This is a genomic window from Halorhodospira sp. 9628, from assembly GCF_022228075.1.
Taxonomy (GTDB): Bacteria; Pseudomonadota; Gammaproteobacteria; order Nitrococcales; family Halorhodospiraceae; genus Halorhodospira; species Halorhodospira halophila_A.
In genome coordinates, this window is the sequence record NZ_JAJNRF010000003.1 from 56,378 (window position 1) to 112,656 (window position 56,279).

Consider the following 56,279-nt stretch of genomic DNA (forward strand, 5'->3'; position numbering starts at 1 on the left):
CACAGGTGTAGTGGGCGGCGGGCACCACGGGCAGTGGCTCGCGGCGCATGTCGATACCCAGCTCCTGGCAGCGCCTCAGGATGGTCGGGAAGTGCTCCTCGATGAGCGAGTCCGGCTGGTGGCTGATGTCCAGATAGAGGCAGTCTGCGCCGAGACGTTTCATCTCGTAGTCGATCGCCCTTGCCACTACGTCCCGGGGGGCGAGTTCGCCGCGGGGGTCGAAGCGTTGCATGAAGCGTTCGCCACTGGGTAGGAGCAGGTGCCCACCCTCGCCGCGTACCGCCTCACTGATCAGGAAGGAGCGCTCCTGCGGGTGGTACAGGCAGGTCGGGTGGAACTGGTTGAACTCCAGGTTACCCACCCGGCATCCGGCCCGCCAAGCCATGGCGATCCCGTCACCGGTGGCGGCGTAGGGGCTGGTCGAGTAGAGGTAGACCTTGCTGGCCCCGCCGCAGGCGAGCACCACATAGGGTGCGTTGAGCAACTCTACGCGACCGCTGGCCTGGTCGAAGACGTAGGCCCCATAGCAGCGGTCCTCTGGCTCGCCGAGCCGCGCCCCGGTGATCAGGTCCACCGCGTAGCGGCCCTCGAGCAGATCGATATTGTCCCGCTCGATTACGAGCCCGGATAGGCTCCTTGAGATCGCCGCCCCGGTGGCATCCTCGGCATGTACGACACGGCGGTGGCTGTGCCCGCCCTCCTGGTGGAGATGCAACCCGTCGGTGCCGGCCCCGGGTGTGATGCGCGAGAAGGGCACTTCCTGGTCGACGAGCCATTCAATCGCCGTGCGTGCGCGCTCGGCCACGAATCGCGTAATATCCGAATCGTTGAGGGCCGCTCCGGCTTCCAGGGTGTCGGCAACATGGGCATCCACTGAGTCGGCCGCATCCAGCGCTGCCGAGACTCCGCCCTGCGCGTAGGGGGTGGCTCCCTCGGTCAGGGTTCCCTTGGAGAGGACCGCCACGCGAAGCTCGCGGGGGAGCTGCAGGGCCACGGTCAGCCCGGCCAGTCCGCTACCGATCACCAGGACATCGTAAGCCGTTCTTGGTTCCGCCATTTGGTTGCGCTTTTGCCAGCCTATCGGATAGGCTGCAAAGCTTCGCACGCCGCGCCACCCGCGGCAAATCACCCACCCACGATTGTCAGATTCCCGGAGCCGTGCGCGAACTCACGCCCCAGCGGAGTGTCTACAGCAGCAAGTACCGGCGCACCGACACAGGAGGGCGCCGGTGGCGATGAGCTCCGAGGAGTCGGACCGTGAGCTCGTGGAGCGTGTCCAGGCCGGTGATAAGCAGGCCTTTGACCTCCTCGTGCTGCGCTATCAGCAGAAGCTGGTCAAGCTCATCTCGCGTTACGTGCGCGATCCGCAGGAGGCGATGGACGTGGCTCAGGAGGCCTTTATCAAGGCCTACCGGGCGATACCCGGATTCCGGGGGGAGAGCAGCTTCTATACCTGGCTCTACCGGATCGGGGTCAACACGGCCAAGAACCACCTGGTTGCGCAAGGGCGCCGGCCACCGGACTCCGATGTCGATGCGCAGGACGCGGAGCGTTTTGACATCGACACCATGCTCCGCGAGCAGGATACGCCGGAGGCCGAAGCCTATCGGGACGAAGTCGAGCGCACGGTGGTCGAGGCCATCGCCGAGCTGCCGGAGGAGTTGCGTACCGCGGTCACGCTGCGGGAACTCGAGGGTCTGAGCTATCAGGAGATCGCTCAGGTCATGGAGTGCCCGGTGGGGACGGTACGCTCGCGCATCTTCCGGGCCCGAGAGGCGATCGACAAGCGACTGCGGCCGCTGACCGGCGAAGAGACATAGGGCATGGTGGCTTTCGGGGGATAAGGGTATGTCGGAAGAAGAACATCGGGACCGACTCGCAGAGCAACTCTCCGCGCTGGTGGATGACGAGTTGCCACGCGAGCAACGGGCGTTCCTGATGCGGCGTCTGGACCATGACGCCGATGCCCGCCTGCAGGTGGCGCGCTACTATCTGATGCGTGATGCGCTGCAGCGCAACCTGCCGCCGCAGCCCAGTACCGATCTGGTCGAGCGGGTGCGCGCGGGGCTGGCCGATGAGCCAGTCCACCATGTTCAGCGCGGCGCGGCTCGGCAGCCCGCAGCGCGGGATTGGCGCCGTCCGGCGTTCGGCGGTCTGATCGCCGCTAGTGTGGCGGCGGTGACCGTGCTCTGGTGGCAGGGTGGGGCGCCACCCGATGCTGGCACCGGGCCGACGGCCGGCAGCGGCGAACCGGCGACCGAGGTGGCCTCGCCGGCAGGCGGTGAGCGATCCATAGGCGGCACCACGGTTCGTCCCGTCACCCTGGGCGACAGTGGCGGACTGCCCTGGCCGGACAGCGACCGGGGCACAGCGGGAACCACCCGCGAACAGTCCTTTGATCCGGTGCCAGACGCCATGCCGTCCCGTTTGCATCGCTTCATGATCGATCACGCCGAGCAGGCCGAGTCCGACTACCCCGGCAGCATGCTTCATCAGGTACGGGTTCCGCAGCATGGGGATCCCTGATCGGGGCTGGTTCCGCGGCGCGCTCCTCTGCGCCGGTTTGCTCTGGGCCGCGCACGGCCAGGTCGCGCTGGCCGATGACAGCGGCCAGCGCGCGGCCGATGATGGCCGCGAAGCGCTCAACCGCATGGTCGAGGCCCTCGATCAGCGCTCCTACGAAGGGATCTTCGTCTACGCCCGGGCCGGCGTCGTGGAGACCGTGCGCATCGTGCACCGCGCCGACGAGGCTGGTCGCCACCAGCGTCTGGAGATGCTCACCGGAGCCCACCGGGAGCTGGTGCGTACGCCCGAGGGTGCCCTGCTGGCTGGACCTGTCCCCGAGGGGGATCGACTGCGCGGCAGTGGCGTGGCGACCGCCTTGGGCGAAGGGTGGCCCAGGGCTGACAGCATCTCCGATGAACTCTATCGTATCCGCATCGGTGGGGAAGGGCGGGTCGCCGGACGCCCGGTCCAGGTGATCTCCATCGAGCCGTTGGATCAGCTGCGCTACGGTCATCGTCTCTGGGTCGATGAAGAGAGCGGGCTGCCGCTCCAGGCCCAACTGCTGGACGGGCGCCGGGTCATCGAGCGCCTGCTGTTTACCAGCTTCCGCCTCCGCGAGGACATCGGCACCGAGGAGTTGGCCCCCAGCGGCGAGGCGCAGCAGCGGGTTGAGCGCCGCCCGGCTACAAAGACCGCAGACGGCCCCGAACCGGATTGGGAAGTGATCGACGTGCCCGCGGGGTTCTCCCGGATTGCCCACGGCCGGATACCGTCGGAGGAGCAAGGGCAGGATCCCATCGAGCACTTGCTGTTCAGCGACGGCCTGGCCACTGTGTCCGTCTATATCGCCCCGGAGCCGGAAGGTGATGAGGGGCGGGCGCGGGCCGGGGCGCTGCATGCCCACGAACGCCCCGTCGATGGCTATCAAGTCACGGCGATCGGCGACGTACCAGCCAAGACCGTCGAGCGTTTCGCGACTCGGACGCAGCGACGCTAAGACATCTCGGGAACAGTGGACCGGGCCAGGCGCCCCCGGGCAACAGGGTGAGGATCGATGGGTATGGCGAAACGTAAGTCAGTGCGGATCGCACTGGCTGTCGGTTTGGGGCTGGGTATCAGTGTCCCGGCGGCTGCCCTCGAGCTGCCGGATTTCACCGAGCTCGTCCGCGATAACAGTGCGGCGGTGGTGAACATCAGTACCCGGCAGGAGGCGCCAGCACAGCCGACCCCGGAGGGAATGCCGCCCGAAGGCATTGAGCCCCAACAGGGTCCGGCGCCGCCGGCCACCGGGGCGCGCCAGGTCTCGACGCCCCATGGTGACGAGCTGCATCTCCCCGATCCCGGTGAGCAGCCTGGCCCGGGTCCCTTCGGCGAGGATGGGCAATCACTCGGTTCGGGGTTTTTGATCAGCGAGGACGGAGTCATCCTGACCAATCAACACGTCGTCGCCCGGGCGGAGGAGGTCATCGTCCGACTCGCCGATGGTCGCGAGCACGACGCGGAGGTGATCGGCTCCGACGAGCGCACCGATTTGGCCGTCGTCGAGATTGAGACCGACGATGAGCTGCCCACCGTCTCGGTGGGCAGCGCCGATGCACTTGAGGTCGGGGAGTGGGTCCTGGCCATCGGCTCGCCGTTCGGATTCGAGCACTCCGTAACCGCCGGGATCGTCTCGGCCAAGGGCCGTTCGCTGCCGCACGGGAACTATGTGCCTTACATCCAGACTGATGTGGCTATCAACCCCGGGAACTCCGGGGGGCCGCTGTTCAACCTCGACGGTGAGGTTGTCGGGATCAATTCGCAGATCTATAGCCGTACCGGCGGCTTCATGGGGCTGTCATTCGCGATCCCCATCGAGCTGGCGATGGACGTCGCCGATCAGCTCCGTGAGACCGGGGAGGTGCAGCGCGGGTGGCTCGGGGTCCTGATCCAGGACCTGACGCGTGATCTGGCCGAGGGGTTCGGCCTTGAGCGCCCCCGTGGGGCCCTGGTCTCGGAGCTGCTCGATGACAGCCCCGCCGCTGAGGCCGGCCTTCAGAGCGGAGACGTCATTCTGGAGTTCGACGGCGAGGTGGTGGAGAATTCCGCCGCCTTGCCGCCCATGGTCGGGCGGACCAGTATCGGGCGCAGGGTCGAACTGCTGATCCTTCGTGATGGCGAGACCAAGACCGTGGAGGTCGAAGTGGCTGCCCTGCCGGGCGAGGACGAACTCGCCGCCTCGCCCGGGAAGCAGGACCCTGCGGACCGCAAGGGCGGTGCCGACCTGGGGCTGCGGGTGGAGCCCGTGGACGATGCCACCCGGCAGGAGTTGGAACTGGAGGATGAGGGCGGAGTGCTCATCACCGGCGTCGAAGAGGGGCCGGCCGCCGAGGCCGGGCTGCGGGTGGGCGACGTGCTGGTCAGTTTCGATCGGGAGCCTGTGCACACGGCGGAGGACCTCAGCGACGGCGTGGCTGCCGTGGAGCCCGGCAGTACCGTGCCGGTGCTGGTGATCCGTGACGGACACCCGAGTTTTCTGGCATTACAAATGCCCTGAGGCCTCGAAACGAGTAGAATGTGGGCGCCGCCCGCACGCGGGTGGCGCTTTTCTTTTTGGTTGGAACCGGCGACAAGGCAGGACCGAGCAACGCATGGAGAATATCCGCAACTTCTCGATCATCGCCCACATCGATCACGGCAAGAGCACGCTCTCGGATCGATTCATTCAGGTCGCCGGGACGCTGAGCGAGCGCGAGAGCCGCGACCAGGTCCTGGATTCCATGGACCTTGAGCGCGAACGAGGCATCACTATCAAGGCGCAGAGCGTGTCGCTGAAGTACCACGCGCGGGACGGGCAGGTCTACGAGCTGAACTTCATCGATACCCCGGGCCACGTGGACTTCTCCTACGAGGTATCTCGTTCGCTGGCCGCGTGCGAGGGAGCACTGCTGGTGGTCGATGCCTCCCAGGGGGTCGAGGCCCAGAGCGTCGCCAACTGCTATACGGCCCTCGAGCAGGACCTGGAGATCATCCCGGTGCTCAACAAGATCGACCTGCCGTCGGCGGAGCCTGAGGAGGTGCTCGAGCAGATCGAGGAAATCATTGGGCTGGACGGGGCCGAGGCGCTGATGGTCAGCGCCAAGACCGGTGAGGGGGTCGAGGATCTGCTCGAGGCCCTGGTCCAACGGGTGCCGCCGCCGAAGGGGCAGGCCGACGCGCCGCTCAAGGCCTTAATCATGGACTCCTGGTTCGATAACTACCTCGGCGTGGTGTGCCTGGCCCGGATCTTCGACGGCGAACTGCGCAAGGGGGACCGGATCCGCGTGATGGCCACGGACCGCGAATTTCAGGTGGATGATCTGGGCATCTTCACCCCTAAACGCACCCCGCAGGACCGGCTCGGTACCGGGCAGGTCGGCTATGTGGTCGCAGGCATCAAGGACATCGACGGTGCGCCGGTTGGTGCCACCCTCACGCGCGCTCAGGAGCCAGCCGCAACGCCGGTGCCCGGTTTCAAGCAGGTCCAGCCGCGTGTATTCGCCGGTCTCTTCCCCACCAGCTCCGACGACTTCGAGGCGCTGCGCACCGCCCTTGGCAAGCTACGGCTCAACGACGCCGCATTGAACTACGAGCCCGAAAACTCCCAGGCACTGGGCTTCGGTTTCCGCGTGGGGTTCCTTGGCATGCTCCACATGGAGATCATCCAGGAGAGGCTCGAGCGGGAGTACGATCTGGACCTGGTCACGACCGCACCGACCGTGGTCCACCACGTGATCACCCGCGACGGGCAGGAGCTGGAGATCGACAACCCGGCGAATCTGCCGCCGAACGCGGAGATCGAGGAGATCCAGGAGCCGATCATCGAGGCAAGCATCCTGGTGCCCCAGGAGTACGTCGGCAACGTCCTCGCCCTCTGCGAGGAGAAGCGGGGCGTCCAGAAAGAGATGCAGTACGTTGGCCAGCAGATCTCGCTAGTCTACGAGATGCCGCTCAGCGAGGTGGTCCTCGATTTCTTCGACCGCCTCAAGTCGGCGACGCGTGGTTTCGCTTCCTTCGATTACGAACTCAAGCGTTTTCAGGCCGACGATCTGGTCAAGCTCGATGTCCTGATCAACGGCGACCGCGTGGATGCGCTGTCGAATATCGTCCACCGGGATCACTCCTACCACCGCGGCCGGGCCCTGGTGGAGCGGCTCAAGGAGATCATCCCGAGGCAGATGTTCGAGGTGGCCATACAGGCGGCCATTGGCGGGCAGATCATTGCACGCAGCACCGTCAAGGCGATGCGCAAGAACGTCACCGCCAAGTGCTACGGCGGGGATGCGAGCCGCAAGCGCAAGCTCCTCGAGAAACAGAAGGAGGGCAAGAAGCGCATGAAGCAGGTCGGCAAGGTGGAGATCCCGCAGGATGCCTTCCTTGCCGTGCTGCGGGTCGATGACTCAAAGGATTAGTGGGCGCCCATGAACTTTGAAATCCTCCTTGTTGTGCTGACCCTGCTCACCGGCCTGGTGTGGGGCTGGGATCGGTGGCTGCGTCACCGCGAGAATATCGATCGTGACCGCGACCCGTGGTATATCGATCTGCCGCGCTCGCTTTTTCCGATCATCCTGATCGTGTTGCTGGTTCGCTCGTTCGTGGCCGAGCCGTTCCGCATCCCCTCCGGTTCGATGCTCCCCACGCTGCAGGCCGGCGATTTCATCCTGGTCAATAAGGCCTCCTACGGCATCCGTCTGCCCGTCCTGCGCAGCCGCCTGTTCGGGGATGGCGAGCCGGAGCGGGGCGAGGTGGCCGTGTTCCGCTATCCCGTTGACCCGGGCCAGGACTACATCAAGCGAGTCATCGGCCTGCCTGGGGACGAGATTCGGTATCAGGATCGGACGTTCTACGTTAACGGTGAGCGCCTGGAGCAGGAAGGGCAGGAGCGCTACGCCGGCCCAGGCGCTGACCCGGACCAACCCTCGGTCCTGCGCACGGAGCGGGTCTCCGGTCGCGAATACACCATCCTCCACCATCCGGCTTCCCAGTCGGCGGATTTCACGTACACGGTCCCCGAGGGTAAGTACTTCACTGTCGGGGATAACCGGGATCGCAGTGCCGACAGCCGGATGTGGGGCCCGGTGTCGGACGACTACCTGGCCGGGCGCGCGTTCCTGATCTGGATGAGTTGGGACAGCGAGGAGGGCGGGATCGCCTGGGATCGCATTGGCCAGCGGATCGAATAACCCATGTCCGATCTCGAACGCCTGCAACAGCGGCTCGATCACCGGTTCCGGGAACTTGACCGCCTCCAGGAGGCGGTCACGCACCGCAGTGCCGGCGGCCGCCACAATGAACGCCTGGAATTCCTGGGCGACTCGGTGCTGAACTTCGTCATCGCCCACGAGGTATTCCACCGGCGCCCGGGCGATAGCGAGGGTACGCTGTCGCGGTTGCGCGCGAGCCTGGTCAATCGCTCCAGCCTAGCGGCCATCGCGCGGGACATAGAACTGGGTGACCATCTTCGCCTGGGCGGCGGCGAACTCAAGAGCGGCGGCCACCGGCGTGACTCCATCCTGGCCGATGCCCTGGAGGCGGTGTTCGGCGCGGTCTACCTGGACGCGGGCTTCGAGACCGCGTCGCAAGTCATCATCGGCTTGTATCGTCCGCGACTGGAGAGCTTGCCGGAGCAGGCGGTGCTCAAGGACCCCAAGACTCGCCTGCAGGAGGTTCTGCAGTCGACGCGCCGTCCCCTGCCCGGCTACCAGGTGCTGGATGTCCGCGGACGAGCCCACCATCAGCGCTTTCAGGTCGAGTGCCGACTCAGCGACAGCGAGCAGAAAACGGTCGGTGAGGCCGGCAGCCGCAGGCAGGCCGAGCAGCGCGCCGCCGAGGCGATGCTCGTCGAGATCGGCGCCGAGTCGGCGGAAGGAGGAGGCTCCGGCCATGAGTAATGGATCAACCGAGGCGATTGCGACGCTCGAGCACAGCGGGCTGTGCGCACTGGTCGGTCGGCCCAATGTCGGTAAATCGACGCTGCTCAACGCCTTGCTCGGCGAGAAGGTGAGCATCGTCACGCGCAAGCCACAGACCACTCGGCACCGTATCCTGGGCGTTCTCAATCGCCCCGGATCCCAGACGGTGCTGGTCGATACGCCGGGCATGCACCAATCCGCCAAGCGTGCCCTGAATCGCCAGCTCAACCGGGCCGCCCACAGCGCGCTGGAAGATATCGATGTGGTCGTCTTCGTCGTCCGCGGAACAGAGTGGAAGGATGACGACCAGAGGGTCCTGGAACGCCTCACCGAGGTCGACGCCCCTGTCATTGCGGCGGTGAATCAGGTTGACCGGGTCCAGGACAAACGGCTGCTTTTACCACATCTGGAGTGGTTGGCCGCGCAACGGGAATTCGCGGCGCTGGTGCCGGTATCGGCTACCCGGAAAGAGAATCTCGATGCCCTCGAGCAGGAGATCATCCAGCAGCTTCCGGCGGGGCCACCCCTGTTCCCGGCCGACCAGATCACCGACCGGGACCTCGGCTTTCGCCTCGGTGAGTTAGTCCGCGAACAGCTCATGCTCAATCTCGGCGACGAACTTCCCTACACCACCACGGTGCAGATCGAGCAGCTCCATCGCGAGGAGGGTATGACCCGGCTATCGGCGGTCATCTGGGTCGAGACCGAGGGGCAGAAACCCATCGTGATCGGACGCGGGGGCGAACGACTCAAGAAAATCGGTCGCAGCGCCCGGTTGCAGATGGAGAATATGCTCGGCGAACGGGTCCACCTGGAGCTCTGGACCAAGGTCAAGGAGCAGTGGACGAACGATCGGCGGGCGCTCGACGAGCTCGGTTACACGGATTGAATGGATACCGCGCAGGGGCAGCCGGCCTGGGTGCTTCATCGGCGAGCCTTCCGCGAGAGCAGCACCCTGGTCGAACTGTTCAGCCGCGAGCACGGGCGTATCGGTGCAGTTGCCAACGGGGTGCGGCGACGGGGGTGGAGCGGGCAGCTTGAGCCTTTTATCCCGCTTCAGGTCGTCTGGAAAGGCCGCGGCGACCTCAAGACCCTGACCGAAGTCGAGCAAGCCGGACGCGGCTATGCGTTGCGTGGTGGGGCGCTGGCGTGTGGGTTTTACATGGCTGAGCTCCTGCTGGCGTTGACCCGGCGGGAGGACCCGCACCCGCTGACCTGGGAGCGTTACGCTATCGCCGTCGATTGTCTGGCTGGGGATGATGCGGAGCCCGCACTGCGGCGCTTCGAGCTCGCGCTCCTGGAGGAGAGCGGCTACGGCATGGAGCTGGAAACGGACGTCCTCGGCCGGCCGGTTGTGCCGCAGTCCGCCTACCGCTACACCCCGGAGCGGGGCGCTGAGCCTGCGGGCACGGGCGAGGGCGGCGTGGAGGTCCGGGGGGCTACACTGCTGGCACTGGCAGCCACGGAGGGGCAGGGTTTGTCGCAAGAACCGGTGCGCAGCGAGGCGCGGCGGCTGATGCGGGCGGTGCTCCATCGACATCTGGGTGGGCGCCGGTTGCGCAGTCGCGAGATGTTCCGATCGCTGCGCGGTTGATGGGACGGCTTTCTGGGAGACCTATGTCCACGGGGCAAATTCAACTCGGTGTCAATATCGATCATGTGGCTACGCTGCGTCAGGCGCGCGGCACACGCTACCCTGACATCCTTCACGCCGCGGCGGAGGCCGAGCGCGGAGGGGCGGATGCGATCACGGTCCACCTGCGCGAGGATCGCCGGCACATTCAGGACCGTGACGTGGAGGAGCTGCAGCGGCATACGCAGACCCGGGTCAACCTGGAAATGGCGGTTACCGACGAGATGATCGGGATCGCCTCGCGGCTGGGTCCGGCGGATTGCTGCCTGGTGCCGGAACGGCGCGCCGAGTTGACCACCGAGGGTGGCCTCGACGTTGCCGGGGATGTGCAGCGCCTGGAGCAGGCTTGCCGCAGCCTGGGCGAGGCCGGCATCCGGGTGTCGCTGTTCATCGACCCCGATCCGGCCCAGATCGATGCCGCGGCGACCGCCGGGGCCCCGGTGATCGAACTCCACACCGGTGCTTACGCCGATGCCCCGGATGCCGCTACGCAGGGCCGCGAACTCGAGCGCCTGCGGACGGCGGCGTTACGGGCCCGTGATGCCGGACTGCAGGTCAATGCCGGGCATGGTCTGCACTACCATAACGTGGAGCCGGTAGCGGCACTCCCGGCCATGGCCGAACTGAACATCGGCCATGCCATTGTCGCCCGCGCGGTCTTCGAGGGGCTGGCGCCGGCCGTGGCGGAGATGAAGCGGCTCATGCGGTCGGCGGCGGCATGATTGCCGGCATTGGTACGGACATTGTGGCCGTGGTGCGACTGGAGCGTGCACTGGAGCGCCACGGTGAGCGACTCGCCCGGCGTGTTCTGGCGCCGGGCGAACTGCAAGGCTTCCAAGAGTCCGGCGGTACCGCGGCGTTCCTGGCGCGCCGATTCGCTGCCAAGGAGGCTGCCTCCAAGGCCCTGGGCACCGGGCTGAGCGATGGGGTGACGCTGCGCGATCTTGAGGTGGTCCACGATGCCCGGGGCAAGCCCTCGCTGCGCTTCCACGGCGCCGCCGCCGAGCGGGCCGCAGCCCTGCGGGTGAATGAGGCAGCCCTGAGCCTCAGCGACGAGCGGGAGTACGCCGTTGCCTTCGTGGTCCTCGTAACCGGCTGATCGACAGGGAGAGAAACGATGAACGTGCTCGCCTTTGATATCGAGACCGTTCCCGACCTGGCCGGCGGCCGGGTCGTCTACGGTCTGGACGGCCTCGAGGACACGGATGTCTCCCGGGCCATGGCGGCGCGACGCCGCCAGGAGACTGGAAACGAGTTCCCGCGACTGCACCTGCACCGGGTGGTGGCCATTTCGCTGGCCGGTCTGGTCGAGGGCCGTTTTCGCGTCTGGTCACTGGGCACCCCGGAGGATGGCGAGCAGATACTCCTCGAACGCTTCTTCGAGGGACTCGATCGCTATGTGCCCAATCTGGTCTCCTGGAACGGCAATGGCTTCGATATCCCCGTGCTGCACCATCGCGCTCTGATCAATGGGGTCAGTGCGCCGCGTTACTGGGAGACGGGCGACAACGATCGAGCCTTCCGTTTCAACAACTACCTCAACCGCTATCATGATCGCCACCTCGATCTGATGGACGTCCTCTCCTCGTTCCAGATGCGGGGTGCCGCACCGCTGGACGAGGTGGCCACGCTCTGCGGTCTGCCCGGCAAGATGGGCATGACCGGCGGCGCGGTAGCCGATGCCGTCGCCCGGGGCGAGATCGAGGCGGTGCGCAACTACTGCGAGACCGACGTGCTCAATACCTATTTGCTATACCTGCGCTTCCAGTACTTCCGCGGCGCCCTGGACCGCGAAGACTACCAGCGCGAGACCGACCGGGTGGCTGCGGCGTTGGAAGCCACCGATCGTCCCCACCTGAGCAGCTTCCTGGAGGCCTGGCGTGGGGCGTAAACGGCGTATGTCCCGCGAGCCGGTGGAGGCCCGTATCGAGGGCATGGCCCACGAGGGGCGCGGGATCACCCACGATGCCCAGGGGCGGCCGGTTTTCGTCGATTTCGCCCTGCCGGGCGAGCGGGTTCGCTACCGGTATACCAAGCTGCGCCGTCAACGGGCCGAGGCGACGGCGATCGAGATTCTCGAGCCGGCGGCCGAGCGGATCGCACCGCATTGTGACCATTTCGGCACCTGCGGCGGGTGCGCGCTGCAGCATCTTCCCCCGGAGGCGCAGATCGCCCACAAGGAACGGGTCCTGCTCGAGCAGCTACAGCGCATCGGTGGTGTCGAACCGGAGCAGCGTCTGGCACCGCTGACCGGGCCGGTCTGGGGGTACCGGCGCAAGGCGAGGCTAGCCGTCAAGCACGTGCCTAAGAAAGGTGGGGTGCTAGTCGGCTTCCGCGAGAAGCACAGCCCGCTCGTGGCGCCGGTGGACAGTTGTCCGGTGCTCGACCCGCGGGTGGGTGAGCGCATGCAGGACCTGGCCAGTCTGGTCGGCTCCCTGTCGATCCCGGACCGCATTCCCCAGATCGAGGTAGCCTGCGGGGACGCGCGCGCGGCGCTGGTGCTGCGCCACCTGGCGCCGCTCACAGACAGCGATCTGGATCGGCTGAGTGAGTTTGCCGCAGCCACCGGCCTGGCCATCCTCCGTCAGCCGGGGGATGAATCCACGGTGACGCCGGTGGCGCCGCAGTCGGCGCTGGACCTAAGCTACGCCCTGCCGCCCTACGATGTCGAAGTGGCGTTCTTACCCACGGACTTCACGCAGGTCAATGCCCCCATCAACGTGGCCATGGTCGAGCAGGCTCTGGAATGGCTGCAGCCGCGGCCGGGCAGACGCATCCTCGACCTGTTCTGCGGGGTGGGCAACTTCACGCTGCCGTTGGCGCGAGAAGGGGCCGCGGTGACCGGCATCGAGGGCGAGGCGGGACTGGTCCGCCGCGCCGAGGAGAATGCGGCCACCAACGGGCTGGACGCCTCCTTCGCCGTGGCCGATCTCGCCAGCGAGGAGGGCACCCGACAGGCGGCGGGACACTATGACGCCGTCCTGCTGGACCCGCCACGCTCTGGTGCCCAGGAGGTTCTTCCCGCGGTTGCCGGCACAGGCGCTAGCCGGGTGGTCTATTGCTCCTGTGGCCCCGCAACGTTGGCCCGCGATGCCGGGATCCTTGTCGCCGAGCACGGCTTCCGGCTGAAGGCGGCGGGTATTATGGACATGTTCCCGCACACCGCCCATGTCGAGAGCTTCGCGGTTTTCGACCGTGACTGAATCGAGGGAGTAAAGGAATGGCCCACCGTTTCGAGATCCTCGGTCGTGACCCCTGCCATGAGGGGTTCCTCCGTTTGGACCGGATCCGTCTGCGTCACGCCAGGTTTGAGGGCGGCATGACGCCCGAGTTGACGCGGGAGTGTCTGGTCCGTGGCTTGGCCGTTGGCGTCCTGCCTTATGATCCCGAGCGCGACGAGGTCATCCTGGTCGAGCAGTTCCGGGTCGGGGCCATCGACGACAATCGCGGCGCCTGGATCACCGAGACCATCGCCGGCATCGCGGAACCTGGGGAAGATCCGCGCACAGTGGCCATCCGCGAGGCGCGGGAAGAGGCCAACGTGGTCATTGAGGACCTGCGCCCGATTGCGGACTACCTGCCCAGCCCCGGCGGCAGCACGGAGCGGGTCGTGCTTTACTGTGCCCGCTGCGATACCAGTGAAGCCGGCGGTGTCCACGGGCTCGACGAGGAGCACGAGGATATCTGGACCCATGTGCTCCCGGCCGACGAGGCCATCGGACAGGTGGCAGAGGGCCATTATCGGGCCGCCATGCCGGTGATTGCGCTACAGTGGCTGGCTCTCAACCGCCGTCGTCTGCGCGAGGAGTGGACCGAGGGGGCCTGGTCGGACCATCTCTGGTCCGCTGAGGATCCCGACTAGCGCCCGGAGCAGCAACGTCACCGGGCCCACCCGGGGCCGGGCCGCAAGGGCCCGGCGCACCCGGCGCAGAGGCGGCGAGCGGCTACACTGCGCGGGCCTGGGCCGCGGCATTGCCCAGGTAGGTTCGCGGGGTTAGCCCGCGCAGCTGATCCTTGGCTTCCTCCGGTAGGTCGAGCCCCTCGATGAATGTGCGGACCGCGTGCTCATCGATCCGGCGACCACGCGTGAGTTTCTTGAGCTGCTCATACGGTTCCTCGGCCCCGTAGCGGCGCATCACCGTCTGGATCGCCTCGGCCAATACCTCCCAGGCAGCCTCTAGGTCGTCGTCGAGGCGGTGGGGGTTGGCCTCCAGCTTGCCGATACCTTTCTCAAGGGACTTCAGGGCAATGAGTGTGTGGGCGATGCCCAGGCTCACCGTGCGCAGGGCCGTGGAGTCACTCAGATCCCGCTGCCAACGGGATACGGGCAGTTTGCGAGCCAGGTGCTCAAGCAGCGCTGACGAGACCCCCAGGTTCCCTTCGGCATTCTCGAAATCGATCGGATTGACCTTGTGGGGCATGGTCGAGGAGCCGACCTCGCCGGCAACGACCCGCTGTCCGAAGTAGCCGAGCGAGATATACCCCCACACGTCGCGGCTGAGATCCAGCAATACGGTATTGACCCGGCTGATGGCATCGAACAACTCGGCGATCCAGTCGTGGGGCTCGATCTGCGTGGTATAAGGGTTCCACCCCAGCCCCAGACCCTCGACGTAGCGCTGCCCCAGGGCAGGCCAGTCCACCTCCGGGTACGCGATCAGGTGGGCGTTGAAGTTGCCCACGGCGCCGTTGATCTTGCCCAGCGGCTGGACATCCGCCAAGCGCTGCCGCTGCTCGCGCAGCCGATGCACCACGTTGGCGATCTCCTTGCCCAGCGTTGTGGGCGAGGCCGTCTGACCGTGCGTGCGCGAGAGCATGGGCTGCTCAGCCTGGGTATGGGCGAGCTCGCGCAGCTGCTCGATGGTGGCGTCCAGCGCCGGCAGCAGGACCTCGTCGCGGGCACCACGGAGCATGCACGCCCAGGCCAAGTTGTTGATGTCCTCGGAGGTGCAGGCGAAGTGCACAAACTCGGCGCGCTGCGCGAGCTCTTCGTGCGCGGTGAGCCGCTCCTTGAGATAGTACTCGACGGCCTTGACGTCGTGGTTGGTGGTCGCCTCGATCGCCTTGATTCGCCGCGCCTGCTCGGTGTCGAAACCGGCTAGCAGCTCCTCCAGGAAGGTGGTGGCATCGGCCGACAGCGGCGGGACTTCGGCGATTCCCGGCTCGTTAGCCAGGGCCTGCAGCCAGCGGACCTCGACCACCACTCGGTGACGAATCAAGCCGTACTCGCTGAGCAACGGCCGCAGGCTGTCGGTCTTGTCGGCGTAGCGCCCATCGATCGGCGCGAGTGCGGTCAGGGTATCCAGCTCCACGGGTAAGGGTCTCCGCTGCCAATTCCGGCCGCGTATTCTACAATGCCTGTTCGCCTTTTTGTGGGCCTGATCGCCCCTCGCTATTGAGCAGGAGAGAGAGCCAATCTATGACTCAAGACGGTTACCGGATCGAACGCGACAGCATGGGTGAACTCCAGGTCCCGTCGGACGCCCTGTACGGCGCGCAGACGCAGCGTGCGGTGCAGAACTTCCCGATCAGCGGGCAGCCCATGCCGCGGCCCTTCATCCAGGCGCTGGGGCTGATCAAGGCGGCCTGCGCGCGAGCCAACCGCGACCTCTCCGGCCTCGATCCGACCGTCGCCGAAGCCATTGCGGAGGCGGCCGAGGCCGTCGCAAGGGGCGAGTACGACGACCATTTCCCCATCGACGTCTTCCAGACCGGCTCGGGCACCTCGAGCAACATGAACGCCAACGAGGTCATCGCCCGGCTGGCCAGTGACCGGGCGGGCTGCCCCGTCCACCCCAACGATCACGTCAACATGGGGCAGAGTTCCAACGACGTCATCCCGACGGCAATCCACGTCAGCGCCGCCCTCGAGGTTCACGATCGGCTGCTGCCGGCACTGCGCCGACTGGCGGACACCATCGAGCAGCGCGCCACCGAGCTTGAGGATGTCACCACCACCGGTCGGACTCACCTGATGGATGCCATGCCGGTGACCCTGGGGCAGGAGCTCTCGGGCTGGGCCGCGCAGATCCGCAACGGGGTCAGCCGCATCGAGGCTGGCCTGCCAAGGCTGCACGCCCTGGCCCAGGGGGGCACCGCCGTGGGCACCGGCATCAACGCCCCGGCAGAGCTGGGTGAGCAGGTCTGTCGGCGGCTTGCCGAAGCCAGCGGCGTACCCTTCGCCCCGGCGCCGAACCGCTTCGAGGCCCTGTCGAGCCAGGATGCCGCGGTGGAGCTATCCGGACAATTGCGCACCGTGGCGGTCTCTTTGATGAAGATCGCCAATGACCTGCGCTGGATGAACAGCGGCCCGTTGGCGGGGTTGGGCGAAATCAGCCTCCCGGCCCTGCAGCCCGGATCGAGCATCATGCCCGGCAAGGTCAATCCGGTCATCCCGGAGTCGGTGGCTATGGTCGCGGCACAGGTCATGGGTAACGACACCACCGTCTCGGTGGCGGGCCAGTCCGGGAACTTCCAGCTTAATGTCATGCTGCCCTTGATCGGCTACAACGTGCTGCAGAGCATCGATCTTCTCGCCAACGCGTCGACGGTCCTCGGGCAGGACGCCATTGCCGGGTTTACCGTTAACGAGGACAACCTGCGCGCCGCTCTGGACCGCAACCCGATTCTTGTGACGGCCCTGAACGCCGTGATCGGTTACGAGAAGGGCGCCGAGATCGCCAAGCAGGCGTATCGGGAGGGGCGGCCGGTGATCGAGGTGGCCCGCGAGATGACCGACCTCTCGGAGGCAGAGTTGCAGCGCCTGCTGGACCCTCGGGAGCTGGCACGCGGCGGCATCCCGGGCCAGGGACAGTAACCGCCCGGCCGGGATGCCCGGCGCCTGGATCGGTCTACCCCCGGACCCGGTCCAGGCGCATCAGTTGCTGTTCCTCGCCCGGGGCGGTACCGGGGTCGAGGTAGATCCAGCGCAACAGGAAGTCGGCCGGGCGCTCAAGGCCTGCACCTTCGATGATGGTCTCGAACGCACCTGGCTTGCCGCCGATGATCCGGTGGCGGACGGTTTTGAAGAGTGTATCGAGGCTCCCGTCCGAGACCAGAGTATGTGCTACTTGAGGACCGGCGACCGAATACACCCGGGCATACCCAAGTGCGCCGAGCGTCTCGCGCACCTGCTGACCCGTCACTCGCCCGCCGGGGAACCGGGCCGCCACCTCGGCTCCCACCTCACGATGACACTGCAGCCGTTCCGCTGCTGTATCTTCCGGGACGAACAGCCAGATCCGTCGCCCCTGCTCGCGCAGCAGGGACGGGATCCGAAAATCCGCTGAACCGGAAACAACCGCCACATCCGGTTGCAGCTGCATCCCGTGATCCCGCCGCCACTGCTGCAGGTCGTTGAATGCCGGGCCCACCGGAAGGATATCCTGGGCAAAGCCCCCCTCGAGTTCCCGCAGGTAACGCCCGCTGGTGATCAGGCAGTCCGCTCGCGCGGCGAGCTCCTGGAAGAGTCGCCAGTCACGGGCATTAGCCACCGTATCTGGCACGCGGCAACCGGGGCCGACATCAAGGCTGATGCGCCCGTCCAGGCTGGTGACAAAGTTGGCGTAGACCCATGGCGTATTGCCGCTCCCCTCCGGGAGAGGGGTGTCGAGGTAGAGGCCTTCGAGGTCGACGGAACCTGTTGATTCCAAAGGATACAATCGCTGAAGCCGGGGATGTAGGGTAGGGTCCATGCAGGTGACGGCCTGATCAGTTTGGGTTGCCCGAATGTAACACGCTCTACAGAATAGCCGAGTATCCCGAGCGGTTTCGAGGTGGGTGGATGATTCGCATTGTTCTGGCAGACGATCACCGCCTGGTCCGGCAGGCCATCGAGGGAATGCTCCGGGATATCCCGGACCTCCAGATCGTTGAGCAGGTACAGAACGGCGAGCAGGCCCTGTCTGCAGTGCGCGAGCATGAGCCCGATGTGGTTCTCATGGATCTTCAGATGCCAGGCATGGGGGGGATCGAGGCCACACGGCGCTTGTCCCGTAGCCACCCGAAGGTCGGCGTGATCGCGGTCACCATTTATGACTCGGGGCCCTATCCGGCCCACGCGCTGCGGGCGGGCGCCAGGGGATATGTGCACAAGGGGGCGGACCGGGAAGAGTTGATCGAGGCTATCCGCTCGGTCTACCTCGGACGCCGTTATATCTGTTCGGAGGTCGCCCGGCACGTGGCCCTGGTCAGCCTGGACGGCACCGGCGAGAGCCCGTTCGATGGTCTGACTTCCCGCGAGTTCGAGGTGCTGATGCGCATCCTCAACGGACAGCGGGGGACCAGCATCGCCAAGGAGCTGTGCCTGAGCCCCAAGACCGTGAGCACCTACCGCGGTCGTCTCTACGAACGGCTGGGCGTGCGTAACGATGCCCAGTTGACGCGGGTTGCCCTCGACTACGGTCTGCTTGAATCCAAGCCCCCCGAGTCCTGAGCGTTTCCTCGCCTGCGGGTGGCGGTCGGGGGTGTCACGGGCCGCGGCTGTTGCCCGCGCGCCTGGTGCCGGCGCGGCCGCCATGACTCCGACTGTGTTCCGCTCCGGTGGACAGTGGCTGAAGGAGCGGGTACAACACCCGGACTCTCCAGAACCGGGTTTCCGGGGGGCGACGGCAGGCGGTCAGACCGGCTCAACAGCAGGGCAGGGCATGGAACGGGATGAGCAAGGGTTCGGCAGAGCAGATCTCCGGGCGTGAGGCGTTGCGCGAGCGGGTCCGCAGCATGCCGGAGCGGCCGGGCGTTTACCGCATGCTCAGCGCCGAAGGCACCATCATTTACGTCGGTAAGGCCCGCAATCTGCGTCGGCGCGTCTCCAGCTACTTTACGCCGTCCCGCAAGACGCCCAAGACGGAGCGGCTCGTCCAGCTCATTGCCGATATCCAGATCACGGTGACGCACACCGAGGCCGAGGCGCTGATCCTGGAGAACAACCTGATCAAAGAGCACCGGCCGCGCTATAACGTCCTGCTGCGGGACGACAAGTCGTACCCGTATATCTACCTCTCCAGTCATCAACAGTTTCCGCGGCTAGGCTACCACCGGGGCGGCCGGAAGGGGGCGGGCCGATTCTTCGGGCCTTACCCGAACTCCACGGCCGTGCGCGAGACGCTCGGTCATCTGCAGAAGGTCTTCCCCATACGGCAGTGCCGGGACACGTTCTTCCGGAACCGCTCGCGCCCCTGCCTGCAATACCAGATCCGACGCTGCACGGCGCCCTGTGTCGGGTACATCAGCGAGGAAGACTATCGCCGCGAGGTGCGGGACGTGGAGCTCTTCCTGGAAGGGCGCTCCGGCGAGGTCATTGCCGAGCTGGTCGAGCGCATGGAGGAGGCCGCGGAGAACCTGGCGTTCGAGCAGGCGGCGCGCCTGCGTGACCGCATTGCCAATCTCCGGCACATCCAGCAGCGGCAGTACGTCGCGCAGGACCGGGACGACGACATGGATGTGGTTGCCTGCGTGGCAGAGGGGGATACGGCCTGCGTTCAGGTTTTTTTCATTCGCGGCGGCAACAGCCTGGGCAACCAGTCGTACTTCCCCAACGTGCCGGGAGGCAGTCGCGAGACCGATATCCTGGCAAGCTTTCTGGCTCAGCACTACATCGGCCGTGCCGCCCCCCCAGAGGTCGTGATCAATCGCCCGGTCCGCGAGCAACGCCTGCTCGAAGAGACCCTGCGCACCCCCTCTGGCGGCGCGGTGGCGATCCGCCATCGTGTGCGCGGCGACCGTCGCCGCTGGGTCGAGATGGCCGAGGAGAATGCCCGCTACGCCCTGTCGGCACGCAGTGCCTCCACGTCCAGCCAACGCAAGCGCTACAGCGCGCTTGCCGAGATCATCGACAGCGACATGCCGCCGGAGCGGATCGAGTGCTTCGACATCTCCCACACCGGCGGCGAGGCAACCGTGGCCTCCTGCGTGGTCTTCAATCAGGAGGGGCCGGTCAAGAGCGACTATCGTCGCTTCAACATCCGCGATGTAACGGCCGGCGACGACTATGCGGCCATGCACCAGGCGCTGACGCGGCGCTACCGGCGCGTGCAGAGCGGCGAGGCACCGCTGCCCGACCTCTTGCTAATCGATGGAGGAAAGGGGCAAGTTGCACAGGCACGGGAAGTCCTCGACCAACTGGGTATCGACGGCGTCGCCCTGATGGGGATCGCCAAGGGGCCGGAGCGTCGCCCCGGTGAGGAGACCCTGCTGCTCGATGACGGGGAGCGGGAACTCGAGTTGCCGGCGGATTCGCCGGCGCTTCACCTGTTGCAGCAAGTGCGTGACGAAGCCCACCGCTTTGCGGTCAGTGGTCATCGCCAGCGCCGCGGCAAGGCACGACGGGAGTCGATCCTGGAAGAGATCCCAGGACTGGGGCCGAAACGCCGCCAGAGCCTGCTGAAACACTTCGGGGGGATGCAGGGAATCCGTCAGGCGGGCGTCGAGGACCTGGCCTGCGTGCCCGGCATCAACCGCTCGCTCGCTCAACGGATCTACGACACGTTCCACGGCTAGGACACCATCATGACGCTGACTCTGCCCACCGCGCTCACACTGTTCCGCATCGTGCTGATCCCGGTCTTCGGGCTCTGCTTCCTCCTGCCTCCGCCGTGGACCAACCTGCTCACCGTGGCCGTGTTCGCCTTAGCGGCGATCACCGACTGGCTTGATGGGTACCTGGCCCGCCGACTCAACCAGTCGTCGGATTTTGGCGCGTTCCTGGACCCGGTGGCGGACAAGCTTATGGTGGCCGTAGCGCTGGTTGCCCTCGTGGCGGTCTACCCCGGACTCTGGATGGCGATCCCGGCGGCGGTGATCATTGGTCGCGAAATCGCGGTCTCGGCATTGCGCGAGTGGATGGCGGAGATCGGCAAGCGGGCTAGTGTAGCGGTGAACCAGATGGGCAAGCTGAAGACGGCCGCGCAGATGGCGGCCATCCTCATGCTGCTCTATCGCGAACCCATCCTTGGGATACCGATTCCCGAGATCGGATTCATTCTGGTCTGGATGGCGGCACTTCTGACCCTCTACTCCGCCTACGTCTACATGCGAGCGGCGATGGAGGTCCTAGACTGACACGTGGATGGGACGGGCAGGGCGCGGGCGACTAGGCCGCCTTCGGCCGCCGGCACCCCGCCGCCGGTTTGAGCCGGCCCTTCGAGGGGGCATCGTTTGGTGCCGACAGCCATCGAGTTGCGGGATCGGGGTAGAGGCCGCGTAGGCCGCGTAGGCGCGGCAAGGCGCCCGGCATGGTGCCCAGGGCCGGACTCGAACCGGCACGGCATAAGCCTGGCGATTTTAAGTCGCCTGCGTCTACCAGTTCCGCCACCTGGGCAGGCGGGGGATCGACTTCGCCATGACATTTGGAGGGGGCGATAGCCGATGGGGAAAGGTGGTGGAGGCTAGGGCGGGAATCGAACCCACGTACACGGCTTTGCAGGCCGCTGCATCACCACTCTGCCACCTAGCCAGCGCGTCGCATGATAGCGATACAGTGCTCCGAGGGCAAGGGGGCTACTCCAGGTCGAAGCCGACGAGCACGGCGATTTCGGCCTGATCAGGCAGATCCTCCCGCTGCTCGATCAGCTGATTGCCCGGGAGGGCGCGGGCGATCTCCCGAGCCCGTTCGGCATGCCCCGGCCGATAGAGGATCTTTGTGCGGTCCCGGCGGGCCACGTCGTCCTCCTCACGGGCTTCCGCAACCGATAGCTCAAGGGTCTCCAGGGTATCGACGACCAGGGCTGTCAGTTCCGGTATACCGGAGTGGTTCAGCACGACAACGCCTCCGGTCGCCTCGGGTTCGGGAACCTCGGGACGCGTCAGCAGCCGGCGCTCAATATCCCCCACCCGCCGATCCAGGCGCTCGATCGCTGTCTCGTTGGCGGCAATACGCTCGCGGAGGCTATCCAGATCGCGATCCGGCGGGCGATGCCGGTACGTCCACGTAGCGAAGATCGCCCGCTCGGGCTCAGCGTTGCGCTGCACGGTATCGAACTGAGCCAGGAACTGGAGCTCGGAGTTGCCCGTGATGCGAAACCGAATGCCCGGACGGAAGGACAGGCTCTGCTGATCCCGAGTCGTCGATCCCAGCCCCTGGGTGCCGCGGATCCCGAGATAGGGCTCGGCATCGATGTCGGTATCCAGACCCACACCGGCCTCGGCGGTTAGCCGATTCGCCAGCCGATAGTCGAGGTCGCCGCTGCCGGGATCTTGGCGGTGGTCGTGGCGCTCGAGAGCGCCGCGGAGGTAGAAGGCTCCGGGGACCAGCCAGTCCTCGCCCCGGAAATCGGCACTGACCCCGTAGTTGTGCGATCCGCTCCCAACTCGCTCCCCGGAGTCTGCCGGGTCGAAGGTGGTGTAGCCCCGCAGCACCGCCCGGCGACGCCCGTCGTCGTGGATCCGGAAGGAGAGGTCGGTACGGAACGAGCTGCGCAGAGCGTACTCGTCCTCTTCAAGGTCGTGCCGGTAGGGAACCGTGATCGCGACGTCGAAAGGCCCCGGAAGACCGGCGCGCAGCGTGGGCAGGATATCCATGGTCGTGCCCTGGCCCGCGCCGAAATAGCTGAATCCCAGGGTCCCGCGTGCATCGACTTGCCCGGGGTCCAGAACTTGCGTATCGGGGAGGGTCGGCCCGGCCACGGCGCTTGCCGCCGTGGCCAGGGCCGATGCGGCCACGCCCCCTCGCCAGAGCCTCCTACAGCACGCGGCTATAGCGCTTGCCCTCATTGGCTTCGCGCTCCAGGTAGGCATCGAAGGCCATGGCGACGTGGCGGAGCATTAACCGCCCTCTTGGAAGTACCTGAAGGTGGCGGTCGTCCATCTCCATCAGCCCGTCTTCAACCAGCGGCTGCAGCCGTTCCAGGGCATCGGCGAAGTACTCGTTGAAGTTGATGCCGTGCCGCGCCTCAATGTCCGCGTAATCGAGACGGGAGTGGCACATGACCTCGATGATCACCTCCCGGCGTAGCAGATCATCCTCGTTCAGCTCGTAGCCGCGGAAGACCGCCAGGTCGCCGTTGGCGATGCGCTGCTGGTACTCCTCGGGATCCCGCAGGTTCTGGCTGTAGGTGTTGCCGATCTTGCCGATGGAAGTGGACCCCAGGGCGATCAGGTCGCACTCGGCACGTGTGGAGTACCCCTGGAAGTTACGGTGCAGGGTGCCTTTCTTCTGCGCCACGGCCAGTTCGTCATCGGGCAGGGCGAAGTGATCCATGCCGATAAAGACGTAACCGGCCTCGGTGAGTTTCTCGATGGTGCGCCCAAAGATGGTCAGCTTGTCCTCGGGACCGGGCAGCTCGTCCTCGTTGATCTGCCGCTGGATCTTGAACAGGTGCGGCAGGTGGGCGTAGTTGTAGATCGCCAAGCGCTCAGGGCGCAGTTCAATGACCTCGTCCAGGGTCTCCTCGAAGGATTCCACCGTTTGCTTGGGGAGGCCGTAGATGAGATCGACGTTGGTCGAGCGGAACCCGTGTCGCCGGCCTTCCTCGATGATCGAACGGCAGAGTTCGGCGCTCTGTACGCGGTTGACCGCTGCCTGCACGTCCTCGTTGAAGTCCTGAACGCCTACGCTCATGCGGTTGAAACCGAGCTCGGCGAGGCGACCGATATCCTCGAGCTGCACGTCGCGCGGGTCGATCTCGATGGAGAACTCCCGGTGATCGGTGTCGTCGAGGGTGAACTGCTCGCGCAGCTTCTCGACCAGGCGGCCCAGATCGTCGACCGTGAGGTAGTTGGGGGTGCCGCCTCCCAGGTGCAGTTGCTCAACGCGTCGGTGGTCTCCGAAAAGTTGTGCCTGGAGCTCGATCTCCCTGAACACGTGCTCCAGGTACTCCTGGGCACGGCCGTAATTCGCCGTCACGATCTTGTTGCACGCGCAATAGAAGCAAACATTGCGGCAGAACGGCACGTGCACATAGACCGACAGGGGGTTGGGGTGATCCGCCTCGTTGGTGGCCCGGGCTGCCGCGGCGTAAGCCTGGGCGTCAAACCCTTCATGGAATTGGGGCGCCGTCGGGTACGACGTATAGCGCGGTCCGCTTACATCGTAGCGGCGCAGCAAATCGCGATCGAAGTCAAGCCGTTGTTCCATAAGAGACCCTTACGCCCTAATCGCTTGGAGGCCAGCGGCGCCGGGGTGCCGGCACCGCCCCGTTCAGCCGTCGAAACGGCGTAGTGCCAGCGTTGCGTTCGTACCACCGAAGCCGAAGCTGTTGGTGAGCACGGTAGTCAGCTTAACCCCCTCGCGCGTCTCGGTGACGATGGGCACGTCACCTGCCTCGGGGTCGAGCTGCTCGATGTTGATCGAGGGCGAGATAAACCCTTGCTCCATCATCAGGAGCGAGTAGATGACTTCCTGGACCCCGGTGGCGCCCAAGGAGTGGCCGGTCAGCGACTTAGTCGACGACATCGGCGGCATGCTGTCCCCGAAGACCTCCCGCGTGGCCTCGAGCTCGGTGATATCGCCGGCCGGGGTGCTGGTGCCGTGGGTATTGATGTAGTCGACCGGCCCTTCGACGTCTTCGAGGGCCTGGCGCATGCAGCGCGCCGCCCCCTCTCCGGACGGGGCGACCATGTCGTAACCATCGGAGGTCGCTCCGAAGCCAACCAACTCGGCGAGGATCGGAGCGCCACGCGCCTGGGCATGCTCAAGCGACTCGACCACGACCATACCGCCCCCGCCGGCAATCACGAAGCCGTCGCGGCTGGCATCGTAAGGGCGGGATGCCTGCTCGGGGGTGTCGTTGTACTTGGTCGACAACGCGCCCATGCCGTCGAATAACTGGGTCAGCGACCAGTGCTCCTCTTCACCGCCCCCGGCGAAGATCAGGTCCTGTTTGCCCAACTGAATCTGCTCCATGGCCGCCCCGATGCAGTGAGCACTGGTCGCACAGGCAGAAGTGATGGAGTAATTGAGGCCCTTGATCCGGAACGGTGTCGCCAGGCAGGCCGAGACGGTGCTCCCCATGGTGCGCGTGACGCCGTAAGGGCCGATCTTCCGGACCCCACGGCTGCGCAAGGTCTCGGTGGCGCTGACGATATTCGCTGTCGACGCGCCGCCTGAACCGGCGATCAGGCCAACACGCGGGCTCGAGATGGAATCGTAGTCCAGGGCCGCATCGGCGATCGCCTGGTCCATGGCGATGTAGCTGTAAGCGGCGGCATCGCCCATGAAACGCAGGGATTTGCGGGGGATGTGATCTTGGAGATCGATGTCGCAGCTGCCGGCGACGAGGCTGCGCAGGCCGACCTCCTCGTATTCGGGCTGGTAACGAATCCCGGACCTGCCGGCCCGCAAAGACGCCGTGACTTCATCGCGGCTGTTGCCGATGCACGACACGATGCCCAGACCGGTAATTACCACTCGACGCACGATATTCCTCCTGTCACTCCTGGCGTCCGCGCCTGATCCTATGCCCCGTTCAGCTCGCCGGTGTTCTGGAAGAGCCCGACTTTCAGATCAGTAGCTTCGTAGATCGTCTCGCCGTCGACAGACACGCTGCCATCGGCGATCCCCATGACCAGCCGGCGGTTGATCACGCGCTTCAGCGCCACATTGTACGTAACCAGCCGATTGTCCGGGAGTATCTGTCCGGTAAATTTCACCTCGCCGCAACCCAGCGCGCGACCGGCCCCGTTGCCTCCGATCCAGCCGAGGTAGAAGCCGACCATCTGCCAGAGTGCATCGAGACCCAGACAGCCGGGCATCACCGGATCGCCCGGGAAGTGGCAGCGGAAAAACCAGAGTTCCGGATGGATGTCCAGCTCAGCGACCACCTCACCCTTGCCGTACGTCCCGCCGTCATCATTGATCCGGGTGATGCGGTCGAACATGAGCATGTTCGGGCTCGGGAGCTGGGGGTTCCCCGGGCCGAAGAGCCGGCCATGACCGCTGAGCAGGAGTTCGTCTCGGTTGTAGCTGTGTTGCTTGACCATGCGACCTTCTTGGAGAGTTCAGCGTCGAAAGAGAGGGCGGTTTTGCGCCGGTGCGGCCGCTATCGTACACACTCCCGTCTGAACTAGCCACGCACCCGCTGCCGCACTCGGGCAAAAAAAACCCGGCCCTGCGTGGGGGCCGGGGTGGTTCGGCGCGCGGCTAGGGGCCGAGCGTTCAGCCGCCTTCGCGCTCATGGATCTTGGACGAGACCTCGTCGCGCAGTTCCGGATCCATGTCCATGGCATTGGCGATCTCAGAGTACTCGGGAACGCTCAGGCCGTTGTCCTCGATCGCCGCCACCATCTCATCGTTGGCCTGCTCCTGCAGCTCACGAGCGTCCTCGGCGCCATCGGTACCTTCGATCTCGGAGGTGTACTGCTCTTGGATGTCGATGATGTCCAGATAAGCGTCAACAAAGCGCTCGATCTGGTCGCTGCTGAAGGTGGCCTGGTCAGGCTCCGGCTGGGCCATGCCCGGGTCCTGCTGCTGCATGCCGGGGTCCTGTTGCTCCATACCCGGCTCCTGCTGCTGCATGCCGGGGTCCTGTTGCCCCATCCCCGGATCCTGCTGCTGCATACCGGGATCCTGCTGCCCCATGCCCGGATCCTGCTGGGCCTGGGCGCTCACGCTGAACACCAGCGCCAGGGCAGCTGCCGTGGCAGGGAGCTTGATCCACTGTTGGTTCTTCATGCTGAGGACTCCTCTTGCACCATTACCGAATGTACATGCCGCCGCGACACAGCCGGTCTGCCGTCCGGTCCCGGCGCGCTGCCTGATGCGACATCACCAGGCCCGCTCAGGTTCCCGCCCGGCCATCGGTGCCAGCCTCAGGAGACGACGCAACGGCCGGGCTTCGGGTAGAATCGTACGGTTTCATGATGCGCGGATTCACCCCCGTTCAGGAGACCCGATGCAAGACGTGGCCACCGAGGCAGCGAAGCGACGCACCTTCGCCATCATCTCGCACCCCGACGCCGGCAAGACCACACTGACCGAGAAATTGCTCTATTACGGGGGCGCCATCCAGATGGCGGGCTCCGTGAAGGGCCGCAAATCCAAGCTTCACGCGACCTCCGACTGGATGGCGATGGAGCAGGAGCGGGGGATATCCGTAACCTCCTCGGTCATGCAGTTCCCCTATCGCGAGCGCATTCTGAACCTGCTCGACACACCGGGGCACGGAGACTTCTCCGAAGACACCTATCGCACCCTGACCGCGGTCGACTCGGCCCTGATGGTCATCGATATCGCCAAGGGCGTCGAGGAGCGCACCGTGCAGCTGATGGACGTCTGCCGGATGCGGGATACGCCCATTACGACGTTCATCAACAAGCTCGACCGCGAAGGCCGTGACCCGGTCGAGGTTCTCGACGAGGCGGAGTCGGTCCTGCGCATCCGCTGCGCGCCGGTGACCTGGCCGCTGGGGATGGGCCGGGGCTTTCGCGGTGTCTACCACCTCAACCTGGACCAGGTGCGGCTGTTCGCCGATGGCGAGGTCATCCAGGGGCTGGACAACCCGCGCCTTGACGAGCTCTTCCCGGGAGAGGTGGACGAGTGGCGCGAGCAGATCGAGCTGGTCCGCGAGGCCAGCGATTCCTTCGATCCTGAGGCTTACCTCGCCGGGCGCCTGACGCCGGTCTATTTCGGTTCGGCGGTTAACGACTTCGGCATCCGCGAGCTGCTGGACGACTTTGTCGAGCATGCCCCGGCGCCGCGCAGCCGCGATGCCGGCCGCGAGGTCCACGCCGACGAGGGGCGTTTCACCGGATTCGTCTTCAAGATCCAGGCGAATATGGACCCGCAGCACCGTGATCGCATTGCATTCCTGCGCGTCTGTTCAGGTCGTTTCGAGCCCGGCATGAAGCTCTACCAGGTACGCACCGGCAAGAGCATGAAGATCCCCCGCGCCACCACCTTCATGGCCAGTGACCGCTCCCATGCCGAGACGGCGGCTCCCGGGGATATCATCGGTATCCACAACCACGGCACCATCATCATCGGCGATGCCTTCACCGAGGGCGAGCCGCTGCATTTTACGGGGATCCCCGACTTTGCACCGGAGCTCTTCCGTCGCGTCGTTCTTCGGGATCCGATGCGAATGAAGGCCTTACAAAAAGGACTTGAACAACTGTGTGAAGAGGGGGCAACCCAGCTATTCCGCCCGCTACTCGGCAGTGACTGGATCGTCGGTGCTGTCGGCACCCTGCAGTTCGACGTGGCTGCGTACCGCCTGCGCAAGGAGTATGGCGTCGAGTGCACCTTCGAGGGCGTCCAGGTCTACACCGCACGCTGGGTGACCGGCGACGATCCCAAGATGCTCGAACGCTTCCGGGAGCGCAACGAGTCCGCGCTGGCCTGGGACGGCACCGGGGCGCTGGCGTATCTCGCCCCGACCCGGGCCAACCTCGAGCTGACCCAGGAGCGCTGGCCGGACCTGGGCTTCCACGCAACGCGGGACCGCTAGGCGGCGATCAGCCGCTCGATGATGCGTGCACCGGCCAGATAGGTGCCGATGGCCGAGCCCAGTGAGGCAAAGAAGAATACAAGCAGGGTGCGGGCCACCCGGTTGGTCCACCACCCGCGCCAGTGGGCCACATGTTGACGCAAGGCGCGGAAATCGCCGACCCGAGGCCGCCGCACGGTCAGCTCGATGGCGGCAGCCACGAAGCCGGCGCCGATGGTCGGATTGAGCGAGGTCAGGGGGGCGGCCAGGAAGGCGCCAGCCACGGTCACCGGGTGGCCGTAGGCGAGGGCTGCTCCCAGTGCCGAGAAGCCGCCATTGATCAGCACCCAGGTCGCAACCAGAGTCCAGCCCAGCTCCGGGCTGCGGCTAAATCCGATGACGAAGCCGGAGATGATCACGATGGCCACCAAGTAGGCCAAGTAGCGTGGCCAGCGTGCCGGCGGCGGCATCCGATCCAGCGCCTCGCGCTCGACCCCCGGATCCTCCCAGGCCTGCCCCAGGTACCGCGCCACCCCCTCGAGGTGTCCGGCGCCGAGCACGACGAGGACACGCTTGTAGCGCCCAGCCGCGGACTCCAGCAACCGCGCGGCCATATAGCGATCCCGCTCATCGATCAGTGGCTGGTACAGGGCCCGGCTGCTCTGGGCCAACTCGCGGAATGTCGACTCCAGCAGGTCCCCCTGCTTGAGCCGCTCCACTTCCTCGCTACTGATTCGCTGGGAGGAGGCGAGGCTGCCGATCAGGCCGCCGATCAGGCCAAAGCGTTGCCACCAGGGCACGTTGCGATAGAGCCGCCGCATGGTAACGCCGACCTCCCGGTCCACCAGCACCAGATCGGCGCCCTGGCGTTCGGCCCCAGCGGCGGCTGCCTTCATCTCTGCCCCGGGGTCCACGCCGAGCTGCTCGGCCAGGCGCTGTTGATACGCCCCCAGGGCCAGACTGGCCATGACCAGCCCACCACGCCCCTCACGGAGTGTCTGGAAAAGATCCATCCGCTCCAGGTGGTCGGGCTCGCGGAAGGCGCGCAGGCGGCTCTCGCAGAGCTCGATGGCCACCGCGTCGTAGGCGCCGCCGGCCACTTCACGCTCGACCTCTTCGGTACTGGCCCGGGAGATGTGCGCCGTGCCCAGGAGTACGAACTCGGTGCCGTTAACGTTGATGTGCTTGCGCGGACCGCAGGGGGTGGTTTCTGGCATGATCGGCTTTCCAGTGGCAACGGTGGTGGATTATGACCCAGGCGAGCCCAAGATCCCAAGGGAGGCGTGGACGTGGGATGGCTGCGTAATTGGCGCCGCCGCCGTGTTGCCCGCGCTTACAGGCTCTCGCCCGGCGCCTGGAGCCGCGCCGAGGCAGCGCTGCCCGGGCTGCGCCGGCTGGATGCTGCCAAGCGGCAACGCCTGGCAGCCGTTGCGGCTGCGCTGGTTCACGAGAAGCGCTTCGAAGGCCTGGCCGGCGTTACAGTCGATGCGCAAGCCATCGACACAGTGGCACTGCAAGCTGCTGTGCCCGTCTTGGAGCTGGGACTGGACTGGTATGCGCCTTGGGCGACCGTCCTTCTGTATCCAGCCGGCTTCATCGCCACCCATGAGTACGAGGATGAAGACGGCATCGTGCACATCGAGGAGGGACCGTTAATCGGCGAGGCGTGGGAAGGGGGCCCGCTGGTCCTCTCCCTTGAGGACGCCCTGGAACCGGAGCCGGGTAGCAGCGTGGTCATCCACGAGTGCGCGCACAAGCTGGATATGGGTCAGGGCGCGGTCAACGGGCTGCCGCCGCTGCCGAGCGGGATGGCCGTCGAGGACTGGTCGGCGGCCTTCCTGCCGGCGTTCAGCACGATGGAGACCTACGCGGCGGAAGAGGGGAGCGACGCGGCCCCACTCGACCCCTACGCCGGGCAGGATCCCGGTGAATTCTTCGCGGTAGCCACGGAGACCTTCTTCGCCGACCCGCGGCGGCTGCGCCGATCCTTCCCGGCGGTTTACGAGCAGCTTGAGCGGTTCTATGGCTGGTCACTGGGCTAGGCGCCCCGGCGCGGGGGCCCCGTGGGGCGCGGCGCTTTGGCCGCGCCCGACACGGCGACGTCAGGTGTGACGTCCCAAATTGTAGGCCTGAATCGCATCCGCGATCTCGTCCAGGCTCGAGACGTCGTCGATGGTCGAAGGAGTGGGAACCTGCTCGCGCGCCTCCTTCGCGAGCGTCCGGATACTCTTGCGCAGGATCTTCCCGGAACGGGTCTTGGGCAGTTTCTGGACTACGGCGACCCGGCGCAGGGAAGCAATGGCGCCAATCTCGTTGCGGATCATGCCGGTCAGATCCGACTCGATGCGCTCTTGGTCGATGTCACTGCCATCCTTGAGCACCACGAAGGCCACCGGCAGCTCGCCCTTGGTGTCGTCGTGGATACCAACCACAGCGCACTCGGCCACTGCCGGGTGATCGCCGATGACCTCTTCCATCTCGCCGGTGGAGAGGCGGTGGCCGGCTACGTTGATCACATCATCCACCCGGCCCATGACGTAGACGTAGCCGTCCTCGTCGATGAACCCGCCATCCGAGGTGTCATAGAACCCCGGAAAGCGCTCCAGATACGACTTCTGAAAGCGGGCCTCGTCGTTCCAGAGGGTCGGCAGGCAGCCCGGTGGGAGCGGGAGCCGGATGGCCAGGTTGCCCTGTTCACCTGCCGGTAATTCGCGGCCGGAGTCGTCCAGTACGCGGATATCGTAACCGGCCATGGGTACGGTGGCGGAACCGCTCTTGACGGGCATGGGCTGAATACCCATTGGGTTGGCGACGATGGGCCAGCCCGTCTCTGTCTGCCACCAGTGATCGATCACCGGCCGTTGCAGGGTCTGTGAGAGCCACTCGTAGGTAGGGGGGTCGAGTCGCTCACCAGCAACAAAGACGTTCTCCAGGCAGGAGATGTCGTAGCGCTGCAGATGGCGCGCCTCGGGATCCTCCTTCTTGATGGCGCGGAAGGCGGTAGGAGCGGTGAAGAAAGCCTTGGCGCGGTACTCCGAGATCACCCGCCAGAAGGCACCGGCGTCGGGGGTGCGCACCGGCTTGCCCTCATAGACCACTGTGGTGCAGCCCCGAATCAAGGGGCCGTAGACGATGTAAGAGTGGCCGACGACCCAGCCGACGTCGGAGGCAGTCCAGAAGACGTCCCCCGGGTGCAGGTCGTAAACAGCTCCAAGACTCCAGTTCAGCGCCACGGCGTATCCGCCACTGTCCCGGACGACGCCCTTGGGTTTCCCGGTGGTACCCGAGGTGTAGAGGATGTAGAGCGGATCGGTGGCATCGACAGGCACCGGATCGGCCGGAGCGGCACCCGCTAAGCCGGTGTGCCAGTCCAGATCCCGTTCCTCGTCCCATTCCACCCCGGCCTGCGGGCGACTGACGTAGATCACCCGCTCCGGCTTGTGCTCCGCACGGCGCAGGGCCTCGTTGACCAGTGGCTGGTACGGGATAACCCGGTCGACCTCGATTCCGCAGCTCGCGGTGAGCACCACCCGTGGGCTGGCATCGTCGATCCGCACGGCGAGCTCGTTGGCGGCGAACCCACCGAACACCACCGAGTGGATGGCACCGAGCCGTGCACAAGCGAGCATGCTGATGACCGCCTCCGGGATCATCGGCATGTAGATGACCACCCGATCACCGCGGCCGACCCCCAGATCGCTCAGCATCCCGGCGGCGCGCGCCACCTCGTCGCGAAGCTGTCGGTAGGTGTACTGTTCTTTACCGCCGCTAACCGGTGAGTCGTAGAGGAGGGCGGGCTGATCGCCCCGGCCGGCATCGACATGCACGTCGAGCGCCAGCTGGGCGACGTTCAGGCGTCCTCCGCGAAACCAGCGTTGTCGTCCCTGTTCATCCTCCGCGAGGGCTGCTTGGGGCTCGGTCATCCACGCCAGGCGCCGCGCCTCGCGTAACCAGAACCCCTCCGGATCGTTGATCGACTCCTGATAAGTCTCCTGATAGCTCATGGCTCCCCTCCCTCCGTTGGGGGTGTCGCCGTCCCCGGGCTTATGCTTGTTATCGACCCGCGCGTACGCCCGCGCCGGTCCGCTCAATGTAACCCCGGTCCAGGCTGCAGGGAAGGGCAAGTACGCTTTTAACTTATTGATTCGACTTGTTAATAGTGAGGTGCCGGATTGCCGTCAGTACGCGCAATAATGCCGTGGATGCATTGCTCGACGAATGCTGCGATAGCGGCCTGGTCATCGAGATCCAGGCAGGGCAGCCCCGAAGGCACAGCCTGTGGCTCATCGGTGGCGACACCGAGTATCCCGGGTGCCCGGAAATCGGGGCGATCGGTCCCGGTGCGCTGGCTGTGGACCAGCAGTTGCCCGGCACCGCTGTGGCGGAATCCCTCGGCGATGATGACGTCAGCCCGTTCAGGGTCGATGGCCTGAAGCCGCCTGACGAGCAGATCCTCATCCCGCTCGGCAGTCGGGGTTTCGGTCAACAGCGCCCAGCGCCGAGCGGAGACCACCAGAACCTGCTCGGCGCCGGCCTCCCGAGCCCGATAGCTGTCCTTGCCCGGACGATCCATGTCAAAGCCGTGGTGGGCATGCTTGACCACGGCCGGGGACCAGCCACCGCGACGCATCCGCGCCACGAGCCCGGTGAGCAGGGTCGTCTTGCCCGCCCCCGAGTACCCGGTGACGGCGATAACCGGCCGGAGGGCCGGCAAGCGTGCCGCTTGCTGCAGGGCGTCTTCCGGAGGGGGCGGGCAGTGTCCACAGCCTGGCGGCATATTTTGTCGCCTCCTGTCTCAAGAGCTGAAAGATCATAGAATAACGAACAGGCTGTCGCGCAACCGCGCGCCAGGTGGTCTATTAACTGACACCCAGGGCCACGCTATGCACACCGCCTTCCTCGATGCAGGATCCCTCGATCTTGGAGATCTCGATCTCGGCCCGCTGCAACGGGTGGCTGATCCACTCGAGTGCTACCCCCGGACCCGTCCCGAGGCGCTGCTCCCCCGGCTCGAACCCGCCGAGGCGGCGATCGTCAACAAGGTCGTCATCGACGCTGAGGCCCTGGCCCGTCTTCCTAACCTGAGACTGATCGCGGTGGCGGCCACGGGCACCAACAATGTAGACCTGGACGCGGCCCGCGAACGGGGGGTCACCGTCGCGAACTGCCGGGGCTACGGGACCACTGCGGTGGCGCAGCACACGCTGGCCATGATCCTCAACCACTTCACGCGGATCCCCGCGGCCACGGCGCGGGTCCGGGCGGGGGAGTGGTGCAGCAGCGCCCATTTCAGCCTCATCGACTCCGGTCAGCGCGAAATATCCGGCCGGTGCCTGGGCATTCTCGGCTACGGCACCCTGGGTCAGCGGGTGGCGGCTTATGCCGAGGCCCTGGGCATGAAGGTCCGCGTAGCGGAACGGCCCGCAGCCGCGACCTGTCGCAGTGGCCGTGTGCCGTTCTACGACCTGTTACCCGAGGTGGATGTCCTGAGTCTACATTGCCCGTTGACGGAAACGACGGCCGGAGTCATCGACGCGCAGGCCCTGCGGCTGATGCGCCGCGATGCTTTACTGGTCAATACCGCTCGTGGGGGCCTGATCGATGAGCCGGCGCTGGCAGCGGCGCTGCGTAACGGGGAGATCGGTGCAGCGGCACTGGATGTTTTGACCAAGGAACCACCGCCACCGGAGCATCCGCTACTGGCTGCGGATCTACCGAATCTGGCGGTCACTCCGCATAGCGCATGGTCTGCGCTGGAGGCACGACAGCGCATTGTGGGGCAACTACGTGACATCCTGGCGGCCTTTGCAGCCGGAGAAGTGCCACCGAACCAGGTCGTCGGCCCGGACAACGACCCGTAAGGCGCTGACTGGTTACACTGGGTTTTTTCCTTGAATCGGAGCGGGGCCCGGTCCACACCCGCCCGGGTGGGGACGGGTCGCTGGGATCGAGTGAAGGAGTGCAGGATGAAGTGGCAGGACAACGATCTGGTCTTGGTAACCGGTGGCGGTAGTGGCCTAGGCAGGGCCCTGGTGCGCGGACTCGCCCGGGACGGGGCACAAGTGCTCACGGTAGGGCGGCGTGCCGAGCCGTTGGGCGAGACCGCCAGTGTCGCTCCTGAGCGCATCCGCACGTTGAGTGCAGATATTGCCAACCCGGAGGATCGCGCCCGCATTGTTGATGCTGCTCAGGGGTGGCGAGTCCGCGCCGTGGTCCACAACGCCGGTCTGCTAGACCCGGTGGGACCGCTCAGAGAGGTAGACCTCGAGGCCTGGCGACAGGCCATGGCCGTTAACGTCGAGGCTCCGGTCTTTCTCACCCAGGGGCTGTTGCCGCGCATGGAGCGGGGCAGCCGTATCCTGCATATCTCCTCGGGAGCGGCACACAAGCCATCGATGGGGTGGGGGGCCTACTGCACCAGCAAGGCCGCGCTGTTCATGATCTATCAGGTCTACCGGGACGAATTGTGGCGGGACGGTATCCTGGTGGGGTCCGTTCGCCCGGGTGTCGTGGATACCCCGATGCAGGATCACATCCGGACCCAGACGCCGGAGCGCTTCCCGGCCGTAGACCGATTCATCAAGCTCAAGCAGAACGGCCAGCTCCATACTCCGGAGGACGCCGCCGACTTCGTCCAGTGGGCGCTGCTGGAGACAGGCGACAAGCAGTTCATCGAGCAGGAATGGAACATCAGCGACGAGGACCACGCCCAGCGCTGGCGTGAGACCCGACAGGTCTGAGCACAGCGACACCCTGTAGGGCAATGGAATATTTTTTCCATTAATGAGGGCTGAGTCAGGGATCACAGCATAGGCTATCGTTGTCCCACCTGGTGCGCACCTAGCTTGTTGACCCCGCGGGAAACCGTCTACGGGGACATTGTTGTACACAAGTTGTACTTTTATGCTTGGGCGCAGTGGCTGAAACAATTCGCCACACCCTGCCTCCCGGCTGCGGCGTTTGGGTCGGGAGACCTCTGTGAATGGCCGGCCAGGGCTAAAGGCCCGCAGGCCGGCGCATCCGAGCGATGGGAGGACTCATGGAGCAGCGCACCATCTATGTCTGGGACCCGGTGGTACGTGGCAGTCACTGGCTGATCACGCTCCTGTTTGCGGCCTCGTTCTTTACCGCTGTGATCGGCGAGATGCCCGCCCACCTGTGGGTCAGTTACTTGCTGACCGTGGTCGTGCTGGCGCGGATCGTCTGGGGATTCGTCGGGCCGCCACAGGCGCGTTTCTCGCACTTCGTGCCGGGGCCGCGTGCGTTGATGGCGCATCTGCGTGCGATGAGCACCGGAGAGGACCGTCGCTATTTGGGCCATCCGCCGCAGGGCGGTGTGATGGCAGTGATCCTGCTCTTGGGACTGGTGATCGCGTCCGTATCAGGCATGATGCTGCCAGCGCTGGATCGCGGCGCGGGTCCGCTTGGGTTCCTGTACGGGGCGCAACTGCCTGGGGAGTTGATCTCGGATGTGCACATCGTGAGTTCTTATACACTGCTGGCCCTGGTCGGCATGCACATCCTCGGCGTAACGCTCTCCGGTCGGCGTGAGAAGCAGAACCTGACCGCTGGTATGGTCGATGGTTACAAGCGCCCGAGTAGCTGAGGCGAAGAGAGACGGAAACAAGCCGAAACAAGCCCATGGCAGCGTGGCGGGAGAGCCGCGCTGCTTGCGTCTAACATAATTTAACATAATATACCTTCCGCGGCTCTCCGGGTGACCCCGATCGCACGGGTGACTGAGCGGCCAGCCTGCCGACAGCCCGGCGACGGGCCGGTATACTCGCCCCCCGGATCCGATGGCAACGACAAAGGCAACGGCAATGGCCCACCCGGAGTTCCCGCTCGACCCGAACCTGGTCTATCTCAACCACGCCGGGGTCGGCACCTGGCCGCAGCGGACTCGGGATGCCGTCCACCGATTTGCCGACGAATGCCTCCATCGCGGAGCCGCGGACTATCCCAACTGGCTGGAGGCGGAAGACCGTCTACGGGCCCGGCTGGCACGACTGATGGGTGTCGCTGGTGCCGTGTCGGACATCGCCCTGGTGCCGAACACCTCGGCGGGCCTCTCCATGGTCGCCCACGGGGTGACCTGGCAGCCCGGCGACGAGGTGATCATCAACGACCAGGAATTCCCCTCCAATCGCTGGGTCTGGCAATCCCTGGCCCGACACTACGGCGTCCACGTCCGTCAGGTGCGACTGAGCGACGGCGCCACGCCGGAGGACGCCCTCATCGACGCCCTGACGCCACGCACCCGGCTGCTTCCGATCAGCAGTGTCCAGTACGGCACGGGACTGCGCATGGACCTGGAGCGGCTGAGTAACGCCTGTCGCGAGCGCGGCGTCCTGCTCTGCGTCGATGCGATCCAGACGCTGGGCGCCCTTCAGCTTGCCGTGGACGCCGATTTCATTGTCGCGGATGGACACAAGTGGATGCTCGGCCCGGAGGGGATCGGCGGGCTGTACGTCCATCCCCGGGTGCGCGATGAGCTGCGGATCTGGCAGATCGGCTGGCATATGGCCGAAGATCTGGGCGCCTTCGACCGACCCGACTGGGATCCCGCCGGCACCGGCCGGTGCTTGGAACCCGGTAGCCCGAACCTGCTTGGCAGCCACGCCCTCGAAGCGAGCCTGGCGGTGCTCGAGGATGTCGGCTTGAAGGAGGTCGAGCGGCGCGTCCTGACGAACGCCCGGGAGGCCATGGAAGGCGTCCGGCGCCACGGTTTCGAGCTGGTGACACCGACTGAAGCGGATCGCCACGCCGGTATTGTCACCTTCCGCGTCCCGGGCGCCGACCCGGAGCGCCTCCTGGCGGCTCTGCGCGCCCGCGATGTTGCCTGTGCCTCGCGTTGTGGCGGCATCCGTTTCTCGGCGCACTTCTACAACACGGCCGAGGACCTGGAGGAAGCCTGGCGGCGGCTTCAGGCCTGCCTGGCGGCCGAGTGACCCACGGGCCGCAGGGCTGCGGTCAGGTCGAGGAGGATCGCCTCCGCGGCCAGACGTCCATTCAGGGGTTGCTCCAGGCTGCGCCGGTGCTCGCCGATGCGCAGGAACGTCTGGTGCAGCGACTCCGGCGATGCCTGCCGAATCAGCTGTTGCGCCAGGGTTGAGGGCAGCAGCCCGCGATCCGGTGCGCCGTGGCGCTGACGCAGCAGATCCGCGAGGATCGCCGAAACCGCGTCGGCCAACGCCTCCGGCGCCCGTTCCCAGGTCTCTGCCTCTTTGACCGGATCGCCACCGGCACTCAACCGATGAAGCTGCTGGAGCAATGCCTCGTACCCCTCAAGGCCCTGTTCGCGGAGGATGCGCTCGGCCGCCAGCGGCATGCCGCCGGCCAGCGCCAGTGCCTTGTCTGCCCGCTCAGCCCCGGCCGCGGCACGCTCGATTAGCCACTGCCGTGCCGTGCCCCAAGGCGGTGGCGACAACCCGCGCACCGTGCACCGGCTGCGTACGGTCGGTGGCAGCCGCCCCGGTCGCCCGGTAGCCAAGATGAGGAACACCCCTGCGGGCGGCTCCTCCAGTGTCTTGAGCAGGCTGTTGGCCGCTGCGCGGTTGAGCCGGTCGCACGGCACAATCACCGCGACCCGGCTGCCGCTGAGCTGCGCGCTCAGATGCAGGAAATCGACCAGCCCGCGGACGCTATCGACCACGATTTCGCCGCGCTCGCCACCGCGGCTGGGGCTGAGGGTGCGCAGATCGGGGTGGGCCCCGCCACCGGTCAGACGACAGCCACGGCATTCCCCGCAGGGCCGCTGTCCGCCCTCCTCCCCCCCCTGACAGAGCAGCGCCCGGGCCAGGACGCCGGCCAGCAGCCTCTTTCCGAGTCCGGTTCGCCCAGTCAGCAGCAGGGCGTGATGCAACCGACCCTGGTCGTGCAGGGCGAGCAGCCGGTCAAGTTCCGGGAGCAGCCAGGGCGGGAGCTGGCCCCGTCCCTGCCCCGGCGGCACCCAGTCCGGATGCTCGGGTGCTTCGCTCATGACGCACTCCGCGCCGGGAGCAGGTCGGCCAGTGCGGCGCGTGCCTGGCGGGCCACGTCGTCTTCCGGCCGGTTCGCGTCAATGCAACGGAAGCGCGTTGGTTCCGCTGCGGCACGACGGGCGTAAGCGGCGCGCGCCGCAAGGAAGAACGGGTCCTGCTCCTGCTCGAAACGATCCTCCCCGCTGCCCCGACTGGCGACCCGGGAGCGTCCGACCGACGGATCCACATCGAGCAGCAGCGTCCGGTCAGGCACGAAGCCCCCGTGGACCCACTGCTCCAGTACCGCGATCCGTTCATCACCGAGCCCGCGGCCGCCGCCCTGATAGGCGTAGGTGGCGTCCGTAAAGCGGTCGCTGACCACCCAGCGCCCCGTGGCCAGGGCTGGATGGATGACCTGCGCGAGGTGCTCGGCCCGCGCGGCGAAGACGGTCAACGCCTCGGCCTCTGCGCTGAGACCGCTGTACTGCGGGTCGAGGAGCGCGCCGCGCAGGGCCTCGCCGAAAGGCGTGCCCCCAGGCTCGCGGGTGAACAGCGGCCGCTCGATGCCGGCCTCTTCCAGCATCTGCTCGATGGCCCGCAGACAGGTGGTCTTGCCGGCCCCTTCCAGCCCTTCGACGGTGATGAAACGGCCTCGCTCCGTCACTCCTCCTCCAGGATGTAGCGTCGGACGGCCTCGTTGTGCTCGTCCAGCGTGTCCGAGAAATGGTGGCTGCCGTCGCCGCGGGAGACGAAATAGAGCGCACTGCCCGGCTTCGGGTCGACAGCCGCTTTCAGAGAGGCCCGCCCGGGAAGGGCGATCGGGGTCGGCGGCAGGCCGTGGCGCGTGTAGGTGTTGTAAGGCGTATCACGGCGCAGATCGGATCGGCGCAGCCGCCCGTCGTAGTCTTCGCCCAGGCCGTAGATCACGGTTGGATCCGTCTGCAGGCGCATGCCCTGCTCCAACCGCCGCGTGAACACCCCCGCCACCTTCCGCCGCTCGTCATCACGGCCGGTCTCGCGCTCGATGATCGAAGCGAGGGTGAGTACCTCGTAGGGATCTTCCAGGGGCAGTTCCGGCCGTCGCTCGGCCCACACGCGGGCCAGTTCCTGACGCATCTGCCCGAACGCCACGCGCAGCAGATCACGATCCGTGGTACCGCGCGGGAAATGGTAAGTAGTGGGGAAGAACATCCCCTCGGGGTGTCGCTCCCCGAGGCCGAGTTCCTCCATGATCTCATGATCGGGGATACCCTCCAGCGTCTGCTCTACAGCATCGTGTCGGCCCAGGGCCTCGCGCAGGCGTGCAAACGTCCAACCCTCGACCACGGTGAGCGGGTGGAGCTTGACCCGGCCGGCGCGCACCCGCGCCAGGAGCTGACGGACGGTCATGCCCTGCTCCACCGCGTACTCGCCCGCTTTGAGCTCAGCGGAGATACCGGTCAGGCGCCCGTAGATCCGCAGCCCGAATCGCGTCGCCCCGGAGATCCAGCCCCTCGCCTCCAGTTCCCGCCCCAGGGCGTGCAGCGAACTGCCCCGCGGAACCTCTAGGGTCTCGGGCGGATCACTAACGGCCATAGGGCGCTGGTCGAGCTCGTAGAACAGCCAGCCGCCGCCGACGATCGGCAGAAGCACAAGCACAAGCACCGGGGCGAGGATCCACCAGCGCCGCCGGGATGCGCGCGTCACCAACGCCCTTCTCCGCCAACCTCGGGCGGGTCCACCAGCGGCGTGAGCCCGCGACTGCCGATCTGCTCGAGATAGCCGCGACTAACCTTCCCGACTGGGACCCAGGTCCCGGCCACCGAGCGGACCGGCCAGAGGCCGATCAGGCTGTTGGTCAGGAAAACCTCGTCCATCTCGGCGAATTCACCCGGATAGAAACCGCGTTTCTCCACCCGCAGGCCGAACGCCTCGGCCTGCTCCACGATCCAGCGGCGCATCACGCCGGCCACGCCCGAGTGGGTCAGCGGCGGCGTCAGCAACACCCGGTTCCGGACCGCGAAGACGTTGGTCGCGGTACCCTCCACGATGAGCCCGTCGGCATCGAGCATCAAGCCCTCGGCGATGGCCGCATCCCGCCACTCGGAACGGGCCATCACCTGCTCCAGGCGATTGAGGTGCTTGATACCGGCCAGCCGGGGCTGCGCACTGATGCGCGTCCGGCAGAGGCGGACATCGACCCCCTGCCAGCGTTCCGGCGGGATCGCCGGCGGATTGTGAAGCGTCAGGATGCGGGTGGGGATCGGCCGGGACGGGGGCAGGTAGCCGCGCCCTTCACTGCTGCCCCGGGTGTAGACCACCTTGAGCACCCCGCTCTCCACCTTTTCGGTAAGAAAGCGGGCCTCTTCTCGCAGGGTCGCCAATGGTGGCTCCGGGAGCCCCAGCTGCCGCGCCCCGTCCAGCAGCCGGTCCATATGGTAGTCCCATAGACACAGCCGCCCCCGATTCACCGCTATGGTTTCGAACAGACCGTCGCCATAGGCCAGGCCACGGTCCTCGGCATCCAGGGCCGTATCCGCTCTGCCGTTGACCAGTTGCTTACGGCTCAAGGGCCCCCACTTCTCAGCTCGCCTTGCGAAAGATCAGGGAAGCGTTCGTCCCGCCGAATCCGAAGGAGTTGCTGAGTACGGCCTGCAGCCGCTGTTGCCGCGCCTCGCCGGGTACCAGATCGAGACCGGCGCAATCGGCCTCCAGGTGATGGAGATTGCAGGTCGGCGGAATGATCCCGTCGCGCAGCGCCAACACGCTGAATACCGCCTCCAGCCCGCCGGCGGCGCCGAGCAGATGCCCGGTCACCGACTTGGTGGAACTCATGGCCACCTCGCCGGCCCGATCGCCAAACAGGCGCTTGACGGCCGCCGCCTCGGCCAGGTCGCCGACCTGGGTCGATGTACCGTGGGCGTTGATGTAATCGATATCCGCGGGTGCCATGGCGGCGTCTTCAAGGGCCCGCGCCATACAGCGCTGCGCCCCCTCGCCGCTCTCGGCAGGCTGCGTGATGTGATGGGCATCCGAGCTGGTGCCGAACCCGGCCAGCTCGGCCAGTATGGTCGCCCCGCGCGCTCGCGCATGGGCATAGGACTCCAGCACCAAGACCGCCGCGCCTTCGCTCAGGACGAAACCATCGCGATCGACATCCCAGGGGCGACTGGCCGTCGAGGGATCATCGTTGCGACTCGACAGCGCCCGCGCCGACGAGAACGCCGCCAGTCCCAGCGGGGTGATGCACTTCTCCGCACCGCCGGCGATCATGACGTCCGCGTCTCCGGCGGCAATCATGCGGGCGGAGACACCGAGGTTGTGGGTGCCCGCCGCGCAGGCGGTGACGGTTGAGAGATTGGGGCCGCGCAGCCCGTAGTGGATCGATAGGTTCCCGGCCGCCATATTGATCACGCTGCTCGGCACCAGGAAGGGAGAGACCTTGCGTGGCCCACCCTCCATCAGGGCCTGGTGGCCCGTCTCGATCCCCAGGATACCGCCGATGCCGGAGCCAACGGACAGCCCGATCCGGTCCGCGTTGTCCTCGCGGATCTCCAGGCCGCTCGACTCCAGGGCTTCGGCACAGGCGCCGAAGGCATAGTGGATGAACGGGTCCATCCGCCGTGCTTCTTTGCGCGGCAGATACTGGGACACATCGAAGCCCTCGATCGTCCCGCCGAACTGGACCGCGTAGGCGGACGTATCAAACTCGGTGATGGTCCGGATCCCGCTGCGGCCCTCGGTCACCGCGGACCAGGCTTCATCAGCGGAGTGACCGACCGGAGAGACCACCCCCAGCCCGGTTACGACAACGGCTCGATCATCCATACCCTTGTGCCCTTCGGGGCGCAGAATGTATCGGGGCCGGTCCACCGGACCGGCCCCGCTGCGCCTTCAGACTGTGGCCCGTGGGGGTTACCCCTCCAGGTGCTTCTTGATGTAGTCCACGGCCTGCTGGACCGTCGTGATCTTTTCGGCTTCCTCGTCGGGGATCTCGCACTCGAACTCCTCCTCGAGCGCCATCACGAGCTCGACGGTGTCCAGCGAGTCGGCGCCAAGGTCGTCCACGAACGAGGCCTCACCAGTGACCTCTTCCTCTTTGACCCCCAGTTGCTCGACGACGATTTTCTTGACGCGATCTTCGATGCTGCTCATTAAAAGGTCCTCCGAGGTTCTAATTGGCGCAGTCTTCCGGCTGCGGCGCGTATTGTAGGGGAACAGTTCGCTGAGTACCAGAACGCCCCAGCGGAATCCTGAACCATTTACAAGATACTGTTTAACAACGAGTTTTAAGCCATGTGCATGCCGCCGTTGACGTGCAGTGTCTCGCCCGTGATGTAACCGGCGGACGGCGAGGCCAGGAAAGTCACCGCCGCGGCGATATCCTCCGGGCTGCCAAGCCGCTCTAGGGGCACATTGCCAATCAGCGCCGCCCGCTGCTCCTCGCTCATGGCGGCCGTCATATCCGTCTCAATGAATCCGGGCGCTACCGTGTTCACCGTGATGTTGCGCGCACCGAGCTCCCGGGCCATCGACTTGGTCAGGCCCATGATGCCGGCCTTCGCCGCAGAGTAATTGGCCTGACCGGCGTTGCCCATGGCCCCGACGACCGAACCGATGTTGATGATGCGCCCGCCGCGCGCCTTCATCATGCCGCGCAGGCACGCCTTGCTCATGCGGTAGACGGAGCTGAGGTTCGTGTCGATGATCTGATCCCACTCATCATCCTTCATCCGCATGAGCAGGTTGTCGCGGGTGATGCCGGCGTTATTCACCAGGATGGTTGGCGCCCCGAAGTCACGGCCAATGGCGCCCAGCACCTCGGCAATCTGCTCCGAGTCGGTGACATCCAGTGCCATCCCGGTGCCCATAAGCCCGGCCTCCGACAGGCGCTGCCGAATTCCCTCGGCGCCCTGCTCGCTGGTGGCGGTCCCGATGACCGTCGCGCCGGCGCGGCCGAGGGACTCCAGAACGGCTTGGCCGATGCCCCGGCTCGCCCCGGTTACCAGGGCGATATGCCCCTGCAGGTCGTCTTTGCCGTGCACGCTGCCTCCTTCAAACAAAAGCTGTCCGGATGGGGTTAGCTGGTCGCCGGGAAACGGCGCAGCATGTCGTCCAGAGTGTCCGGCTCGCTGAGCGATCCGCCCTGAAGGCTGCGCTCAATCCGGCGAGTCAGTCCGGTCAGAACCTTGCCCGGGCCGCACTCCGCCAGGACCTGAACGCCTTCGCCGCTCATCTTCTGGACCGTCTCCGTCCACCGCACCGGGTTCGCCAGCTGCTCGACCAGCCGGCGGCGGATCGACGCAGCGTCCCGGCTGACCGAGACATCGACGTTGTGGATGACCGGACGGCGCGGCTCCTCGATCGCTACTTCCTCGAGGCGCTGGGCCAGACGCTCGGCGGCTGGCTGCATGAGGCTGCAGTGGGACGGCGCGCTGACTGGCAGCGGCAGAACTCGCTTGGCGCCGGCCTCCTTCGCGGCGGAACCGGCCCGTTCCACTGCCTCCTGGTTGCCGGCGATGACCACCTGTCCCGGCGCGTTGAAGTTGACGGGCTGCACGACGGCCCCCTGGGCGGCGCCGGCGCAGATCTCCCGGATCTTGTCGTCCTCAAGCCCGATGACCGCCGCCATGGCGCCCTCGCCGGCCGGCACGGCCTCCTGCATGTAGCGACCGCGCTCGGCCACCAGCGCGGCCGCATCGGCGAGCTGCAGCGACTCGGCAGCCACCAGCGCGCTGTACTCCCCCAGGCTGTGTCCGGCCAGCACCGCCGGCTCCGCACCGCCTCGTTCCTGCCAGACGCGCCACAGCGCCACGCTGGCGACCAGGATGGCCGGCTGCGTACGATCGGTCCGATCGAGTTCCTCAGCTGGCCCGTTCGCGATCAGTTCCCAGAGATCGTAACCCAGCGGCTCGGAGGCTTCGCCGAAGGTCTCGCGGACCGTTTCGTCTTCCTGCCAGGCCGCCATCATCCCGACCGCCTGGGAGCCCTGGCCGGGAAAGACCATTGCAAATTCCGGGGTGTGATTGCTCATCTCAGCTCCTGCACGGAATCCATCTCGGGAGGGCTAGTACCGGACCAGCGCCGACCCCCAGGTAAACCCGCCACCAAAGGCTTCCAGCAGCAGGGTCTCCCCGCGCTGGATGCGACCGTCACGCACCGCGGTATCCAAGGCGATGGGGATCGACGCAGCCGACGTGTTGCCGTGCTCGCCCACCGTCACCACCACGCGCTCCATGGGCAGATCGAGCTTCTTCGCGGTGGCCTGGATGATGCGGATATTCGCCTGATGCGGGACGAGCCAGTCGACCTTGCCCTTGTCGACCCCGGCCGAGTCCAGGGTCTCTTCGACAATCCGCGTAAGGGTGTTCACGGCCACCTTGAACACCTCGTTGCCCCGCATGTGGATGTAGCCGCTTTCGGCCCCGAGGGCGGCGTAGCCCCGCCCCGGCCCCCACGGGACATACAGCAGCGGCTCATAGCGACCGTCACAGTGCAGGTGGGTGGAGAGCACACCGGGTTCGTCCGAGGCCTCGAGCACCACAGCTCCACCGCCATCCCCGAAGAGCACGCAGGTCCCGCGATCCTCCCAGTTGAGGATGCGGGTCATCGCCTCGGCACCGATCACCAGGGCACGGCGCGCATCACCGCAACGCACGAAACGCTCGGCGATACCCAGAGCGTAGATAAACCCTGAGCAGGCCGCCGAGATGTCGAAGGCCGCCGCACCGGGACGCACCCCAAGGGCGCGCTGCAGGGACGAGGCCGTACTTGGGAAGATCCGGTCAGGCGTGCAGGTGGCGACGATGACCAGATCGATCTCATCGCCGCTGACTCCGGCCGCTTCCAGCGCCCGCTGCGCCGCGATCCGACCGAGATCGCCGCAGACCTCCTCATCGGCGATCACCCGCCGCTCGCCGATCCCCGTGCGCTCGCGGATCCACTGATCCGAGGTCTCGACATGCTGCTCGAGATCCTTGTTTGTGATCACACGTTCGGGGAGGTAGCTCCCGGTGCCGATTATCCTTGCGTTGCTCACGCCCCTTCTCTCGCCCCCAGCAGCCGCTCGATGCGCGCATTGATCAGGTCCGGGACCCCCTGTTCGGCCTCCCGGACAGCGGTGTCGATGGCCCGACCAAAGGCAAAGCTGTCCGCCGAACCGTGACTCTTGAGGGCAACCCCCCGCAGGCCGAGCAGGCTCGCGCCGTTATACTGACGGGGATCGATACGCCCGCGCAGGGAACGCAGCACCGGCAGCGCGATCAACCCGGCGATCCGCGAGAGAGGGTTGCGGCGGAACTCCCTGCGCATGTACTCGGAGATCAGTGACGCCACGCCTTCACTGGACTTTAGGGCCACGTTGCCGACGAATCCGTCGCAAACGACCACGTCGGCCTCGCCCTTGAAGATGCCGTCGCCCTCGATGTAACCGGTGTAGTGGATCTCCCGGGACTCCAGCAGCAGCTCCGCGGCGTGCTTGACCGACTCGTTGCCCTTGATCTCCTCTTCCCCGATGTTCAGCAGCCCCACACGCGGACGCTCCACCCCGTGGACAGCCTCCGCGGCCACCGCCCCCATGACAGCAAACTGAAAGAGGTGGTCGCCGGTGCAGTCGACGTTGGCACCGAGATCCAGCATGTGTGTGGCACCGTCAAGCGTGGGGAGGGTGCTCATGATCGCCGGCCGGTCGATGCCCGGCAGGGTCTTCAACAAGTAGCGGGCGGTCGCCATGAGCGCACCGGTGTTCCCGGCGCTTACACAGCCATCGGCCTCCCCGGCCTTGACCATCTCCAGGGTGACACGCATGGACGAATCCTTCTTGGAGCGCAGCGCCTGGGAAGGCGGCTCGTCCATGGCCACGACCTGCGTGCAGTGGCGCACGCTCACGCGCTCGGCATCGCCGTACCTCTCCGCCCGGAGGTGCTCGCGCAGGGTCTCTTCCTGCCCCACGAGCACCACGTGGAGATGGGGGTGGCGTTCCAGCGCCCGCAAAGCAGCGGGGACCACGACACTGGGTCCGTGATCCCCGCCCATAGCGTCCAGCGAAAGGGTTATATGGCCCGTCATGCCTTCACCCGCTCGACGACTGGGCAATACCCCGCGATGACGACCACGGCGGAGCGGCTCAGTCGTCCTGCCCGCGGGTCACCTTGCGGCCCCGGTAGTAGCCGTCGGCGCTGATGTGGTGACGGCGATGAGTCTCGCCGGTGCTCTGCTCCGTGGCGAGCGTCGGCTTGCTCAGGCTGTCGTGGGAGCGACGCATGCCACGCTTGGAGGGCGTCTTGCGATTCTGTTGTACGGCCATTGTCTAATCACTCCGATCGGTTCAGAAATTCGTTTTTGGCGGGGCCCTGGTTAGTCATCTGCCTCGTGGCGGCGGACCTTGCCCTGCAGGCTGGCAAACGGGCTGAGGGCTTCCCGCGCGATACCGGCCTCGTGTTCGGGGGGCGTGCAATCCGCCCGTGTATGCCGCGCCACCACCGGCAGCGCCAGCAGGATCTCTTCCTCGACGACCTGCAGGGGCCGAACCGCCGAGCCGCAGACATAGGGCTCCAGCTCGTCGGGCAGGGCCTCGCCCTCCTCCTCGGTCGCCACGATGACCACCCGGAAGGCGACGACCACCGGGTGATGATAAACCCCGAGGCAGCGCTGGCACGTCAGCGGCACGTCCGCCTCGATGCGCCCCGCCAGTTCCCGCCGGCCCGCGTCATCCAGGCTGCCTTCCAGGCGAGCCCACGCCTGCCCTTCCTGGATCGCCAGCAACGGCGCCAGGCGCGGCATGGTCGGCAGCGCCAGAGTGCCCTGGTGGACACGAGGCGGCGTGCCAAAATCGTCTGGAGCCAGCCCATCCGGCAACATAAGGGTCTGCATACTAGCCCCGCCACCGGATACTGTAAAGTGCTGGCACTGCGCCGTTTACGGCGCTAGGGTGCACGGCGTTCCAAGCCAATGGGTCTTAATCCATGTCTGAAGCAGGATCGCTGATTCTGGCCTCCGCATCGCCTTATCGTCGGGCGCTACTCGAACGTCTGGGCATCCCGTTTGAGATCGATGCCGCTTCTATTGACGAGACCATCGCCAGCGGCGAATCCCCGGAAGGCGCCGTGGCGCGCCTAGCGCGGGAGAAGGCCCGGGCGGTGGCCGAGCGTCGCCCCGGAGCCGTGGTGATCGGCAGCGACCAGGTGGCGGCACTCGGCAGCGAGATCCTCGGCAAGCCCGGAAGCGAAGAGCGTGCCCGAGAGCAACTGAGCCGCTACTCCGGCCAATGCGTGCGCTTTCTCACCGCAGTCTGCGTATGCCAGGACAGCGCCGAGGAACACCTGCTGGAAACCGTACAGGTCCGGTTCCGGAGCCTCGACGCAGAGACCATCGAGCGTTACGTCCGAGCCGACCATCCCCTCGACTGTGCCGGGGCAATTCGCTCGGAGGGCCTTGGTGCCGCTCTGCTGGAGTCCGTGGAGAGCAACGACCCCTCGGCGCTCATCGGCCTGCCGCTGATCGGCGTCGCCCGGCTTCTGCGCGACAAGGGCTACCGTTTGCCCTGATCCCCCTGCGGCTGCGGACCGGCCCGGGGGCCGGCCCGCAGCGCGACATCAGCGGGGCTGATACTCGAGACTCTGCAACGACTGGTAGACCCCCTGCCCCACGGCGGTGCCGAAACGCTCGGCGAGTTGGGAGAGGAAGTCCCGACGGGCTGTGTAGTCGACGAGCTCCTCCTCGCCGATCACGTCCCGGGCAACGCTGCGCACACTGCCGATCTCGTCGGCAAGCCCCTTGTCGAGACTCTGCCGCCCGGTCCAGATCAGCCCCGAGAACAGGCGCTCCTCGTCGGCTCCAGCTGCGTCGATCTGCTCCCCGCGCCCGTCACGGACCGCGGCGATGAACTGGCCATGGATATCGTCGAGCATAGTGCGGACGTGCTCGACATGGTCCTCGTTCTCCGGCGCGAAGGGATCGAGGAAGGCCTTGTCCTCTCCGGCCGTATAGATTCGCCGCTCGATGCCGAGTTTCTCCAGCGCCTCGCCAATACCGAAGCTGCCCATGATCACCCCGATCGAGCCCACGACGCTCGACTCGTTGACGTGGATCCGGTCGGCGGCGGCAGCCACGTAGTATGCGCCGGAGGTGCCGATGTCCTCGATGACCGCATGGACCGGGATGTCTTCATGCTCGTCGCGCAGGCGCCGGATCTCCTGGTAGATCTGCCGGGCGTGCACGGCGCTCCCGCCGGGGCTGTTGATGCGCAGCACCACCCCGGCGACATCGTCCGCCTCGAAGGCGCGCTCCAAGCCGCGGATCACCTGCTCGGCGCTGGCCGCAGAATCCGACATGATCGGACCATCGATCCGCACCTCAGCCGTGTGCGGGCCAACCTCCTCTTCGGCAGCGAAATCAAGGCGCCCGAGGGAGATCGCCACCAAGACAACCACCGCCAGAACGGCACCGCGGGTAATCAGGCGCCAGCGCCGTGCCCGCCGCTGCTCGCGGATATTCTCCTTCAGCAGCTCCAGTAGCGCTTCGCGCTCGGATGTCTCTTCGCTCATGCTGACTCCTCGTCTTGGGATTGCGACAGGCGCTCAAGCACCGCCTGCAACTCATCGCCCAGCGGTGCCTCGATACATAGGGGCTCCCCACTGTCCGGATGCTGGAATCGCAGCGATGAAGCATGCAAAAACAACCGGCGCAGGCTGCACTCACGCAGCGCGGCATTCGCCGCACGATCGCCGTAGCGCTCATCGCCGGCGACCGGGTGGCCGATATGGCGGGCGTGGACCCGGATCTGGTGAGTGCGTCCGGTCTCCAGCCGCGCAGTGACCAGAGTCGCCCGCACCCACCGCTGTACCGGGCGGAATTCGGTCACCGCCGCCCGCCCCTGCTTGCTGACGCGCACCTGGCGATCCCGCGGTGCGCCGGGCAGGCGCTCCAGAGGCGCGTCCACCCGCACCGGCATCGCCCCACGCACCCGCCCGGCCAGAAGCGCGGCGTAATGCTTTTCCACCTTGCCCTGGCGAAGCTGCTCGTGGAGCCGACGCAGGGTGGAGCGCCGCTTGGCCAACATCAGGCAACCGCTGGTCTCTTGGTCCAACCGGTGAACCAGCTCAACGAAGGGAAGGTCTGGCCGAATACCCCGGATCGCCTCGACCAACCCGACACGCACGGTAGAACCGCCATGCACAGCAAGCCCCGACGGCTTGTCCAGGATTAGCAGCCGTTCATCCTCGTAGAGGACCCCATCGCGCAGTCGCGCCTCTAGGCCGTCGGGCAGCCCGCCGGAAGCGACCTCAGCGGGCTGACGCTGCCCCGAAACCGGCGGTATGCGCACCACCTCCCCGGTGCTCAGGCGGCGCGTGGGCCGCGCCCGCCCCCCGTCGACCCGGACCTCCCCCTTGCGCAGCAGGCGATAGATCCGGCTGCGCGGAACGCCCTTGAGCTGGCGCAGGAGGAAGTTGTCGATTCGTTGCCCGGCCTCTTCGGCCAGTACCTGATGGTGTCGAACCTTGGGATCAGAGGCACTCATTCGGAAATTTTAGCAAAAGAAGAAATTTGAAGGGTGACGCAAGTCACTGATACAATTAGCCGCACGTGGCGACCGGTTAAGCCGGGATCCGCGACGACGGGTTTCATGCAGTGTCGCACCTCGTGCGGCACTGATTGCAGCACCAGAACGAGACAACGGGCCCGCGCCCGGACGCGGCGCGGGCCACTTGACCACGACCAACAAGCCCTGCGCCCCTTCAACAGGAGTCGAGCGCGGATGACACGGACGGATCTGTCGCACTGGATGGTCTGGCTCGCCGCCTGGTCGGCGCCACCAATGTCGCCCGAGCGGCCCTTGGTGGCGTGGCCAGATACGACGCCGACGTACCGGTCCGTCCTGTCCGGCGGCCTGGAAGCGATGGCGGCAGGGCTGCGGAGATTGCGCACCCATGAAAAGAATGCTGATCAACGCAACTCAGCCGGAAGAGTTGCGCGTTGCGCTGGTGGACGGCCAGATCCTCTACGATCTCGACATCGAGGCGCCCTCCCGCGAGCAGAAAAAGGCGAACATCTACAAGGGGATCATCACCCGGGTTGAGCCGAGCCTGGAGGCCGCGTTCGTCCAGTACGGTGCGGAGCGCCACGGCTTTCTGCCCTTCAAGGAAATCGCGCCCGCCTACTTCACCTCGGCGGATGGTCAGCGGAACACGCCGAAAGACGGCCTGCGCGAAAATCAGGAAGTCCTCGTCCAGGTCGATAAGGAGGAGCGTGGCAACAAGGGCGCCGCGCTGACCACTTATATCAGCCTGGCCGGGCGCTACCTGGTGCTCATGCCGAACAACCCCCGGGCCGGCGGCGTGTCCCGCCGGATCGAAGGCTCCGATCGCGCCGAGATTCGTGAAAGCCTGCGCCAGCTCGATGTCCCGGAGGGCATGGGCTTGATCGTGCGTACAGCGGGCGTGGGGCGCAGCACCGAAGAGCTCCAGTGGGACCTGGATTACCTGCTCAAGCTCTGGGACGCCATCCAGAACGCCACCGCCGAGCGCGCCGCTCCGTTTCTGGTCTACCAGGAGAGCGACGTCATCATCCGCGCCCTGCGCGACTATCTCCGCTCGGACATCGGCGAAATCCTGGTTGATGACGACGAGGTCTTCGCCAAGGCGCGCGACTTCATCGAGCAGGTCATGCCGTACAACCGGCAGAAGCTCAAGCAATACACCGACCCGGTTCCCCTCTTCTCGCGCTACCAGATCGAGAGCCAGATCGAGTCGGCGTTCCAGCGGGACGTGCGCCTCCCTTCCGGCGGTGCGATCGCCATCGACCATACCGAGGCGCTGATCTCCATCGACATCAACTCCTCGCGCGCCACCAAGGGTGCTGACATCGAGGAGACGGCGCTTAACACAAACCTCGAGGCCGCCGACGAGATCGCCCGGCAACTGCGCCTGCGCGACCTCGGTGGCCTGATCGTGATCGACTTCATCGACATGGGTCCGCCGCGCCACCAGCGGGAGGTGGAGAATCGGCTGCGTGAGGCGGTCAAGGCGGATCGGGCCCGGGTGCAGATCGGGCGAATCTCCCGGTTCGGCCTTCTGGAGATGTCCCGGCAGCGCCTGCGCTCCTCGCTTGGTGAGGCCCACCAAGAGGTCTGCGGTCGGTGCGGCGGCCAGGGCACGGTGCGCAGCGTCGAGTCCCTGGCGTTGTCGATTTTGCGCATCATCGAGGAAGAGGCGATGAAGGAGAAGACCGGGCGCGTGCTCGCCCAGCTCCCGATCGAGGTCGCCACCTTCCTGCTCAACGAAAAGCGGGCCCAGATCGCCGAGCTCGAACACCGCTACGGCGTGCACGTCCTGCTGATCCCGAACCGCAACCTGGAGACCCCGCATTACGACGTCCAGCGCGTGCGTACCGACGAGGGGCTCGAGCAGAGCGGCTCCAGCTACAACCTGGCGACACCCGCGCCGGAGCCGACCGTCATCGAAGCGGGCCTGCCGGCCAGCCGGCCACCGGCACCCGCCGTGCAGGGTGTAACCCCCAGCGCGCCGGCGCCCGCGCCGGAATCGCAACAAACATCGGACGCTGCAGCCGGGGATGGCCACCAGGAGGAGGATGCCCCGCTGAGTTCGATCTTCCGCCGTCTCCGCGGCCTGCTGTTCCAAAGCGCGCCCGGCGACGAGCGCACCGAAGAGGGGGATTCCGGACGCGAGAAGAAGCCACGGTCCCGGAGCGAGCGGAGCTCCAGTGATGGCAACGGCTCCAGCACCGGCCAGAACAGACGGGGAACCCGGCGCGGTGGCCGCTCCCGCGGCGGCGGCCGGAGTCGACGCAGCCCCGGCGGTGGTGCCAGCGAGGGCGGCAACGGTCAGCAGCAAAACGAGCAGGAGAGCCCGTCGAAGGGCGCGTCGAGCGAAGCGCCCCGCGCCCCGGATGAGACCAAGGGGCACGGTGGCAACGGCGGCAAAGGGCGTTCCACGGGCGGCAAGCGCAAGAATGCCGGTGGCAACGGCAAGGCTGAGGCCACCGCCGAGCCCCCGGAGGACGATGCCCAGACCACGGACGCTGACAGCGGCAGCACCCGGCAGGACACCCCCTCGGCGGCAGCGGGTCAGGACGACACCTCCCGCAACGCCGAAGCCCGCTCCGCCCGCAGCGGTCGCAGCCGCCGCGGGCGCCGCGGGGGTCGCCGGCGCCGTCGCTCCAGCAACGGCAACGAGCACGCCGACGGATCCACCACCGCCTCAGGCGCGGAGGAGAACGGCGACACGGGGCCGGAATCCCCGGCACCTGACCCGGCGGCTGCCGCATCGCCCGCCACTTCCACGCCGGCGGGCGCGGATGCGGAGAAGACGCCGGACAAACCTGCAAACGCGCCGGACCGGGCGGATACACAGCCCCCGAGCGCGGGCGGGCAGCAAGATGCCCCGCGGCCAGACAAGGGGAACCGGAAACCGGGGGACAACGGAAAGGCGCGCGCGGAACAGAAGCCCGCCACCCACGCGGAGGCGAAAGCGGAGAAGACCGCCCCTACCCCGAGCGCGGAGACCGGGGATGTACAGCCCTCACAGCCGTCTGCTGGCCCCGCGCCCCGGGGAAGCGCCGACGATGCGGCCCAGGGCAACGGCGGGCGCAAACAGGTCCGCTCGGGGCGTCCGCGCCGACCGAAGCAGGCTTCTACATCCGGAACCGAGGCATCATCACCAACCAGCGATGATCGCACCTCGACCCACGCGGAAGGTGAAGGGGCGGAAAAGGCCGAGTAACCGCCGCCCTATCCGCCCAATAACGGTTGACTGCGGGCGGCGTCACGCCGCCCGCAGTCTTTCGTGACTAGCCCTGGTTCCGGCGTACCTCGTCGATCAGCCCATCGGCGGCATCCTGGATCAAGTCGAGCACGTGCTCGAAACCGCGCTCACCGCCGTAGTACGGGTCGGGCACCTCCCGCTCACTGCGGGTGCGGGCGTAATCGAGAAAGAGTCCGAGCTTGTGCTTGTGCTTCGGCGGGCAATCGGCTTGGAGGATGCCGAGGTTGGCCTCGTCCATAGCCAGGATCAGATCGTGCTCCTGGAAGTCGTAGCGCTCCACCTGGCGGGCACGCAGGTCACTGATGTCGACCCCGCGCCGCCGCGCGGCCTCTTGGGCGCGCTGGTCCGGCCCTTTGCCGACGTGGAAGTCATGGGTGCCCGCGGAGTCGAGGTCCACGTGGTGGTCAAGCCCCTCCTCGCGCAGGCGCTGGCGCAGCACCCCCTCCGCTGTCGGCGAACGGCAGATATTGCCCATACAAACTAGAAGTATCTTCATTTTGCTTTCCTGATCAGTCGGTTCCACGAAACCTGCACCCTACAGAGACCGCACCTTTTTACGGTTGAGGTGACTGCAGTCGTCGAGCCACTGCCTCCAAGTCGGCCGGCGTATCGACGCCGGGACCCGGACGCTGTTCGGTGACGGCAACCTGGATCGCAAAACCGTGCCACAGTGCCCGGAGCTGTTCCAGCGACTCAAGCTGCTCCGGCGGCGCCGGTTCCAGCCCCGGGAAGCGGCGCAGGAAGGCGACGCGGTAAGCATACAGCCCCAAGTGCCTGAGCCACCCGCCGGCCGCCACCGTCGTGTCATCGATCGCGCCGAAGCGCTCCCGGTCCCAGGGGATCGGCGCCCGGCTGAAATACAGGGCGTGGCCACGCCGGTCCCGCACCACCTTGACCACCGAGGGCTCGAAAAGCTCACCGGCCTCCGAGATCGGGGTTGCCAGCGTGGCGATGGCGGCTCCGGGATCGGCCCCGAGTCGTTCGGCCACCAAAGTGACCAACCCCGGCGGCATCAGCGGCTCATCGCCTTGCAGATTGACCACGATGGCGTCATCGACCAGCGCCAACCGATCGACCACCTCGGCAATGCGGTCCGTGCCGGTCGGGTGATCCGGGGCGGTTAATAAAACCTCCGCCCCGAAGTCGAGGCAAGCCGATTCAATGCGCCGGTCGTCGGTAGCCACCACAACGCGCTCCGCGCCACTCTCGACCGCCCGCCGGTGTACATGCCGGATCACCGGCTCGCCGAGCAGATTGGCCAGCGGCTTACCGGGCAGCCGGGAAGCACCGAAGCGAGCCGGTATGACGACGGTGAACGCTGGGGGGGTCATGGCCGCTCCTCCCGGGTACCGAGCCGGTCGATCAGCCCGGTCACCGCTGCGGATAGCTTCGCTCCGGGAACCAGCTCCACGGGCAGGTACCAGAGGCGGTCTACCCCGGGCAGGTTTCGACACTTCACGGCATCCTTCTCGGTCATCACGACAGGCCGCTCATCGACAAAGGCAAAGTCCCCCGGTGAAAAGGCGTGGTGGTCTGGGAATACGTGACGTTCCGCCACGCGGATCCCCGCCTCCTCCAGGGAAGCAAAGAACCGCTCGGGATGGCCGATACCGGCCACGGCGTGGGCCATGCCATCCGGCCAGGGCCGCTCGCTGCCATCCACGGCAAGGGGGGAGCCCGGACGCAGACGAAACACGCTATCGCCCTCGGGGACCGCGTCGCCGTTCACCGCAACGATATCCACTGTGGCCAGCCGACCGGCCGGTTCCCGCAACGGCCCGGCCGGCAGCAGTCGCCGGTTGCCCAGCCTGCGCCGCGCATCCAGAACCACGATTTCGGCGGCTCGCCGCATCCGGTAGTGCTGTAGCCCGTCGTCACTGACCACCACATCGCAGCCCGCCTGCCAGGCCGCGCGTACCGCGGCCGGGCGATCAGCACCGACCCGTACCGGCACCCCGCAACGCCGCGCAAGCAACACCGGCTCGTCACCCACCTGCCCAGGGTCCGACTCCGCAGTCACGGTCACCGGCCCCTTCCCGGCCCGACCGCCGTAACCGCGCGCTACAATCCCCGGCTGCCAACCCTGCTCCCGCAACCGGGCGACCAGCCACGCCACCAGCGGGGTCTTGCCCGTGCCACCGACAAAGAGGTTGCCGACCACGATCACCGGCACGGGGGATACCGGACGGCCAAGCCAGCCGCGCTGGTAGAGTCCCCGACGCAACGCCACCACACCCCCGTAGAACGCGGCGAGCGGCGCCAGAGCGCGCGCTGCCGGACCGCCTTCCAGCCAGAAGCGCGGGACGGACATCAGCCTACCCTTCCACCGGAGGATCGGTGCGGTCTTCGAACTGCATCCGGTACAGCCCGGCGTATCGCCCGCCGCGTTCGAGCAGCTCGCGATGCGTACCGCGCTCGACGATTCGTCCGCCGTCAAGGAAGAGGATCTGATCCGCGTTCTCGACCGTCGAGAGCCGGTGGGCAATGACAAAGCTCGTCCGGCCCTCCATCAGACGCTCCAGCGCCCCTTGGATGTGTCGCTCGGACTCCGTGTCCAGCGCCGAGGTCGCCTCGTCCAAGATCAGGATCGGAGCATCCTTGAGCACCGCCCGGGCTATGGCGATGCGCTGGCGCTGCCCGCCGGAGAGCAGCACCCCATCCTCACCCACCTCGGTCTCGAAGCCCTGCGGCAGGGCCTCGATGAAGCCGGTTGCGTTGGCGGCATCCGCTGCCGCGCGGACCTGGTCATCGCTCACCGCCCCCTGGGCCCCGAAGCGGATGTTGTCGGCCACCGAGGCGTTGAACAGCATCACATTCTGCCCGACCATCGAGAACTGTCGGCGCAGATCGGCCAGCCGGTACTCTTGCAGCGGCAGCCCGTCGAGGCGGATCTCACCGCCGGTCGGCTCGTAGAAGCGCGGCAGCAGATTGACCAGCGTCGTCTTGCCGCTGCCCGACGGCCCCACCAGCGCCACGGTCTCGCCGGCCTGCACATCCACATCGATCCCGCGCAGGACCTCCCGCTCGCCGTCGTAGGAGAACCGTAGACCCTCCAGCTCGACGTGCCCCCCGGCGCGATCAATGCCCCGTGTACCATGATCCGGCTCCTGCGGGGCGTCCACCACATCAAA

The 56,279-nt window shown here is 66.5% G+C and carries 55 protein-coding genes and 2 tRNA genes (2 of these 57 running past the window's edge); 26 read left to right on the forward strand and 31 right to left on the reverse strand.

Annotation, left to right across the window (positions count from 1 at the left end; all coding sequences use genetic code 11):
* Positions 1–1,057: the 5' portion of an L-aspartate oxidase gene (gene nadB / locus LRG10_RS04610; RefSeq protein WP_201242537.1), read on the reverse strand. Its footprint begins 587 nt before the window's first position; 1,057 of the gene's 1,644 nt are visible here — the first part of the coding sequence; its start codon is at positions 1,055–1,057; the stop codon falls past the left edge of the window.
* A gap of 178 nt (positions 1,058–1,235) precedes the next feature.
* Between nadB and rpoE the strand changes: the two genes are divergently transcribed.
* From rpoE to LRG10_RS04680, 14 genes are all read left to right on the forward strand, one after another.
* Complete coding sequence (gene rpoE, locus LRG10_RS04615; protein ID WP_201167424.1) at positions 1,236–1,820, forward strand: RNA polymerase sigma factor RpoE; 585 nt, start codon at positions 1,236–1,238, stop codon at positions 1,818–1,820.
* A gap of 28 nt (positions 1,821–1,848) precedes the next feature.
* A complete protein-coding gene (locus LRG10_RS04620; protein WP_201167274.1) occupies positions 1,849–2,526 on the forward strand; it encodes a sigma-E factor negative regulatory protein in 678 nt (225 codons plus the stop codon).
* Positions 2,513–3,502, forward strand: coding sequence for a MucB/RseB C-terminal domain-containing protein (locus LRG10_RS04625; RefSeq protein WP_201167271.1), 990 nt, complete (start codon positions 2,513–2,515; stop codon positions 3,500–3,502). The genes LRG10_RS04620 and LRG10_RS04625 overlap by 14 nt, the downstream gene beginning before the upstream one ends.
* A 63-nt stretch (positions 3,503–3,565) precedes the next feature.
* Entirely contained in the window at positions 3,566–5,041 is a 1,476-nt protein-coding gene (locus LRG10_RS04630) for a DegQ family serine endoprotease (protein ID WP_238634801.1), read from the forward strand.
* 94 nt (positions 5,042–5,135) lie between these two features.
* The gene (gene lepA, locus LRG10_RS04635) at positions 5,136–6,935 is read left to right on the forward strand and encodes a translation elongation factor 4 (protein WP_201167266.1); all 1,800 of its coding nucleotides are present in this window, start codon (positions 5,136–5,138) and stop codon (positions 6,933–6,935) included.
* 9 nt (positions 6,936–6,944) lie between these two features.
* Positions 6,945–7,706 (forward strand): signal peptidase I, encoded by a 762-nt coding sequence (gene lepB / locus LRG10_RS04640; protein WP_201167263.1) that lies wholly within the window; start codon positions 6,945–6,947, stop codon positions 7,704–7,706.
* 3 nt (positions 7,707–7,709) lie between these two features.
* Positions 7,710–8,414, forward strand: coding sequence for a ribonuclease III (gene rnc, locus LRG10_RS04645; protein WP_201167262.1), 705 nt, complete (start codon positions 7,710–7,712; stop codon positions 8,412–8,414).
* A complete protein-coding gene (gene era / locus LRG10_RS04650; protein ID WP_201167260.1) occupies positions 8,407–9,324 on the forward strand; it encodes a GTPase Era in 918 nt (305 codons plus the stop codon). The genes rnc and era overlap by 8 nt, the downstream gene beginning before the upstream one ends.
* Positions 9,325–10,029, forward strand: a complete 705-nt coding sequence (recO, locus tag LRG10_RS04655) for a DNA repair protein RecO (protein ID WP_201167258.1) — start codon at positions 9,325–9,327, stop codon at positions 10,027–10,029.
* A gap of 23 nt (positions 10,030–10,052) precedes the next feature.
* Positions 10,053–10,790 (forward strand): pyridoxine 5'-phosphate synthase, encoded by a 738-nt coding sequence (gene pdxJ / locus LRG10_RS04660; RefSeq protein WP_201167256.1) that lies wholly within the window; start codon positions 10,053–10,055, stop codon positions 10,788–10,790.
* Complete coding sequence (gene acpS / locus LRG10_RS04665; RefSeq protein ID WP_201167254.1) at positions 10,787–11,167, forward strand: holo-ACP synthase; 381 nt, start codon at positions 10,787–10,789, stop codon at positions 11,165–11,167. The genes pdxJ and acpS overlap by 4 nt, the downstream gene beginning before the upstream one ends.
* 18 nt (positions 11,168–11,185) lie before the next feature.
* Complete coding sequence (locus tag LRG10_RS04670) at positions 11,186–11,959, forward strand: 3'-5' exonuclease (RefSeq protein WP_201167252.1); 774 nt, start codon at positions 11,186–11,188, stop codon at positions 11,957–11,959.
* A 7-nt stretch (positions 11,960–11,966) separates the two neighbouring features.
* Positions 11,967–13,271: a 23S rRNA (uracil(1939)-C(5))-methyltransferase RlmD gene (gene rlmD, locus LRG10_RS04675; RefSeq protein WP_201167250.1), complete on the forward strand. Its 1,305-nt coding sequence runs from the start codon at positions 11,967–11,969 to the stop codon at positions 13,269–13,271.
* 17 nt (positions 13,272–13,288) lie between these two features.
* A complete protein-coding gene (locus LRG10_RS04680; protein WP_201167246.1) occupies positions 13,289–13,930 on the forward strand; it encodes an NUDIX domain-containing protein in 642 nt (213 codons plus the stop codon).
* Between the two features lie 82 nt (positions 13,931–14,012).
* Here LRG10_RS04680 and purB read toward each other — a convergent pair whose 3' ends face one another.
* Positions 14,013–15,380, reverse strand: coding sequence for an adenylosuccinate lyase (gene purB / locus LRG10_RS04685; RefSeq protein ID WP_238634803.1), 1,368 nt, complete (start codon positions 15,378–15,380; stop codon positions 14,013–14,015).
* Positions 15,381–15,487: 107 nt separating this feature from the next.
* Between purB and LRG10_RS04690 the strand changes: the two genes are divergently transcribed.
* Complete coding sequence (locus tag LRG10_RS04690; RefSeq protein ID WP_238634804.1) at positions 15,488–16,885, forward strand: aspartate ammonia-lyase; 1,398 nt, start codon at positions 15,488–15,490, stop codon at positions 16,883–16,885.
* A 34-nt stretch (positions 16,886–16,919) separates the two neighbouring features.
* Here LRG10_RS04690 and LRG10_RS04695 read toward each other — a convergent pair whose 3' ends face one another.
* The gene (locus LRG10_RS04695; RefSeq protein WP_238634805.1) at positions 16,920–17,720 is read right to left on the reverse strand and encodes a dihydrofolate reductase family protein; all 801 of its coding nucleotides are present in this window, start codon (positions 17,718–17,720) and stop codon (positions 16,920–16,922) included.
* A gap of 131 nt (positions 17,721–17,851) precedes the next feature.
* Between LRG10_RS04695 and LRG10_RS04700 the strand changes: the two genes are divergently transcribed.
* The 3 genes from LRG10_RS04700 (at position 17,852) to pgsA (ending at position 21,126) form a co-directional block, all read left to right on the forward strand.
* Entirely contained in the window at positions 17,852–18,502 is a 651-nt protein-coding gene (locus LRG10_RS04700) for a response regulator (protein WP_238634806.1), read from the forward strand.
* Positions 18,503–18,723: 221 nt separating this feature from the next.
* Positions 18,724–20,565 carry an excinuclease ABC subunit UvrC gene (gene uvrC, locus LRG10_RS04705; RefSeq protein WP_238634807.1) on the forward strand — a complete coding sequence of 614 codons (1,842 nt, stop codon included), beginning with the start codon at positions 18,724–18,726 and terminating at the stop codon, positions 20,563–20,565.
* A 9-nt stretch (positions 20,566–20,574) separates the two neighbouring features.
* Positions 20,575–21,126 (forward strand): CDP-diacylglycerol--glycerol-3-phosphate 3-phosphatidyltransferase, encoded by a 552-nt coding sequence (gene pgsA, locus LRG10_RS04710; RefSeq protein ID WP_201167237.1) that lies wholly within the window; start codon positions 20,575–20,577, stop codon positions 21,124–21,126.
* Positions 21,127–21,300: 174 nt separating this feature from the next.
* Here pgsA and LRG10_RS04715 read toward each other — a convergent pair.
* The 7 genes from LRG10_RS04715 to LRG10_RS04745 form a co-directional block, all read right to left on the reverse strand.
* Positions 21,301–21,385, reverse strand: a tRNA-Leu gene (locus LRG10_RS04715).
* A gap of 61 nt (positions 21,386–21,446) precedes the next feature.
* Positions 21,447–21,520: transfer RNA gene (locus LRG10_RS04720), tRNA-Cys, on the reverse strand.
* A 44-nt stretch (positions 21,521–21,564) separates the two neighbouring features.
* Entirely contained in the window at positions 21,565–22,725 is a 1,161-nt protein-coding gene (locus tag LRG10_RS04725) for a LytR C-terminal domain-containing protein (RefSeq protein ID WP_238634808.1), read from the reverse strand.
* A 19-nt stretch (positions 22,726–22,744) separates the two neighbouring features.
* Positions 22,745–24,139 (reverse strand): oxygen-independent coproporphyrinogen III oxidase, encoded by a 1,395-nt coding sequence (gene hemN, locus LRG10_RS04730; protein WP_201167233.1) that lies wholly within the window; start codon positions 24,137–24,139, stop codon positions 22,745–22,747.
* A 63-nt stretch (positions 24,140–24,202) separates the two neighbouring features.
* Positions 24,203–25,420 (reverse strand): beta-ketoacyl-ACP synthase I, encoded by a 1,218-nt coding sequence (gene fabB, locus LRG10_RS04735; protein WP_201167231.1) that lies wholly within the window; start codon positions 25,418–25,420, stop codon positions 24,203–24,205.
* Positions 25,421–25,458: 38 nt separating this feature from the next.
* Entirely contained in the window at positions 25,459–25,983 is a 525-nt protein-coding gene (gene fabA, locus LRG10_RS04740) for a bifunctional 3-hydroxydecanoyl-ACP dehydratase/trans-2-decenoyl-ACP isomerase (RefSeq protein ID WP_201167229.1), read from the reverse strand.
* Between the two features lie 175 nt (positions 25,984–26,158).
* Positions 26,159–26,674, reverse strand: coding sequence for a DUF4168 domain-containing protein (locus LRG10_RS04745; protein WP_201167227.1), 516 nt, complete (start codon positions 26,672–26,674; stop codon positions 26,159–26,161).
* Between the two features lie 220 nt (positions 26,675–26,894).
* On the opposite strand from LRG10_RS04745, the gene LRG10_RS04750 reads away from it, so the two are divergent.
* Positions 26,895–28,448 (forward strand): peptide chain release factor 3, encoded by a 1,554-nt coding sequence (locus LRG10_RS04750; protein WP_238634809.1) that lies wholly within the window; start codon positions 26,895–26,897, stop codon positions 28,446–28,448.
* Here LRG10_RS04750 and LRG10_RS04755 read toward each other — a convergent pair.
* Complete coding sequence (locus LRG10_RS04755; protein ID WP_201242522.1) at positions 28,445–29,644, reverse strand: TraB/GumN family protein; 1,200 nt, start codon at positions 29,642–29,644, stop codon at positions 28,445–28,447. The two genes, LRG10_RS04750 and LRG10_RS04755, sit on opposite strands and share 4 nt — an antisense overlap.
* Positions 29,645–29,716: 72 nt before the next feature.
* Between LRG10_RS04755 and LRG10_RS04760 the strand changes: the two genes are divergently transcribed.
* Positions 29,717–30,469: a zinc-dependent peptidase gene (locus tag LRG10_RS04760; RefSeq protein ID WP_238634810.1), complete on the forward strand. Its 753-nt coding sequence runs from the start codon at positions 29,717–29,719 to the stop codon at positions 30,467–30,469.
* 60 nt (positions 30,470–30,529) lie between these two features.
* Here LRG10_RS04760 and LRG10_RS04765 read toward each other — a convergent pair whose 3' ends face one another.
* Both LRG10_RS04765 and mobB read right to left on the reverse strand, forming a co-directional pair.
* A complete protein-coding gene (locus tag LRG10_RS04765) occupies positions 30,530–32,431 on the reverse strand; it encodes a propionyl-CoA synthetase (protein WP_201167217.1) in 1,902 nt (633 codons plus the stop codon).
* Positions 32,432–32,580: 149 nt separating this feature from the next.
* Entirely contained in the window at positions 32,581–33,204 is a 624-nt protein-coding gene (gene mobB / locus LRG10_RS04770; protein ID WP_201167215.1) for a molybdopterin-guanine dinucleotide biosynthesis protein B, read from the reverse strand.
* Positions 33,205–33,310: 106 nt separating this feature from the next.
* Between mobB and LRG10_RS04775 the strand changes: the two genes are divergently transcribed.
* The 4 genes from LRG10_RS04775 to LRG10_RS04790 all read left to right on the forward strand — a co-directional run bounded on the left by LRG10_RS04775 (position 33,311) and on the right by LRG10_RS04790 (position 37,378).
* On the forward strand, positions 33,311–34,288 hold the full coding sequence (locus LRG10_RS04775; protein WP_201167212.1) for a D-2-hydroxyacid dehydrogenase: 978 nt from the start codon (positions 33,311–33,313) through the stop codon (positions 34,286–34,288).
* Positions 34,289–34,393: 105 nt separating this feature from the next.
* Positions 34,394–35,167, forward strand: a complete 774-nt coding sequence (locus tag LRG10_RS04780) for an SDR family oxidoreductase (protein ID WP_201167208.1) — start codon at positions 34,394–34,396, stop codon at positions 35,165–35,167.
* Between the two features lie 299 nt (positions 35,168–35,466).
* On the forward strand, positions 35,467–36,033 hold the full coding sequence (locus LRG10_RS04785; RefSeq protein WP_201167206.1) for a cytochrome b/b6 domain-containing protein: 567 nt from the start codon (positions 35,467–35,469) through the stop codon (positions 36,031–36,033).
* A 193-nt stretch (positions 36,034–36,226) separates the two neighbouring features.
* Complete coding sequence (locus LRG10_RS04790; RefSeq protein WP_238634811.1) at positions 36,227–37,378, forward strand: aminotransferase class V-fold PLP-dependent enzyme; 1,152 nt, start codon at positions 36,227–36,229, stop codon at positions 37,376–37,378.
* On the opposite strand, the gene holB is transcribed toward LRG10_RS04790, so the two are convergent.
* The 12 genes from holB to LRG10_RS04850 form a co-directional block, all read right to left on the reverse strand.
* Positions 37,354–38,409, reverse strand: coding sequence for a DNA polymerase III subunit delta' (gene holB / locus LRG10_RS04795; RefSeq protein ID WP_238634812.1), 1,056 nt, complete (start codon positions 38,407–38,409; stop codon positions 37,354–37,356). The genes LRG10_RS04790 and holB overlap by 25 nt on opposite strands.
* Positions 38,406–39,053, reverse strand: coding sequence for a dTMP kinase (tmk, locus tag LRG10_RS04800; RefSeq protein ID WP_201167200.1), 648 nt, complete (start codon positions 39,051–39,053; stop codon positions 38,406–38,408). Before tmk ends, holB begins: the two co-directional genes overlap by 4 nt.
* The gene (gene mltG / locus LRG10_RS04805; RefSeq protein ID WP_238634813.1) at positions 39,050–40,075 is read right to left on the reverse strand and encodes an endolytic transglycosylase MltG; all 1,026 of its coding nucleotides are present in this window, start codon (positions 40,073–40,075) and stop codon (positions 39,050–39,052) included. Before mltG ends, tmk begins: the two co-directional genes overlap by 4 nt.
* Entirely contained in the window at positions 40,072–40,938 is an 867-nt protein-coding gene (gene pabC / locus LRG10_RS04810) for an aminodeoxychorismate lyase (protein WP_238634814.1), read from the reverse strand. Before pabC ends, mltG begins: the two co-directional genes overlap by 4 nt.
* Before the next feature lie 13 nt (positions 40,939–40,951).
* Positions 40,952–42,196 (reverse strand): beta-ketoacyl-ACP synthase II, encoded by a 1,245-nt coding sequence (gene fabF / locus LRG10_RS04815; RefSeq protein WP_238634815.1) that lies wholly within the window; start codon positions 42,194–42,196, stop codon positions 40,952–40,954.
* 87 nt (positions 42,197–42,283) lie between these two features.
* Positions 42,284–42,523, reverse strand: coding sequence for an acyl carrier protein (gene acpP / locus LRG10_RS04820; RefSeq protein WP_011814030.1), 240 nt, complete (start codon positions 42,521–42,523; stop codon positions 42,284–42,286).
* Between the two features lie 134 nt (positions 42,524–42,657).
* On the reverse strand, positions 42,658–43,413 hold the full coding sequence (gene fabG / locus LRG10_RS04825; protein ID WP_201167196.1) for a 3-oxoacyl-ACP reductase FabG: 756 nt from the start codon (positions 43,411–43,413) through the stop codon (positions 42,658–42,660).
* Between the two features lie 35 nt (positions 43,414–43,448).
* On the reverse strand, positions 43,449–44,402 hold the full coding sequence (fabD, locus tag LRG10_RS04830; RefSeq protein ID WP_201167194.1) for an ACP S-malonyltransferase: 954 nt from the start codon (positions 44,400–44,402) through the stop codon (positions 43,449–43,451).
* Between the two features lie 33 nt (positions 44,403–44,435).
* Entirely contained in the window at positions 44,436–45,407 is a 972-nt protein-coding gene (locus tag LRG10_RS04835) for a beta-ketoacyl-ACP synthase III (RefSeq protein WP_238634816.1), read from the reverse strand.
* Positions 45,404–46,435 carry a phosphate acyltransferase PlsX gene (gene plsX, locus LRG10_RS04840; RefSeq protein WP_238634817.1) on the reverse strand — a complete coding sequence of 344 codons (1,032 nt, stop codon included), beginning with the start codon at positions 46,433–46,435 and terminating at the stop codon, positions 45,404–45,406. Before plsX ends, LRG10_RS04835 begins: the two co-directional genes overlap by 4 nt.
* Positions 46,436–46,493: 58 nt before the next feature.
* Positions 46,494–46,673: a 50S ribosomal protein L32 gene (gene rpmF / locus LRG10_RS04845; protein ID WP_201167188.1), complete on the reverse strand. Its 180-nt coding sequence runs from the start codon at positions 46,671–46,673 to the stop codon at positions 46,494–46,496.
* Positions 46,674–46,723: 50 nt separating this feature from the next.
* Positions 46,724–47,239 (reverse strand): YceD family protein, encoded by a 516-nt coding sequence (locus LRG10_RS04850; protein ID WP_238634818.1) that lies wholly within the window; start codon positions 47,237–47,239, stop codon positions 46,724–46,726.
* 92 nt (positions 47,240–47,331) lie between these two features.
* Here LRG10_RS04850 and LRG10_RS04855 point away from each other — a divergent pair, with 92 nt between their 5' ends.
* Positions 47,332–47,913 (forward strand): nucleoside triphosphate pyrophosphatase, encoded by a 582-nt coding sequence (locus tag LRG10_RS04855; protein WP_201167181.1) that lies wholly within the window; start codon positions 47,332–47,334, stop codon positions 47,911–47,913.
* Positions 47,914–47,961: 48 nt separating this feature from the next.
* On the opposite strand, the gene LRG10_RS04860 is transcribed toward LRG10_RS04855, so the two are convergent.
* Positions 47,962–48,912, reverse strand: a complete 951-nt coding sequence (locus tag LRG10_RS04860) for a S49 family peptidase (protein ID WP_238634819.1) — start codon at positions 48,910–48,912, stop codon at positions 47,962–47,964.
* A complete protein-coding gene (locus LRG10_RS04865; RefSeq protein ID WP_201167175.1) occupies positions 48,909–49,886 on the reverse strand; it encodes an RluA family pseudouridine synthase in 978 nt (325 codons plus the stop codon). The genes LRG10_RS04860 and LRG10_RS04865 overlap by 4 nt, the downstream gene beginning before the upstream one ends.
* A 409-nt stretch (positions 49,887–50,295) precedes the next feature.
* Between LRG10_RS04865 and rne the strand changes: the two genes are divergently transcribed.
* Positions 50,296–53,106 (forward strand): ribonuclease E, encoded by a 2,811-nt coding sequence (gene rne, locus LRG10_RS04870; protein WP_201167172.1) that lies wholly within the window; start codon positions 50,296–50,298, stop codon positions 53,104–53,106.
* Between the two features lie 67 nt (positions 53,107–53,173).
* Here rne and LRG10_RS04875 read toward each other — a convergent pair whose 3' ends face one another.
* The 4 genes in view from LRG10_RS04875 to msbA are tightly spaced (at most 58 nt apart) and all read right to left on the reverse strand, a layout consistent with a single transcriptional unit that may run on beyond the window.
* A complete protein-coding gene (locus LRG10_RS04875) occupies positions 53,174–53,644 on the reverse strand; it encodes a low molecular weight protein-tyrosine-phosphatase (protein ID WP_201167169.1) in 471 nt (156 codons plus the stop codon).
* Between the two features lie 58 nt (positions 53,645–53,702).
* Positions 53,703–54,479, reverse strand: coding sequence for a 3-deoxy-manno-octulosonate cytidylyltransferase (kdsB, locus tag LRG10_RS04880; RefSeq protein ID WP_201167166.1), 777 nt, complete (start codon positions 54,477–54,479; stop codon positions 53,703–53,705).
* A complete protein-coding gene (lpxK, locus tag LRG10_RS04885) occupies positions 54,476–55,459 on the reverse strand; it encodes a tetraacyldisaccharide 4'-kinase (RefSeq protein WP_201167165.1) in 984 nt (327 codons plus the stop codon). The genes kdsB and lpxK overlap by 4 nt, the downstream gene beginning before the upstream one ends.
* Positions 55,460–55,463: 4 nt before the next feature.
* Positions 55,464–56,279: the end of a lipid A export permease/ATP-binding protein MsbA gene (gene msbA / locus LRG10_RS04890; RefSeq protein ID WP_238632609.1), read on the reverse strand. 1,005 nt of this gene lie beyond the right edge of the window; 816 of the gene's 1,821 nt are visible here — the last part of the coding sequence; its start codon lies beyond the right edge, outside the window; it ends in the stop codon at positions 55,464–55,466.

What these genes read in the sequence shown, in the direction of transcription:
- lepA (WP_201167266.1), top strand. Translation starts at nt 5,136, where the DNA reads ATGGAGAATATCCGCAACTTCTCGATCATCGCCCACATCGATCACGGC.
- rpoE (WP_201167424.1), top strand. Translation starts at nt 1,236, where the DNA reads ATGAGCTCCGAGGAGTCGGACCGTGAGCTCGTGGAGCGTGTCCAGGCC.
- mobB (WP_201167215.1), bottom strand. Translation starts at nt 33,204, where the DNA reads ATGCCGCCAGGCTGTGGACACTGCCCGCCCCCTCCGGAAGACGCCCTG.
- LRG10_RS04680 (WP_201167246.1), top strand. Translation starts at nt 13,289, where the DNA reads ATGGCCCACCGTTTCGAGATCCTCGGTCGTGACCCCTGCCATGAGGGG.
- pgsA (WP_201167237.1), top strand. Translation starts at nt 20,575, where the DNA reads ATGACGCTGACTCTGCCCACCGCGCTCACACTGTTCCGCATCGTGCTG.
- holB (WP_238634812.1), bottom strand. Translation starts at nt 38,409, where the DNA reads ATGAGCGAAGCACCCGAGCATCCGGACTGGGTGCCGCCGGGGCAGGGA.
- LRG10_RS04630 (WP_238634801.1), top strand. Translation starts at nt 3,566, where the DNA reads ATGGCGAAACGTAAGTCAGTGCGGATCGCACTGGCTGTCGGTTTGGGG.
- LRG10_RS04855 (WP_201167181.1), top strand. Translation starts at nt 47,332, where the DNA reads ATGTCTGAAGCAGGATCGCTGATTCTGGCCTCCGCATCGCCTTATCGT.
- uvrC (WP_238634807.1), top strand. Translation starts at nt 18,724, where the DNA reads ATGAGCAAGGGTTCGGCAGAGCAGATCTCCGGGCGTGAGGCGTTGCGC.
- LRG10_RS04700 (WP_238634806.1), top strand. Translation starts at nt 17,852, where the DNA reads ATGATTCGCATTGTTCTGGCAGACGATCACCGCCTGGTCCGGCAGGCC.
- LRG10_RS04670 (WP_201167252.1), top strand. Translation starts at nt 11,186, where the DNA reads ATGAACGTGCTCGCCTTTGATATCGAGACCGTTCCCGACCTGGCCGGC.
- LRG10_RS04625 (WP_201167271.1), top strand. Translation starts at nt 2,513, where the DNA reads ATGGGGATCCCTGATCGGGGCTGGTTCCGCGGCGCGCTCCTCTGCGCC.
- LRG10_RS04765 (WP_201167217.1), bottom strand. Translation starts at nt 32,431, where the DNA reads ATGAGCTATCAGGAGACTTATCAGGAGTCGATCAACGATCCGGAGGGG.
- rlmD (WP_201167250.1), top strand. Translation starts at nt 11,967, where the DNA reads ATGTCCCGCGAGCCGGTGGAGGCCCGTATCGAGGGCATGGCCCACGAG.
- acpS (WP_201167254.1), top strand. Translation starts at nt 10,787, where the DNA reads ATGATTGCCGGCATTGGTACGGACATTGTGGCCGTGGTGCGACTGGAG.
- recO (WP_201167258.1), top strand. Translation starts at nt 9,325, where the DNA reads ATGGATACCGCGCAGGGGCAGCCGGCCTGGGTGCTTCATCGGCGAGCC.
- rnc (WP_201167262.1), top strand. Translation starts at nt 7,710, where the DNA reads ATGTCCGATCTCGAACGCCTGCAACAGCGGCTCGATCACCGGTTCCGG.
- fabD (WP_201167194.1), bottom strand. Translation starts at nt 44,402, where the DNA reads ATGAGCAATCACACCCCGGAATTTGCAATGGTCTTTCCCGGCCAGGGC.
- LRG10_RS04860 (WP_238634819.1), bottom strand. Translation starts at nt 48,912, where the DNA reads ATGAGCGAAGAGACATCCGAGCGCGAAGCGCTACTGGAGCTGCTGAAG.
- LRG10_RS04865 (WP_201167175.1), bottom strand. Translation starts at nt 49,886, where the DNA reads ATGAGTGCCTCTGATCCCAAGGTTCGACACCATCAGGTACTGGCCGAA.
- hemN (WP_201167233.1), bottom strand. Translation starts at nt 24,139, where the DNA reads ATGGAACAACGGCTTGACTTCGATCGCGATTTGCTGCGCCGCTACGAT.
- LRG10_RS04750 (WP_238634809.1), top strand. Translation starts at nt 26,895, where the DNA reads ATGCAAGACGTGGCCACCGAGGCAGCGAAGCGACGCACCTTCGCCATC.
- kdsB (WP_201167166.1), bottom strand. Translation starts at nt 54,479, where the DNA reads ATGACCCCCCCAGCGTTCACCGTCGTCATACCGGCTCGCTTCGGTGCT.
- plsX (WP_238634817.1), bottom strand. Translation starts at nt 46,435, where the DNA reads ATGACGGGCCATATAACCCTTTCGCTGGACGCTATGGGCGGGGATCAC.
- fabF (WP_238634815.1), bottom strand. Translation starts at nt 42,196, where the DNA reads ATGGATGATCGAGCCGTTGTCGTAACCGGGCTGGGGGTGGTCTCTCCG.
- LRG10_RS04850 (WP_238634818.1), bottom strand. Translation starts at nt 47,239, where the DNA reads ATGCAGACCCTTATGTTGCCGGATGGGCTGGCTCCAGACGATTTTGGC.
- era (WP_201167260.1), top strand. Translation starts at nt 8,407, where the DNA reads ATGAGTAATGGATCAACCGAGGCGATTGCGACGCTCGAGCACAGCGGG.
- LRG10_RS04785 (WP_201167206.1), top strand. Translation starts at nt 35,467, where the DNA reads ATGGAGCAGCGCACCATCTATGTCTGGGACCCGGTGGTACGTGGCAGT.
- pdxJ (WP_201167256.1), top strand. Translation starts at nt 10,053, where the DNA reads ATGTCCACGGGGCAAATTCAACTCGGTGTCAATATCGATCATGTGGCT.
- LRG10_RS04690 (WP_238634804.1), top strand. Translation starts at nt 15,488, where the DNA reads ATGACTCAAGACGGTTACCGGATCGAACGCGACAGCATGGGTGAACTC.
- LRG10_RS04875 (WP_201167169.1), bottom strand. Translation starts at nt 53,644, where the DNA reads ATGAAGATACTTCTAGTTTGTATGGGCAATATCTGCCGTTCGCCGACA.
- LRG10_RS04620 (WP_201167274.1), top strand. Translation starts at nt 1,849, where the DNA reads ATGTCGGAAGAAGAACATCGGGACCGACTCGCAGAGCAACTCTCCGCG.
- rne (WP_201167172.1), top strand. Translation starts at nt 50,296, where the DNA reads ATGAAAAGAATGCTGATCAACGCAACTCAGCCGGAAGAGTTGCGCGTT.
- LRG10_RS04745 (WP_201167227.1), bottom strand. Translation starts at nt 26,674, where the DNA reads ATGAAGAACCAACAGTGGATCAAGCTCCCTGCCACGGCAGCTGCCCTG.
- rpmF (WP_201167188.1), bottom strand. Translation starts at nt 46,673, where the DNA reads ATGGCCGTACAACAGAATCGCAAGACGCCCTCCAAGCGTGGCATGCGT.
- lpxK (WP_201167165.1), bottom strand. Translation starts at nt 55,459, where the DNA reads ATGTCCGTCCCGCGCTTCTGGCTGGAAGGCGGTCCGGCAGCGCGCGCT.
- LRG10_RS04755 (WP_201242522.1), bottom strand. Translation starts at nt 29,644, where the DNA reads ATGCCAGAAACCACCCCCTGCGGTCCGCGCAAGCACATCAACGTTAAC.
- fabA (WP_201167229.1), bottom strand. Translation starts at nt 25,983, where the DNA reads ATGGTCAAGCAACACAGCTACAACCGAGACGAACTCCTGCTCAGCGGT.
- acpP (WP_011814030.1), bottom strand. Translation starts at nt 42,523, where the DNA reads ATGAGCAGCATCGAAGATCGCGTCAAGAAAATCGTCGTCGAGCAACTG.
- LRG10_RS04775 (WP_201167212.1), top strand. Translation starts at nt 33,311, where the DNA reads ATGCACACCGCCTTCCTCGATGCAGGATCCCTCGATCTTGGAGATCTC.
- lepB (WP_201167263.1), top strand. Translation starts at nt 6,945, where the DNA reads ATGAACTTTGAAATCCTCCTTGTTGTGCTGACCCTGCTCACCGGCCTG.
- LRG10_RS04780 (WP_201167208.1), top strand. Translation starts at nt 34,394, where the DNA reads ATGAAGTGGCAGGACAACGATCTGGTCTTGGTAACCGGTGGCGGTAGT.
- LRG10_RS04790 (WP_238634811.1), top strand. Translation starts at nt 36,227, where the DNA reads ATGGCAACGACAAAGGCAACGGCAATGGCCCACCCGGAGTTCCCGCTC.